Annotated in this window: 50 protein-coding genes, 2 pseudogenes and 1 riboswitch (1 of these 53 only partly in view); of the genes and pseudogenes, 36 read left to right on the top strand and 16 right to left on the bottom strand. The window is 61.1% G+C overall.

Annotated elements, in window-relative coordinates; translation table 11 throughout:
- The first annotated feature begins 227 nt into the window (after positions 1–227).
- Positions 228–863 (top strand): OmpW family protein, encoded by a 636-nt coding sequence (locus YU3_RS0125435; protein WP_245273659.1) that lies wholly within the window; start codon positions 228–230, stop codon positions 861–863.
- Positions 864–1,178: 315 nt separating this feature from the next.
- On the opposite strand, the gene YU3_RS0125430 is transcribed toward YU3_RS0125435, so the two are convergent.
- A complete protein-coding gene (locus tag YU3_RS0125430) occupies positions 1,179–2,153 on the bottom strand; it encodes a hypothetical protein (protein WP_027168851.1) in 975 nt (324 codons plus the stop codon).
- A 985-nt stretch (positions 2,154–3,138) separates the two neighbouring features.
- Here YU3_RS0125430 and YU3_RS0125425 point away from each other — a divergent pair.
- Positions 3,139–5,259: a ParB/Srx family N-terminal domain-containing protein gene (locus YU3_RS0125425; protein WP_027168850.1), complete on the top strand. Its 2,121-nt coding sequence runs from the start codon at positions 3,139–3,141 to the stop codon at positions 5,257–5,259.
- Positions 5,260–5,504: 245 nt separating this feature from the next.
- On the opposite strand, the gene YU3_RS0125420 is transcribed toward YU3_RS0125425, so the two are convergent.
- Complete coding sequence (locus YU3_RS0125420; protein WP_027168849.1) at positions 5,505–5,786, bottom strand: HU family DNA-binding protein; 282 nt, start codon at positions 5,784–5,786, stop codon at positions 5,505–5,507.
- Between the two features lie 163 nt (positions 5,787–5,949).
- Positions 5,950–6,240 carry a CopG family transcriptional regulator gene (locus YU3_RS0125415; protein WP_027168848.1) on the bottom strand — a complete coding sequence of 97 codons (291 nt, stop codon included), beginning with the start codon at positions 6,238–6,240 and terminating at the stop codon, positions 5,950–5,952.
- Between the two features lie 1,091 nt (positions 6,241–7,331).
- On the opposite strand from YU3_RS0125415, the gene YU3_RS0125410 reads away from it, so the two are divergent.
- A complete protein-coding gene (locus tag YU3_RS0125410; protein ID WP_027168847.1) occupies positions 7,332–7,643 on the top strand; it encodes a DUF736 domain-containing protein in 312 nt (103 codons plus the stop codon).
- Between the two features lie 97 nt (positions 7,644–7,740).
- Here YU3_RS0125410 and YU3_RS37545 read toward each other — a convergent pair whose 3' ends face one another.
- Positions 7,741–8,274, bottom strand: a complete 534-nt coding sequence (locus tag YU3_RS37545; protein WP_084508312.1) for a MucR family transcriptional regulator — start codon at positions 8,272–8,274, stop codon at positions 7,741–7,743.
- 1,446 nt (positions 8,275–9,720) lie between these two features.
- Between YU3_RS37545 and YU3_RS0125395 the strand changes: the two genes are divergently transcribed.
- Both YU3_RS0125395 and YU3_RS40805 read left to right on the top strand, forming a co-directional pair.
- Positions 9,721–10,620, top strand: coding sequence for a zincin-like metallopeptidase domain-containing protein (locus YU3_RS0125395; protein ID WP_027168846.1), 900 nt, complete (start codon positions 9,721–9,723; stop codon positions 10,618–10,620).
- A gap of 12 nt (positions 10,621–10,632) precedes the next feature.
- Positions 10,633–10,794 (top strand): hypothetical protein, encoded by a 162-nt coding sequence (locus YU3_RS40805; protein ID WP_156913600.1) that lies wholly within the window; start codon positions 10,633–10,635, stop codon positions 10,792–10,794.
- 173 nt (positions 10,795–10,967) lie between these two features.
- Here the strand turns inward: YU3_RS40805 and YU3_RS37540 are convergent, their stop codons facing one another.
- Positions 10,968–11,228, bottom strand: a complete 261-nt coding sequence (locus tag YU3_RS37540; RefSeq protein ID WP_036259503.1) for a helix-turn-helix transcriptional regulator — start codon at positions 11,226–11,228, stop codon at positions 10,968–10,970.
- A 180-nt stretch (positions 11,229–11,408) separates the two neighbouring features.
- On the opposite strand from YU3_RS37540, the gene YU3_RS0125380 reads away from it, so the two are divergent.
- Complete coding sequence (locus YU3_RS0125380) at positions 11,409–11,687, top strand: DUF2285 domain-containing protein (RefSeq protein ID WP_027168845.1); 279 nt, start codon at positions 11,409–11,411, stop codon at positions 11,685–11,687.
- Between the two features lie 271 nt (positions 11,688–11,958).
- Positions 11,959–12,606, top strand: coding sequence for a DUF2285 domain-containing protein (locus tag YU3_RS37530; protein ID WP_198021716.1), 648 nt, complete (start codon positions 11,959–11,961; stop codon positions 12,604–12,606).
- Between the two features lie 6 nt (positions 12,607–12,612).
- Here YU3_RS37530 and YU3_RS40800 read toward each other — a convergent pair whose 3' ends face one another.
- On the bottom strand, positions 12,613–12,840 hold the full coding sequence (locus YU3_RS40800) for a hypothetical protein (RefSeq protein WP_156913599.1): 228 nt from the start codon (positions 12,838–12,840) through the stop codon (positions 12,613–12,615).
- Positions 12,841–13,096: 256 nt separating this feature from the next.
- Here YU3_RS40800 and YU3_RS0125365 point away from each other — a divergent pair, with 256 nt between their 5' ends.
- The 10 genes from YU3_RS0125365 to YU3_RS41860 all read left to right on the top strand — a co-directional run bounded on the left by YU3_RS0125365 (position 13,097) and on the right by YU3_RS41860 (position 22,888).
- The gene (locus tag YU3_RS0125365) at positions 13,097–13,378 is read left to right on the top strand and encodes a helix-turn-helix domain-containing protein (RefSeq protein ID WP_027168844.1); all 282 of its coding nucleotides are present in this window, start codon (positions 13,097–13,099) and stop codon (positions 13,376–13,378) included.
- Positions 13,379–13,402: 24 nt separating this feature from the next.
- The gene (locus tag YU3_RS37525) at positions 13,403–14,269 is read left to right on the top strand and encodes a replication initiator protein A (RefSeq protein WP_051334082.1); all 867 of its coding nucleotides are present in this window, start codon (positions 13,403–13,405) and stop codon (positions 14,267–14,269) included.
- A 313-nt stretch (positions 14,270–14,582) separates the two neighbouring features.
- On the top strand, positions 14,583–15,047 hold the full coding sequence (locus YU3_RS0125355; protein WP_027168843.1) for a DUF2840 domain-containing protein: 465 nt from the start codon (positions 14,583–14,585) through the stop codon (positions 15,045–15,047).
- Positions 15,044–15,604, top strand: a complete 561-nt coding sequence (locus YU3_RS0125350) for a S26 family signal peptidase (protein ID WP_027168842.1) — start codon at positions 15,044–15,046, stop codon at positions 15,602–15,604. Before YU3_RS0125355 ends, YU3_RS0125350 begins: the two co-directional genes overlap by 4 nt.
- 35 nt (positions 15,605–15,639) lie before the next feature.
- Complete coding sequence (locus tag YU3_RS0125345) at positions 15,640–15,966, top strand: DUF736 domain-containing protein (protein WP_027168841.1); 327 nt, start codon at positions 15,640–15,642, stop codon at positions 15,964–15,966.
- 5 nt (positions 15,967–15,971) lie between these two features.
- Positions 15,972–17,060 carry a lytic transglycosylase domain-containing protein gene (locus YU3_RS39715; RefSeq protein ID WP_348631192.1) on the top strand — a complete coding sequence of 363 codons (1,089 nt, stop codon included), beginning with the start codon at positions 15,972–15,974 and terminating at the stop codon, positions 17,058–17,060.
- 247 nt (positions 17,061–17,307) lie between these two features.
- Positions 17,308–19,041: a VirD2 family relaxase/mobilization nuclease gene (locus YU3_RS0125335; RefSeq protein WP_027168840.1), complete on the top strand. Its 1,734-nt coding sequence runs from the start codon at positions 17,308–17,310 to the stop codon at positions 19,039–19,041.
- 651 nt (positions 19,042–19,692) lie between these two features.
- Positions 19,693–21,075: a pitrilysin family protein gene (locus tag YU3_RS0125330; protein ID WP_036259535.1), complete on the top strand. Its 1,383-nt coding sequence runs from the start codon at positions 19,693–19,695 to the stop codon at positions 21,073–21,075.
- Positions 21,075–22,436: a pitrilysin family protein gene (locus YU3_RS37515; protein WP_084508302.1), complete on the top strand. Its 1,362-nt coding sequence runs from the start codon at positions 21,075–21,077 to the stop codon at positions 22,434–22,436. The genes YU3_RS0125330 and YU3_RS37515 overlap by 1 nt, the downstream gene beginning before the upstream one ends.
- Positions 22,433–22,888: a hypothetical protein gene (locus YU3_RS41860; protein ID WP_156913598.1), complete on the top strand. Its 456-nt coding sequence runs from the start codon at positions 22,433–22,435 to the stop codon at positions 22,886–22,888. Before YU3_RS37515 ends, YU3_RS41860 begins: the two co-directional genes overlap by 4 nt.
- Before the next feature lie 310 nt (positions 22,889–23,198).
- Here YU3_RS41860 and YU3_RS39705 read toward each other — a convergent pair whose 3' ends face one another.
- The 4 genes from YU3_RS39705 to YU3_RS0125305 form a co-directional block, all read right to left on the bottom strand.
- The gene (locus YU3_RS39705; protein WP_084508300.1) at positions 23,199–23,678 is read right to left on the bottom strand and encodes a transposase; all 480 of its coding nucleotides are present in this window, start codon (positions 23,676–23,678) and stop codon (positions 23,199–23,201) included.
- A gap of 174 nt (positions 23,679–23,852) precedes the next feature.
- Complete coding sequence (locus YU3_RS0125315) at positions 23,853–26,000, bottom strand: S46 family peptidase (RefSeq protein WP_027168838.1); 2,148 nt, start codon at positions 25,998–26,000, stop codon at positions 23,853–23,855.
- Between the two features lie 1,109 nt (positions 26,001–27,109).
- Positions 27,110–28,465 carry a sigma-54 dependent transcriptional regulator gene (locus YU3_RS0125310; RefSeq protein ID WP_027168837.1) on the bottom strand — a complete coding sequence of 452 codons (1,356 nt, stop codon included), beginning with the start codon at positions 28,463–28,465 and terminating at the stop codon, positions 27,110–27,112.
- A gap of 7 nt (positions 28,466–28,472) precedes the next feature.
- Complete coding sequence (locus YU3_RS0125305) at positions 28,473–30,329, bottom strand: ATP-binding protein (protein WP_027168836.1); 1,857 nt, start codon at positions 30,327–30,329, stop codon at positions 28,473–28,475.
- 237 nt (positions 30,330–30,566) lie between these two features.
- On the opposite strand from YU3_RS0125305, the pseudogene YU3_RS37510 reads away from it, so the two are divergent.
- The 16 genes and pseudogenes from YU3_RS37510 to YU3_RS0125220 all read left to right on the top strand — a co-directional run.
- Positions 30,567–31,868, top strand: a pseudogene (locus tag YU3_RS37510) (dicarboxylate/amino acid:cation symporter); the annotation flags it as partial.
- A 113-nt stretch (positions 31,869–31,981) separates the two neighbouring features.
- Positions 31,982–32,140 carry a hypothetical protein gene (locus tag YU3_RS40790; RefSeq protein WP_156913597.1) on the top strand — a complete coding sequence of 53 codons (159 nt, stop codon included), beginning with the start codon at positions 31,982–31,984 and terminating at the stop codon, positions 32,138–32,140.
- Between the two features lie 545 nt (positions 32,141–32,685).
- A complete protein-coding gene (locus tag YU3_RS0125290; protein WP_036259500.1) occupies positions 32,686–34,608 on the top strand; it encodes a potassium transporter Kup in 1,923 nt (640 codons plus the stop codon).
- A gap of 1,753 nt (positions 34,609–36,361) precedes the next feature.
- On the top strand, positions 36,362–38,359 hold the full coding sequence (locus tag YU3_RS0125280; RefSeq protein ID WP_027168834.1) for a conjugal transfer protein TraG: 1,998 nt from the start codon (positions 36,362–36,364) through the stop codon (positions 38,357–38,359).
- 5 nt (positions 38,360–38,364) lie between these two features.
- Complete coding sequence (locus tag YU3_RS0125275; protein ID WP_036259498.1) at positions 38,365–38,808, top strand: hypothetical protein; 444 nt, start codon at positions 38,365–38,367, stop codon at positions 38,806–38,808.
- Between the two features lie 214 nt (positions 38,809–39,022).
- Positions 39,023–40,021 (top strand): P-type conjugative transfer ATPase TrbB, encoded by a 999-nt coding sequence (trbB, locus tag YU3_RS37505; protein ID WP_198021719.1) that lies wholly within the window; start codon positions 39,023–39,025, stop codon positions 40,019–40,021.
- Positions 40,022–40,067: 46 nt separating this feature from the next.
- Entirely contained in the window at positions 40,068–40,328 is a 261-nt protein-coding gene (locus YU3_RS0125265) for a TrbC/VirB2 family protein (RefSeq protein WP_245273658.1), read from the top strand.
- Complete coding sequence (locus tag YU3_RS0125260; RefSeq protein WP_027168831.1) at positions 40,328–40,591, top strand: VirB3 family type IV secretion system protein; 264 nt, start codon at positions 40,328–40,330, stop codon at positions 40,589–40,591. The genes YU3_RS0125265 and YU3_RS0125260 overlap by 1 nt, the downstream gene beginning before the upstream one ends.
- A gap of 13 nt (positions 40,592–40,604) precedes the next feature.
- Complete coding sequence (gene trbE, locus YU3_RS0125255) at positions 40,605–43,154, top strand: conjugal transfer protein TrbE (RefSeq protein WP_027168830.1); 2,550 nt, start codon at positions 40,605–40,607, stop codon at positions 43,152–43,154.
- Positions 43,151–43,900: a P-type conjugative transfer protein TrbJ gene (trbJ, locus tag YU3_RS0125250; protein WP_027168829.1), complete on the top strand. Its 750-nt coding sequence runs from the start codon at positions 43,151–43,153 to the stop codon at positions 43,898–43,900. Before trbE ends, trbJ begins: the two co-directional genes overlap by 4 nt.
- Before the next feature lie 11 nt (positions 43,901–43,911).
- Positions 43,912–44,220: a putative entry exclusion protein TrbK-alt gene (gene trbK-alt / locus YU3_RS37500; RefSeq protein ID WP_051334080.1), complete on the top strand. Its 309-nt coding sequence runs from the start codon at positions 43,912–43,914 to the stop codon at positions 44,218–44,220.
- Entirely contained in the window at positions 44,217–45,614 is a 1,398-nt protein-coding gene (trbL, locus tag YU3_RS0125240; protein ID WP_027168828.1) for a P-type conjugative transfer protein TrbL, read from the top strand. Before trbK-alt ends, trbL begins: the two co-directional genes overlap by 4 nt.
- Entirely contained in the window at positions 45,611–46,297 is a 687-nt protein-coding gene (trbF, locus tag YU3_RS0125235; RefSeq protein ID WP_027168827.1) for a conjugal transfer protein TrbF, read from the top strand. The genes trbL and trbF overlap by 4 nt, the downstream gene beginning before the upstream one ends.
- 53 nt (positions 46,298–46,350) lie before the next feature.
- Positions 46,351–47,358, top strand: a complete 1,008-nt coding sequence (gene trbG, locus YU3_RS0125230) for a P-type conjugative transfer protein TrbG (protein ID WP_036259496.1) — start codon at positions 46,351–46,353, stop codon at positions 47,356–47,358.
- Complete coding sequence (locus YU3_RS0125225; RefSeq protein ID WP_027168825.1) at positions 47,355–48,569, top strand: TrbI/VirB10 family protein; 1,215 nt, start codon at positions 47,355–47,357, stop codon at positions 48,567–48,569. The genes trbG and YU3_RS0125225 overlap by 4 nt, the downstream gene beginning before the upstream one ends.
- Positions 48,566–48,793, top strand: a complete 228-nt coding sequence (locus tag YU3_RS0125220) for a DUF2274 domain-containing protein (RefSeq protein ID WP_027168824.1) — start codon at positions 48,566–48,568, stop codon at positions 48,791–48,793. The genes YU3_RS0125225 and YU3_RS0125220 overlap by 4 nt, the downstream gene beginning before the upstream one ends.
- Before the next feature lie 22 nt (positions 48,794–48,815).
- Here the strand turns inward: YU3_RS0125220 and YU3_RS39700 are convergent, their stop codons facing one another.
- The 3 genes from YU3_RS39700 to YU3_RS0125205 all read right to left on the bottom strand — a co-directional run bounded on the left by YU3_RS39700 (position 48,816) and on the right by YU3_RS0125205 (position 50,694).
- Complete coding sequence (locus tag YU3_RS39700) at positions 48,816–49,232, bottom strand: LysR family transcriptional regulator (protein WP_084508298.1); 417 nt, start codon at positions 49,230–49,232, stop codon at positions 48,816–48,818.
- 33 nt (positions 49,233–49,265) lie between these two features.
- Complete coding sequence (locus tag YU3_RS0125210; protein WP_027168823.1) at positions 49,266–49,868, bottom strand: acyl-homoserine-lactone synthase; 603 nt, start codon at positions 49,866–49,868, stop codon at positions 49,266–49,268.
- A 76-nt stretch (positions 49,869–49,944) separates the two neighbouring features.
- On the bottom strand, positions 49,945–50,694 hold the full coding sequence (locus YU3_RS0125205) for a LuxR family transcriptional regulator (protein ID WP_027168822.1): 750 nt from the start codon (positions 50,692–50,694) through the stop codon (positions 49,945–49,947).
- Positions 50,695–50,838: 144 nt separating this feature from the next.
- On the opposite strand from YU3_RS0125205, the gene YU3_RS40785 reads away from it, so the two are divergent.
- Both YU3_RS40785 and metE read left to right on the top strand, forming a co-directional pair.
- Complete coding sequence (locus tag YU3_RS40785; RefSeq protein WP_156913596.1) at positions 50,839–51,081, top strand: hypothetical protein; 243 nt, start codon at positions 50,839–50,841, stop codon at positions 51,079–51,081.
- A gap of 100 nt (positions 51,082–51,181) precedes the next feature.
- Positions 51,182–51,384, top strand: a riboswitch (cobalamin riboswitch).
- Positions 51,385–51,472: 88 nt separating this feature from the next.
- Positions 51,473–53,857, top strand: a complete 2,385-nt coding sequence (metE, locus tag YU3_RS37490) for a 5-methyltetrahydropteroyltriglutamate--homocysteine S-methyltransferase (RefSeq protein WP_051334079.1) — start codon at positions 51,473–51,475, stop codon at positions 53,855–53,857.
- Positions 53,858–54,284: 427 nt separating this feature from the next.
- On the opposite strand, the gene YU3_RS0125195 is transcribed toward metE, so the two are convergent.
- From YU3_RS0125195 to YU3_RS37485, 3 genes and pseudogenes are all read right to left on the bottom strand, one after another.
- Complete coding sequence (locus YU3_RS0125195) at positions 54,285–54,977, bottom strand: response regulator transcription factor (protein WP_027168821.1); 693 nt, start codon at positions 54,975–54,977, stop codon at positions 54,285–54,287.
- Positions 54,978–55,216: 239 nt separating this feature from the next.
- Positions 55,217–55,360: a hypothetical protein gene (locus YU3_RS40780; RefSeq protein ID WP_156913595.1), complete on the bottom strand. Its 144-nt coding sequence runs from the start codon at positions 55,358–55,360 to the stop codon at positions 55,217–55,219.
- 247 nt (positions 55,361–55,607) lie between these two features.
- A pseudogene (locus YU3_RS37485) lies at positions 55,608–56,134 on the bottom strand (adenosine kinase); the annotation flags it as partial.
- Between the two features lie 937 nt (positions 56,135–57,071).
- On the opposite strand from YU3_RS37485, the gene ectB reads away from it, so the two are divergent.
- Positions 57,072–57,671, top strand: partial view of a diaminobutyrate--2-oxoglutarate transaminase gene (gene ectB, locus YU3_RS0125180; RefSeq protein WP_027168820.1) — the 5' end (the start) only. Its footprint extends 660 nt past the window's final position; only the first 600 of its 1,260 coding nucleotides appear in the window; it begins with the start codon at positions 57,072–57,074; its stop codon lies beyond the right edge, outside the window.

Genomic DNA, 57,671 nt, shown 5'->3' with positions numbered 1-57,671 from the left:
GCCTGCGTCTCGCTTTGTTGCTGGATGTCGTCGTTACATGACATTTTTGTTAAGATGTTTGTCACTTCAATGAACTTCATCTCGTTGTTGATCTGGATCAACTGAGCGTCTCTCCACAGCTGCCATTGCTGCCCCGCGCAATACAGTTCGATTTTCAAGGAGAGCATAGCATGGTGGGAAAGTGGATGAGGCCCCGGTGCAGAATCACAGCTACGGTGGCGTTTGTCATGGCTGGACTGCAGCTTGCAGCGGCGTCGGACGCACAGCCGGTGCCACCCTGTAAGGACGAGGCTCCCATAGCAGCATCCAGTCCTTGGCAGATTCGCCTGCGTGCCTTGCGGGTGATCACGAACGACAAGGGAAGCGTCGGGGCAATTCCCGGCTCTGGCCTTTCCTATTCGGATACGGTGACCCCGGAATTGGACATTTCATATTACTTTACCGACAATCTCGCCGCTGAACTCATTCTCGGTACGACCCGTGCCAATATTTACGGGGCGGGAACAATCAGCGGGTTGGGCAAGATCGGCAAGGTCGGGGTGCTGCCGCCCACGCTCACGCTGCAATACCATTTCACCGATTTCGGCGCCTTCAGGCCTTATGTCGGAGCCGGCGTGACCTACACGATGTTCTACAATCAGGATGCCGGCAGCGCCGACGCTCTCGACGTCAAGAACACATTCGGGCGTGCACTGCAGGTCGGATTTGATTACAGGCTGGATCAGCATTGGGGCGTAAATTTCGACGTCAAGAAGCTCTTCCTGGAGCCGAAATTTGACGTAGCGGTGGGCGGTACGAACTTCACGGGCAAAGCCAAGCTCGATCCTTGGCTGATCGGCACAGGCGTCACCTACAGCTTCTGAAAAGTCAAAACCAAGGCGGCACCACATGGTGCCGCCAATCTCGTGGTCTCCTGACGAGCACAGCAGCAGCGCCAGCGTCTGGCTGCTCGAGCATTCTCCCCCATCTTGTTATCGCACAACAGCAGCACGGCAACGGAGCGTTTCGTCTCGATGAAGTCCGATGCTGTCTCATGCTCCGACATGGCGGCTTCCAATCACATCAACGTCCCCTAAGGGAAGCGGTGATTACCGCCGGCGGTTCACGCTACATCTGTGACCAAAGCAGCGTCGCACGCCTCCACGCCGGTCAGTGTTACGGCCCCTTCCAAAACGCGGTCAGAGGATGGCCGTCCCGCCGTGGAATCCCCGGCGCGACGGCCGCGAGACGCCGAAGCCCACCTCCATCATCAGTCTTGGCGTGCGCGTGGGCGCCGTACACATATGGAAGCCGAACGGATCCTCGACGAAGCCGTGGCCGGCCTCGCCTGTCAGTGTGAGCGGGCTTTGCCAGCCGTAGACGCCGAGAACGTCTTTCGCGGGATGGCCGGCCACAAGCGTCAGCTGATGCTTCAGCGCCCGGCGATTGTGGCTGGCGCGGACATAGACATGCGGACCGGTGTCGGCACCCACCGGGAGCACATAGAAAAAGAATTTCAGCATCCGCCAGTCGTCGAGGTCGAAATGGTACTTGCCGAGCGGAGCGAGGCACTTGTCGGGCTCAGAACCCTTGCCGGTCGGGAAGTTCCACCAGACCCGCGTGGTGATCAGTTTCGCCTGACCGCCTAGATAATGCTGGGCGACGTCGAGAAGCAGCGGGTCCTTCTGGACCGCGAGGACTGCCTTGCAGTCCAGGATGCGGTCCAAATACTGCCCGCTGAATAACGGCAGGCCGAAACGCTTCTCGGCCTCGGCGTGCTCGTCCGGCATGAATTCGAGCCGGCCGTCGAAATTGCCGAAACAGGGCGTGCAACGGGCGAAACCGGCAATATCCTGGTGGATACCCGGCGGCAGCATCAGCCTGGAAAACAACCCTTCGCGGCGGAGCGCATCAACGACCGCCATGCGCTCGACGCCGGCGAACAGCGTCTGTCCCGCATACTGGGCCGGACGGGCGCGTTTTGCCCACCACCAATGCATGCGACGTCCAGGCATAGTGCGCGCCAGGACGAACATTGGCAGCCGGGCCGAGTTTTTGCAAAGGTCGGTCAAAATAGTCGGCATGCGCACGGCCAGACGTTTGAGCAAGGGACCGTTGCGTGGAATTGCCTTAAGGCCTTCAGCGCCAGGTTGGTCAGAGCCTATGGGTGTCATCGATCCTCAGCTATTGGAGCAGTACTGACGGGGGTGAGGTGTTCACGCTCCGCCGTTACCAAACCCAATTGTCGCGCAGCAATGTGTTGCTAATCGCTGTCGTACTGTGTGCCATGCACAATGCGGGCCGTTTTCGAAAAAAAGCCGAAATGGAAGATGGCGTCCCCTTGGCTGCGCTCCGGATTTGGGGGCCTTTGCTTTTTGATCCGGCGCAAACCTCCGGCAGTTGGCGCGTCTTAGGCATTCTGGACTGACAGTCGGCAGCGCAATCATGATGCTTCCGACATAACTCCCATTGCGGCACCTGACGCGACACGTTCGCCATAAACTTCCTGAGCTCCCAGGACCCTGTGCTGTCGAATGTCTGACGAATGCCGCCAGGCCGCGAATGGCTGCTCGAACTGATCTCGGCGGTGGAGATCACCCTGTTGAGGGGGTATCGCCTTACGCCGAGCAGACCATGGCGATCCGAACGGCGCGACGACGAACGGCTCGATTTCACAGACCGGCCAATCGTCGAAACACCATGGGAACGCCGGTCTGCCAGCCGTCGGAGACGGTGCTGCCGCTCCTCAACAATCGATTCGCGCGTTCGCCAAGGAAGACTGTAATAAGGTCGCCCGTCTGACGAGCAGAGTTCACGGCACATGCCGATCCGCTCTCAAACCGGCCAACAGGTGATGAGATCCTGGCGCGGCGATGCTGGCTGCCACTTTCCATCTGACCATGCGGGACAAAGGAATGTTCGAAAGGGGAGAGATGGTCTTGGCCATCTCTCCCCCACGAAAGCCGCCTGCGCAGAGCGGGGCCGCCCACTCTCAAGGCGGGGGGACCTCATGCGTGAACCGTCACGATCCGCCCCGCTCGATGCGCAGCCCAGCTCCGCTCGCCGGCATTCGCCCCCCTCTCTGCCGCGCGCTCACGCGCCCCCGGAAGGCATGCCGAGGGGCATGCCTTCGGCATCTAACGGGAAAGGATCAAAACCATGACGACCAATGCAAAGACCATTGAAACCGAGACTGCCGGCAAGAGCGGCACGGAGCTTTTCATTCCGCTGAACAAGTTGAAAAAGTCGCCGCGCAATGCGCGCAAGACCCCGCACAGCGAGGCCATCATCGAAGCCTATGCCGCAAGCATCGCCGCCAAGGGCATCCTGCAAAACCTTGTGGTGGAGCCGGAGCTTGACGGCGAGGGTGCTGAAACCGGATTCTATCTCGTCAGCATCGGCGAGGGCCGCAGGCTGGCGCAGCAGCTGCGTGTGAAACGCAAGCAGATCAAAAAGACCGAACCGATCCGCTGCATCGTCGACACCAAAAACGATCCGCATGAGATCAGCCTGGACGAGAATGTCACGCGCGAAGCGATGCACCCTGCGGACCAGTTCGAGGCGTTCCGGCGCCTCAATGAGGAACGCGGTTGGGGCGCGGAAGAAATCGCCGCCCGCTTCGGCGTGACCGCACATGTGGTGCGGCAGCGTCTGCGGCTTGGTGCCGTCAGCCCCAGGCTGATGCAGGTGTACCGCGATGGTGATCTCACCCTCGATCAGCTGATGGCGTTCGCCATCACCGAGGATCATGCCCGGCAGGAGCAGGTCTTTGACAGCCTCACCTACAACCGCGAGCCCTACATCATCCGTCGCGAATTGACATGCACCCATGTTGCTGCTGCCGACCGCCGCGCCGTCTTCATCGGCGCGGAGGACTATATCAGGGCCGGCGGCATGATCATCCGCGACCTGTTCACCGATGATCGCGGCGGCTTCTACGATGATGCGGCCCTGCTCGACCAATTGGCTATAGAAAAGCTACAGAGCGTCGCGCAAGCCATCAAGGAGGCTGAAGGTTGGAAATGGACGGACGTCCATATCGACTATCCGCATGCGCATGGCCTGCGCCGCACCTACCCGCAGCCCGTAACCTTATCGGAGGAAGATGAAGCCGCCTTTGCGGCGGCGTCCGATGAGTTCAACCAGCTAACGGCGGAATGGGGCAGCACCGAGGAACTGCCCGATGATGTCGACAGGCGATTTGGTGAGCTTGAAGCCGAGATCGAGCGCATCGATGTACGGCGTCACGCCTACGACCCGGATGTCATCGCACGCAGCGGCGTGTTTGTCGTGCTTTCCCATGACGGCACGGCACGCATCGAACGGGGCTTTTTGCGGGCCGAAGACGAGCAGCCGGAAACGGAAGCCCAAGACGCCAGCGACGGCTGCACCATCAACGGTGATGGTGAGATCATCGAGGAAGCTGTTAGTCCGGACCGCGATGGCGACGGCGACGACGAAGCAGCGGATGCCGGCAAGTCGCTTTCCGATCTTCTCGTCCGCGACCTTACCGCCCGCCGGACACTCGGCCTTCGCCTTGCGCTGGGCGAGCAACCGCACATTGCGTTGATCGCCGTGACGCATACGCTTGCCGCGCAGGCCTTCTATCAGGCTGCGGAAGCCCATTGCTTGGAAATCCGCCCGACCAGCACCTACCTCGTCGGGCATGCGGATGGCATCGAGGACACGGCAGCGGCCAGGGCGCTGGCGGATCGCCACGCTGAATGGGCGGCGGATATGCCGCGCGATGTGGCCGACCTGTGGGATTTCATCGCCTCGCTGGACCATGCCAGCGTCATGGCGCTGTTTGCGCATTGCGCCTCGCTCACGGTCAACGCCGTGAAGCAACCTTGGGAGCGCAAGCCACGCGCTCATGAAACGGCCGACAGGCTCGCAAAGGCGCTTAGTCTCGACATGACGGCGCACTGGACGCCGACGGTACGCACCTATCTCGGGCGTGTCACCAAGGCGCATATCCTCGCCGCCGTGTCCGAGGCAGTGAGCGAGGAGGCAGCCGACAGGCTTGTCGCGCTAAAGAAGCAGCCTATGGCGGAAGCTGCCGAGCAGTTGCTCGCCGGCACCGGCTGGTTGCCGACACTCTTGCGTACAACGGAACCCGCCACGCGTGTTGTGGCGAGTAACGCTAGCAGCGAGGGAACGTTAGCGGCAAACGAGCAGCCAGTGACAGACCTTGCCCCTTTAGATGAGACAGACCTGCCCGCAGCCGATAGCGGCAGCGTGGCCGAAGAGGACCAACCCTTCGACGTCGCAGCCGAGTGATACGCAAGACCGGAGCCACGTCCGTGGCTCCGGTCAATCTCTCTGACAGGCAAGAGAAATTTTCCGGCCGCGCCATCGGCGCGGCCGGAAACCTCGACAGCACGACATCAGAAACCGCACGCATCAGGCAATGTCGCATGTGCAAAACAAGCGGTCTGGACGGCGCGCCACCACCATCAATGTCGTCTGGCCGATAGGTTCCCTCACGATGCGCTCTGCCCGCTAGGCGGCGATCGGGGGAATAATCAGCCGTTTACAGTGTCCCTGAGCGCCTTGGCAGGTTGAAACACCACCTTCTTCGATGCGGCGATTTTGATCGCGGCGCCTGTCGAGGGATTGCGGCCCTCGCGCGCCGGCTTGTTCTGCACCTTGAACTTGCCGAAGCCATTCAGCGACACTTCCTCGCCCTTGACGGCCGCCTCGGCGATGCCTTTCAGCACATCATCGACCACGGCCTTCGCCTGCGTCTTCGACAGGCCGTGGGCGTCAGCAAGACGCTCTGCCAGGTCACTCGTGTTTACAGCCATTCTTACTATCCCCTCTGCTCACTTGGAATGTTCGCCTTATTGCACACCTATGATGACATCAGGAATAGAATTTCTTCGAGTTCCGAGCGCGACGTCGGGCCCATTGGCATTGGGCAGTGTGGCTGAGGATCCCATTTTGAACGAGTCATATGCACCTGAGCCCTTACGCGTTGCCATTCGTCTGGCTGTCTTCATCAATGCTGGGCACGGGGAGGTAGGCATTGGTTTCCAGCCATTCGCGCAAGACAAAGCGAATAAGGTCCGCTCGGCTCATTCGCATTTCGCCCGCAAGGGAATCGAGCGCATCGCCAACCGAGGCTTCTAGCGAAACGCCGTCGCTGTTGCGGATGATCAGCGCAGCACGGCGAAGAATGATCTGAAGGTCCGCTCGTGAAATGTCCCCAATGCGGTCGGCGGCACTTTCAAGCTCTTGTGCAAAGGTGCGACGAGTCATCCGGATAGCTCCACCACTGACAGCGTTCGCCGTCGTCGCGACATAAGGCAGAATAATGTGGCATGCCGCCCAAGTTTCGCGCAAATGAGGCCGTAACCTTGCCGCATCCAGGGTGCTCACAGCAATGCTTTTCGATCGGCTGCGCGTCGGATGTGCCTCGGCCTGTCCCGGGCGAATCAGATCGTCGCCCATGCAAGGGCGATTGGCCCCTCCTGCCTGCACCGGCAGCGTCTCGATCACAGGGGCAGACCGGCAACGCGATAGAATTGCTGGCCGCCGACGACCTCGTGTCCAAGATATCCGGCAGGCCATGGTGCGCGTTTCGGCTCGAGCCAGGCAGGATAATACGTACCGGCAAGATGGGTCGAGCCTGCGAAAGATGGTCCGATCAGCGATGCTGGGTTGGCGAGAACGGCTGGCGATCGCCAATGCGGCGGGATGCCAAGCGTGGTGCTCACTCTCAGCACACCGTGATCAGAGGAACCAACGTGTGCGAGTCGACTGGATCCTGCCTGCAATGAACGGCCGCGGAAGCGCCGGTCGGGACGTTGTTTGGCCGTTCTAGACATTCTCTCGGCGCATTGATCGTTCTCCGATCCTGAACGCGACGGGGGACTCAAGCAAAGGCCTGAAGCAGCCGAACCATTTGATTGTCGCCCATACAGGCTCGGGCGCAGTGACCAGATCATCTTGCCGGTGAGCTGCAGGTCATCGTCTGCAAAAGCCGTTGTTCGCGGGTTGGGAAATGCCTCAAAGGTGATGTTGCTGGGGGGCTGTCTTCGTCCGCTGGCAAGCCGCGCCCATGGCGTCCTCGGATGGATTGGGTCTGACCGAAGACCGGCTTCGCCTCGATCGTCTTCCCGCAACGTCCGATGCTAGCTTTTTTCCGCCGCCGGCCCAAGAAGCCGGCTTTGCATCGCGAAACAAAAAAGCCAGCCTCGGCCGCCTTCCACTTCGTTTCAGCCCTGAGGACCACCCCATTGCGCAAGCGCAATGGGACCCCGGTGGGTGCGGAGCCGATCGTCCCCGGTCTCACGACCGCCATCGAGGTCGCGATGGGCGCGGCCCGATCAACAGAAGGAACCACCACAATGGCAACCATCGGCACTTTTTCCCGCACCGCGAAGGGCTTTAAGGGCTCTGTCCAGACCCTCAACCTCAACGTCAAGGCCGTAGACTTCGTCCCCGCCGAGGGCGATAACGAAAAAGGCCCGGACTTCCGCATCTTCGCCGGCGCCACCGAGTTCGGTGCGGCATGGAAGAAGACCTCGCGCGAGGGCCGGGATTATCACTCCGTCAAGCTCGACGATCCGAGCTTCCCCGCTCCGATCTTTGCGAGCCTGGTCGAGACCGAGACCGCGGGCGAATTCTCGCTCATCTGGTCCCGCCGCGCCGCCGAGTGAAATCGGCACCCAGCAAAAAGAAGCCCCGTCCGCCGGACGGGGCTTCGCCGTGCTCAGTCCGCCACCGCACCGACAATGAACAATTCGGTGCGGAAGGCTAGGCCTTGGCGGCAACTTTGCCCGGTTTCTTCACCGGCGACTTTGTTGCCGCTGCAGGGGTCGCCGCCGCAGCGGCGCGAGGCATGCGTTTCGGTTTCTGCACCTTGGCTGCTTCTGGTGGCGCCGGCTTGCGCCCGAGCCCGGCTGCCTTGGCCAGCGCTGAGCGGGCGGCGGCGTAGCTCGGCGCCACCATCGGATAGTCCGCGGGCAGGCTCCACTTATGCCGGTATTCCTCAGGGCTCAGATTGTAACGCGTGGCCAGGTGACGCTTCAGCGATTTGAACTTCTTTCCGTCTTCCAGGCAGATGATGTAGTCCGGCGCCACCGACTTCCTGATCGACACCGCTGGTTCCAGTTTGACTGCAGGTTCGGCCGCAGGAGTGCCGACTCCTAGCAAAGCAAGATGGATGTCACCGATCAGCTTCGGCAATTCAGAGACCGGCACTGGATTGTTCGACACATAGGCGGAGACGATATCGGCAGCAATCGACACGAGATCGGCGCTGGCTTGCTGCTCATCGGACACGGTCATTGAGGTTCCTCTTGGTTGGCATTTGCACGACAATGCTATTTGTGCAGTTTGTACAATAGATCAAGCGAATAATGATTTTATCGGCCAACGATCGCTGATCGGGCCAAATCTCGACGCTGGAATCCGGTTTCCATTTGCTTCGATCACAACGGACTAAATCCGTTAGTTGCCCTTAGGGAAGGCAGAAGACTTTCCTTTCGCTTTCCCGTCATTGCCAAGCGCGGCATCTGCTCGACAAGCTTTATTCAAATAGAGGGCGAAGTCCTGCTCCGCTGCCGCGTGGACAGTGGGAGCGCGCGCGGGTAACGCCTGTGTCCAAGAGAAGAACTTGCGCGAAGTTGCTCTGCTCAGGTCACTGCGCGCAGTTGTGCTTTATTTATCCTGGCGCTTTGTCTCGCCTATTTCCCCTATGATGTTGCACGAACGCGCACTCTGCGGATCGAGGGGCGGCGAAAAAAAGCAGTACGGAGATCCGGCTCCGACTTCCCTCGCGCGACGCTCTGACGATCTTGGCCGCGCGAATGCTGCAGGCCGCCTGCTATCTGGCCTATGCCTACCCACCGGCGGCGGCAAAGATGCCGGTGGGCTGCATCCCCGAATTCGCAGCGCCGACGCCCTGTCACGCGCCACCCGCCTGGGCAACATCGTCTGCAAGCCCACGGCCCCGGATCGCTCAGACCGACGGGCTCAAGCGCGCGTTTATCGCCCGCGCCAACGGGGGCACAGACGGTCTGTCTGTCTGTAATGCAGGAAAAAGGGATGATCATCGCCGTGGGTAAGCGCGCCGCCTGATCGCGCCTGTCGTGGACGGAGCATGATGGACCCCCGGTGAGGAGCGAAGCCCCTTTGAGAGCGGCGGCGCCGCTGCTCGACCTCGCCTGGCGCACACAGATGGCGCACTGACGGTTGCAGTCTGGCGCGCGAGGCCGGTGTCAGCAGGACAATGGCGAACCGGCCAACGACATTCTCAGGCGAAGCCTCCAGCGCGTCATCGCGCGAGTTCTTCAGGAACCCATCCGCGCGTTCGAGGCGGAACTGCGCCCCCCCGCACGGCGCTGAGATGACCAAGCGTGCGGGTGCTCGCCCCCCACGCTCGCGCGGCATGCAACCAGATGACGATCGTGCCAGTCGCAGGCGAGGCCGACGGCTTGAACCAAGAGTTGGCCCGGTCGCATGAGGCGGACATCATCCCGTTGCCGCACCCGCCGCGACGCGGCGCCGGCTGAGAGCGACCCATCGTCCCAGCCGGCTCGCTTTTGAGCTGCCGATCATGGTGGACGCCTCCTGCGCTCGCCCGTCGAGGCAAAGGGCTTGCGTGTGGCAGACGCTGCCAGCCCGTCAACCCTGTTCCGCACCAGCACCGAGAACAGGGTGTGACGGGCCGGCCTCCCGCGTCTGCCCCTGCCGCATCGCCCTCGACGGAGAGGGCGAGCACAGGAGGCAGCCATGACCACGGACCGCATGATCAAGAAGACCCGCAACGATATCTACGAACGCGTCACCAGCCAAATCGTCGCCGCCATCGAGGCTGGGGCTCCCGACTACAGAATGCCGTGGCATCACGACGGATCGGCCGTCACAACGCCCGTCAACGTTGCGTCTCGCAAGGCCTATCGCGGAGTCAATATCATCGCGCTCTGGGCCGCCGCGCAGGCGGCGAGCTATCCGGCGGGTATCTGGGGCACCTATCGTCAGTGGCAGGCGCTCGGCGCACAGGTCCGCCAAGGCGAGCGCGGTCACTTGGTCGTGTTCTGGAAGCTCGCCAATCGCCATGGCAAGACAGACGATCAGGACAGCAACGACGATTCTGACGAGACCGCACCGCGCATGTTCGCCCGTGGCTACACGGTCTTCAACTGCGCCCAGGTCGACGGTTACACGCCGCCGCAAATGCCGGTGCTGCCTGCGGCCGAGCGCATCGAGCGAGCCGAACGGTTCTGTGGCGCACTTGGTATCGACATCCTGCACGGCGGCTCGCAGGCCTACTACAGCCCTTCCGCGGATCACGTGCGGATGCCCGCGTTCAGCTGCTTTTCCGATGCCATTGCCTACTACGCCGTACTGCTCCATGAATGCGGGCACGCATCCGGCGCCAAGCATCGCCTCGACCGGGATCTTTCCGGACGGTTCGGCTCGGCCGCCTATGCCATGGAGGAGTGCACAGTCGAACTTCTCAGCGCCATGATCTGCGCCGACCTCAATCTCAGCGTCGAGCCACGGCCCGACCACGCCAGCTACATTGCGTCTTGGCTAGAAGTGCTCCGCTCTGACCAGCGCGCCATCTTCACCGCAGCGAGCAAGGCGCAGCAAATCGCTGATTGGATGCACGACCGGCAGCCGGCTTAAGCCGGATGCCGAATGGCCAACAAAGCCTCGATCGCACTCGCGATCAGGACGAGCGGCCGCAGCACCGCGCGCGCCACGACGACAAGCCATATGGCTTTGCCATCAGCCAATCTGCGCGGTCGCAGCAAACGCCATGGCACGCCCAAAAGCCACAGTTGCCCAACACCGTTCTGAGACCGTGATGCGAATTCATGCAAGGCAAGAGCACGGATGCCACACCGCCAGCATAGCTATCTTGACCTCAGGGGAAGGGCAAGAAACTGCTGAGAAGGCAGCCCACGGTCTCAGCTCAGCGCGGCGGGTCCTGCGACAGTTGCCTTGGATCTCCATCGCGACGGGGCAATAGCTTAGCGACGCTTTGACTTCGCCTTTGGCACCGCCACGACCTCGCTCAGCACCTCATGCGGGTCGAAGCCGATTGTTTCGGCCAGGTCGAGGAACTCGACAACGTCGATGCGCCGGCCCCCAGATTCAATAGCCGCGACGACCGATTGATATCTATCGATTGCTTTCGCCAATTCAGACTGGCTCAGGCCGGCTTGCTTCCGTTTGTCGACGATCAGCTGAACAAGACGCACATGTCTTGGCGATCGCAGGGTCTTTTCCATGATTGCCGGTCCTTGACGAAGCCGGCGGATCAATTAAATGGAAATTCGGGTAACCAGAAAAACTGATAATCTGATCGGGCGACGGGATCAGGCCAGGAGCATTCGGCGTAATGTTGCCACAGAATGTTCAAGTCCGGATTTGGCAGCACATTGAAGTTTGCGAAGGCACACGAGATTGCGATGCTTAAACCTCTGCTCGATCCCGATGTCGCCGACATCGCGCCAGACGCCTCCATCCTGACCGGCTACGACGAGGAGCGGCTGCTCACCTACATCCGCCTTCTTGATGCTGCGGCCGAAAACGCTGACTGGCGCGAAGTGGCGAGGATTGTTCTGCACATCGATCCCGAGAAGGAGCCGGAACGGGCATTCCGGGCATGGGAGACGCATCTTGCGCGCGCTCGATGGATGACCACCAACGGCTATCGCTATCTCCTGGCCGGCGGGGCACCACATTAGGCATTCGAACTACGGCTGTGCTGATTCAGCAAAGCGGTTTGCCGACTCTGTGACTACCCAAACGAACTGTCGCCTCGGAAGCTGATTGCAAGGCGCGCAGCAGACTGCGGGCATCCGATGAGGACCGTTGCCATGTCGCGAAGCGAGTGGACCGATCCGGCAGCATACGAGCACATGCGCGGCTACGAAGCCGACGAGTTTGCCGCCGAGTATCTGATCCGGAACACTGAGTTCGTCGCCGAATGCAGGCGGTTGGCATCACACCTGGGGGTTGGAGAAGTCGTCGGCCCGCCGGATTTCGCTGTCCGGTGGGGCGCGCGATTTCGCGGTTGCTGGTGACGAGCCGCTATCGCCAGACCAGATCATCTGGACGGAACAGGCCTGGCCACGGGTTCTTCACGCATCGAGGTTGGCGGCCGCGGGCTCCTCGCAACCTGCCTTTCGACACCTCAGAACGGCCCATAGCTGGACCGAAGCCAATCAGGTTCACGTTCTCTGGCCGTCGGCTCAGAAGACATGTCACATCGTCTTTGGTGAGCCGGACGGCCTGCTCGACATCAACGCCGTTGTCTTGCCGCTCGACGAGAATTTCGAAACGAGACTCGACGCCGCGCGCCGCCTGTGGCGGGCGCTGAATGACCGTCCGCTCGGCACTCGCTATGGCGCCCTGCCTCAACAAACCAAGCTACGGCACATTCTCAATCTCCGCGCCTTTGATGGGAGGCGCGCACGGGCTTCCTACCGCCAGCTCGCCGGGGAGCTGCTGTCGCGCCAGTCCATCGCGCCGCGCGACTGGCGCGATCATCACCTTCGCCACAAGGTGCGAGCGATGCTTCGACGCGCCGACCGCCTGATCGCGGGCGGCTATCGCGAGCTTCTCCTCTATCCCCAAAGCCGCAGCCGTAGGACCGACTCATGAGACTAATTAGCTGTGGGCGGAAATGGTCTTCGCCAGGAACGCGACGAAGCAATCGAGCGCCCGCCGATGAGGAGGACTGCGTGGCGCCCAAGCCAAGAAATCTTCCACGGACATCCACTCTCTGGGGCTTGACGCAGATCGACGGTGGCTGAACTCGACATAGACGTGTAGCGCTTCGCGATCAAAAACCAGTTGCCATTTTCCAGCATCATCTTCGGCGAGACGCCAGTTCATCAATCGAATCCGACGTCGATCATCAGATCTTGGTATTGACCTTGAATGCCAGTAGCCACAGCGGCGTATCGCAGCTCGCTTAAACGCGCGCGGCGCGAGGTTAGTTGCTGTCAGCTCTCTTTGGTTCAGGCGACGGGGGGCGCAAAAACACCCCGTCCAATCTTTGCCCTCCCTTGCCTTTTCTCATTTCGGCCATTGTCCGTTTCGCGCGTCCCGGCAGGCCAGGGCGACAGCAAAACCGAATGGAGATCGAGCAATGTCGAAGGGTCCCGCGGACGCGCCCCAAAAATATCTTCGCACCAAGGAGGCCGCAAGGATTGTGGGCCTCTGCGCCCGGACGCTGGAAAAACACCGCACCTTTGGCACCGGGCCAAAATACCGCAAGGTCGGTGGCCGCGTGCTCTACGACATCGATGACCTGCGTGCCTGGACCGAGCTAGGCGCACGGACCTCCACCAGCGACACCAACGCCAGCTACCTTCCGCCCGCCAAGCCGCATGCAGCGCGCGCGCCAGCCTATGCCGGCAAGTCACGCTGAGCTTCCAACTGCGGGGACACGGACATGCGGCTAGCTCCGAGAGATTTGGAGCCGATGGCGCTGTTTCATGCGCGCCCCGGCAAAATGGCGTTGCGCGATGCACAGGACCTGATGGCCTGGCCGTTCTTCTCGCTCGCCAAATCGCGCCGCATCACTCCGATCGACTTCCGCATGGGGGAGGTCGCCATCCGCGTCGAGGCGACGGTCGAGCATGGCATGGCGACCATCTGGGATGCCGACATCCTGATCTGGGCAGCCTCTCAGATCGTCGATGCTCGTGACAACGAATTGCGGACCTCCCGCATGATGGCGGCAACACCGTATGAAATCCTGACCTTCATTGGCCGCGGCACGTCTGCCCGTGAATATCTGCTGCTCAAGGCGGCGCTCGACCGCCTCCAGTCTACCACAGTCGCCACCTCGATCCGGCAGCCCACCGAGCGGCGCATGCACCGCTTTTCCTGGATCAACGAGTGGAAGGAGCGGACCGACCATCGCGCTCGACCGCTTGGCATCGAGCTTGTTCTTGCCGACTGGTTCTATGCCGGCATCATGGTCGATGCCTTCGTGCTCACCATAGACCGGACCTATTTCGACCTGACCGGCGGCATTGAGCGCTGGCTCTATCGTCTCGTGCGCAAGCATGGCGGCCGACAGGCGCATGGCTGGTCGTTTGACCTGCGCCATCTCCACGCAAAATCCGGCAGCCTGTCCGCCTATAAGCGCTTCGCATTCGAGGTTCGCGGGATCGTTCGCCGGCAATCCTTGCCGGGATATCGCCTGGCGCTGGGTGTGACACAGGCGGGCGAACCTCTTCTCACTTTCAAGGCCTGCCATCTCGATCCTTTCGATCGCTTCGGCAACGCCAGGGTGGCGGAGGACAAGCTGTGAATCAACTCGTCATTTCAGGAACCCAAAGGCACGGGATTTCAGGTACCCGATCCTCGTCATTTCAGGAACCCAAACCGCAATCAACCCATGGAATCGAAAGACGAATTCGCGCCTCTAACTTATCTAACTTCGAATCCTTCGGATTCTTTCTAACGGAGCAAGCAGTTCCGGGAGGTTGTGAACGACCGCCGCAACGTGACCACCGGTTCGGGACAGGAGAGATCGAAGTCCGTCCACACCTCGACAAGACGGCAGTTCGTGCAACCACCGCGCATGCCATTGCCACCGCACACCTCCCGCAATGGAGGACGCGATGAGCGATCTCACGCATGTAGAACTGCTGTGGCTGAAGAAGCGGATCGAGAACTACATCCGCTTCGGCAAAACCGTCGAAAACAGGATCATCGACAAAAGCCGTCGCGTCGTCGCTTTTGCGCCCGGCAGCATCTTCGCCTTCGTTCGATGGACGGCGAACGATTTCGGCACCATCGCCTCGCGCATCGACATTCTGCGCGCCGTCGGCACGGGCAAGCGCTGCTCGACGATTGCCTATGTGCGGCCCGGCGCCGACATCTTTCTGACCGCCATTGGCTGGCCGAAAGTCGAGAGGGTGCTCGAGATCATCGATGCCGTCGAAGCGCTCGATATCGACGCTGCACACGTTCCACCGGAATACTGGCGACATGTCCATAGCCGGCTCGCCGCGCGGGAAAGTCCTCGGCCCTACACACGGCAGCGGCATGAAGCGTGGCTGCTCCGCCGCCGGATCGAGCCATGAGCGCGCACGGCAGGATCTTCGCGGCAATGCTCGCCGGCGCGACGCTTACTGTCGCTCCGGCCTTGAGCAGACATACGCCGTGGCTGATCTGGAATGTCTCGGCCAGCGTTCCGATCGGGCTCTATCGCATCGCGCCTGGCCGCAAGATCGATGTCGGCGACATCGCCGTCGTCATGCCGCCCGAACCGCTGTCTGGCTTCCTCGCCGAACGCACATATCTGCCGCGCGGCGTGCCGCTCTTGAAACATGTCCTGGCGATCGGCGGACAAACTGTTTGCCGTCGCGGGGCGACCATCATCGCGCACCGCAAGATCTACGGAACAGCACTCGATCACGACAGCAAGGGTCGACCGCTGCCAGTCTGGTGGGGCTGTCGTGTGCTTGCCGATGGCGAAGCGTTCCTCATGAACTGGGATGCCGCCGACAGCTTCGACAGCCGCTATTTCGGCCCGCTTCCGATCTCCAGCATTGTCGGCCGCGCTGTTCCCATCTGGACCAGCGGCCGCACATCTCCGGCGCGGGACGCTTCCGGCGAACCGGCTCACGGCGAGCCGTGACGGCTCGTTTCCCCTCACCACGAAAGGACAACCGCATGAGTCAGATCGGCACCTTCACCCGCAATGATGACGGTTTCTTTGGCAGCATCTGCACGCTGACCATCGATGCCAAACTCGCCATCCTGCCTGTCGAGAAATCGGACGCGGAACATGCGCCTGAGCATCGCGTCTTCTGCGACGGCGTTGAAATCGGCGCGGCGTGGGACCGCACTGGTGAGAAGGCGGGAGCCTATCTCTCGGTGCTCATCGACGATCCATCGTTCACGCAGCCGATCCGCGCCAACCTGTTCCAGGTCGCCACCGAAAAGGACGTCTGGAATCTGCACTGGAGCCGGCCTTGGAAGCGCGAAGAGCGAGCCTGAGTTCGATGCTTCGATCGCGCGTCCTCGATCCTACCCTGACAGACCCTTTGATCGATCGAGTGCCGGTCAAACCCTTCGACCCGATCGGCTCCCAGATGGTCGCCGCCCGCAGCGGAGGTCAGGGGCGGCCGAACGCTTTTCCATCGACTGACGTGCTGTCCGCGTTGTCATGCGCGGGAAGCAGGCTGGGCCGGCGAAGCCTCGCCCTTGACCGAAGCGAGCACGGCGGCAGTCACTCGGCGGGTCGGAACAGGGCTGTGCGCGTCACCAGTCGCCAATGTGTGGCAATGGTCTCGGCATGTGCGTTGCTGATGTCTGGCTCTGCGGTCGGCGCCGTGGAAGCGCCGCCGCCCTCCGTGTCAAGATCCTGCGCCGGGAGAGCGGTCGGGACCAGCGGCGAGCGGTCCGCTTACGTCTGCGAGGCCGCCAAGCGTTTCGACCTTCCCGAACGCTTGATACGGGCAGTTATCCTTGTTGAGAGCGGCGGGAATGTCCATGCCGTTTCGGCCAAGGGAGCCATGGGTTTGATGCAGATCATGCCGGCCACCTGGCAAGACCTGCGCATTAAACATGGCTTCGGCCGGGATCCATTCAATCCGCGCGACAACATCCTGGCTGGCGCTGCCTATCTTGGCGAGATGCTCGATCGGTTCGGTCCGAATGGCTTTCTCGCCGCCTACAATGCGGGACCACAACGCTATCAGGAGTATCTTTCAAAGGGTCGCCCGCTGCCTCGCGAGACGATCGACTACGTCGCGAAGCTTGTATTGCAGATCAGGGGAAATGTTGACATTCCGCTCCGCTCGCGGGGATCGGGAAGCAGGTCGAGCGCAGATCGATCGCAGCTTTTCGAACGCGGCACAGACGCGATGCGTGACGCCGCGTTGCAGGCCGCGGGAGGCGTCGATGCGGTCGGTCAAAAGGTGTTCGCGGAGATCCGTTCAGCCGGCACGCCGTCGCGGATCGATAGCGCTGCGAACCATCTGACGGCGCTTGATCCACCATCGGACACTGCGCGCAAAGATGCTCGTTCTGCACTGAAGACGGCTGCAGATGGCCTCTTCATTCCCCGATCTCCCGGTGTGTCGCAATGAGCCCTGGATTTCGTTTAAATCGCACTCTGGCCTGCTGTGTCTCGGGATTGCCGGTGGAAGGCCAGTTCAGCGGGGAAGTCGGGGAAGGATGGCAAGATAAAAGGCCGCGATGTGCGGCACGGTCGGTTGGTTGGTTTGGTCGCCTTTTCCTGGGGTTTCTGCACATCGCGGCGGGATTCCGCACATTGCGCGCAGAGAGTTCCGCCAATCATATCAGGGAAAACCGCACCTCGCGGGCCAAAACGCTGTGAGCGGTGACGACGATTTCCGCGTGCGGCCCGGCCGCCTCCGCTCTCGCCAGAACCAGCGGGCAAGGCCTTTCATCGCGCAAGCGCTCGCCGCGGCGCAAAAAGCCGGCGGACGCATATCGCGCGATGGCAGGATCACGTCGGGACGCAATTCGCATTTCGGGCGCGGTCGCCTGGCGAGTGTTCGTGCCAATCGCTTCATTACCAGTCGCTCTCGCGCCTCGACGGTCAAGGCGCTGGTGGTGCGCCATCGGGGACAGAACGCTCCCTTTGTCAGGCACCTCAATTATCTGCGCCGCGAAGGCGTCACGCGCGACGGCGAGAGGGCACGTATGTTTGGTCCGCAAACCAACGAGGCTGATGTCAAGGACTTTGCCGAGCAGTGCAAAGATGACCGCCACCATTTCCGCTTCATCGTCTCGCCGGAAGATGCCCTCGACATGGCAGACTTAAGGGGCTTCACACGCGATCTGATGAGCCAGGCTGCAAAGGATCTGCGCACGAGGCTCGACTGGATAGCAGTCGATCATTGGAACACCGAGAACCCCCATATCCACATCATCTTGCGTGGCCGTGCCGATGATGGCCAGGATCTCGTCATTTCCCGCGACTATATCAAATACGGGATGCGCAGCCGAGCGCAGGATCTGATTACACAGGAGCTTGGCCCTAGGACTGATCTCGACATCGGCCGATCACTAAACAGGCAGATCGGTGCTGACCGCTGGACGCAACTCGACCGCCAGCTTGTTCGTGACGCTGACAAGCATGGCGTCATCGACGTCGCGCCTATCGCGGGACGGAAGCCTGATGAGTATCTCGCGCTGAAGGTCGGCCGCTTGCGTAAGTTGGAAAGCCTCGGTCTTGCGCATCCAGTCGGCGCGGGCCAATGGACAATGGTCGCCGAGGCCGAAGCCACCTTGCGAATGCTTGGCGAGCGGGGCGATATCATCAAGCGCATGCACCGTGCCCTTACCGAGCATGGGCTCGACAGAGACGCTGCCATTTCGGCCGGCGAGGCGAGCGGCATTCCGGTCATCGGCAGGCTCATGGAGCGAGGCCTCGATGACGAGTTGCGCGCTACTGCGTACGCAATTGTCGACGGGATTGATGGCAACGCTCATTACATCCGCTTTCAAGATCTTGATGCCACCGGAGACTGCGCACCAGGTTCCATCGTCGAGCTTCGGCGCTACGAAGATGCCAAAGGCCGGAGCCGCGTCGCGCTTGCTGTCCGTTCTGATCTTCCGATCGAAGACCAGGTCCGGGCGAACGGGGCGACTTGGCTCGACCGGCAACTGGTGGCCCATGAGCCATCCAGCTTAGGCGAGGGCGGATTTGCACGGCAGGTGCAGCAGGCGCTGGAGAACCGCACCCAACATCTTATCGAGCAAGGCCTGGCGCGCCGCGAAGCTGAACGTGTCATAATCGCGCGCAACCTGATTGCAGCGCTTCGCGGCCGCGAGATTGATGCTCTGGGCGCGCAGCTAGCCACCGAAACAGGTCTGCCATTCACGAAGGCCACCGAGGGCGACCAAATGGCCGGCATTTACCGTCGGCGCTTTTCTCTCGCCTCGGGTCGCTTTGCGATGATCGATGACGGGCTCGGCTTCAGGCTTGTGCCTTGGTCACCCACGCTCGACAATCGCCTCGGCAGTCACGTAACCGGCGTTATGCAGGCTGGTGGTGGTATGGATTGGAGTCTCGGCCGGAAGCGAGCGCTCGGGCTCTAGGCGCGACAAAAACGCCGTGAACGCGTTCTTGGCAGCGCTGCGCCAGCAGCATGGCGGCGGCGGTTGATGTGTTCCCGCGGGATGAATGTACGAGCAGACCGACGACCTGATGGATACTGCGCGCGCTGAGACGGGCGCAGATGAAGCAGGATAGCGCCGAGCCGCTGCACCGCGCCAGCGTTCGTCTCATCAGCTTGCGAGCCATGGTGCGCCGATCGGCGGTCCATGCCGGAAAGCAAGGCGATCGAGACGGTCAGCTAAGACACTGCGCAGCACCAACGTCGGGCGCGCTTCTTTAATAATGACACATGCATTCCAATCCTCAACCAAGAATGCTGTCTCTCATTCGTGAAACGTCTCGCAATCGACATCCGTTGTCAGGTTTGTCGGGTCGGCGCCAGGTGGTGTTCGGCTGGGCTGTCATAAAAGCCAGAAAATCCCTGCCTGCGCGTTTGGCACGACTTTTGAAACGACCTCCTCGGACACGGCAGGAGCTGTCGTAGTCGTTTCATTTTCATCGCGGACAGCGACGAAGGAAGGTAACCAAACATGTCAAAGTCTGCATCAGGGCGAGCATGCGCGCGTCAAGGGAACGCCGGCGGTGGCGGCAGCATTCAGCGATCTCAATATCTGGCAACGGCGCCTGCCTTGATCGAACAGCGCACCAAGTTCACGAGGACATCCGAAGTCGGCACGCTGCGCGCCTTGCTCGTCACAGCCGCGCTGACGCTCGCCGGCCCCGCGCTCGCCGCCGACGACCAGGTGAGGGATTTCGTACTCGACAACGGCATGGAGGTCGTCGTCATCCCCGACCATCGCGAGCCGATCGCCACTCATATGGTCTGGTACAAGGTCGGCAGCGCCGACGAGCCGCGGGGCAAATCCGGCATCGCGCATTTCTTCGAGCATCTGATGTTCAAGGCGACCGCCAACCACCCGGCCGGCGAGTTCGACCGCGCCGTCTCGGCTGTCGGCGGCTCCAACAACGCCTTCACCTCCTATGACTTCACCGCCTTTCACGAGACGGTGGCGCCGTCCGCGCTCGAACTGATGATGAGCTTCGAGGCCGACCGCATGCGCAACCTCATCCTCACCGACAAGGACATCAAAACCGAACGCGACGTCATCCTTGAGGAGCGTCGCATGAGCATCGACGACAATCCGGGAGCGGTGCTCGACGAGGAGGTCAACGCCACGGTTTGGCAGAACCAGCCTTACCGCATTCAAGTCCTCGGCTGGATGCAGGAGATGGAGCAGCTGAACCTCGCCGATGCGAGAGCCTTCTACGACAAGTATTACTGGCCCAACAATGCCGTCCTGATCGTGGCCGGCGATGTGGAGCCGGAAAATGTGAGAGCGCTGGCTGAGAAGACCTATGGCAAGGTCGCGCGCGGGCCGGACCTGCCGCCGCGCGTCCGCCCGGTCGAGCCGGAGCAGAACACCAGGCGCACCGTCACGCTTACCGATGCCCGCGTCAGTGTGCCGGGCTTTTCGACGCAGTGGGTGGTGCCGTCCTACCATACAGCCAAGCCGGGCGAGGCCGAAGCCCTCGAACTGCTGGCCGATATCCTCGGCGGTGGTGACCGCAGCCGGCTTTACCAGGAGCTGGTGGTCAAGCAGGGCATCGCTTCCAGCGTCGGCGCGTACTTCCAGGGTGCCATGCTCGACGACACCACTTTCACCGTCTACGGTGCGCCGCGCGGCGATGCCAAGCTCAGCGATGTCGAGGCGGGGGTGAACGCCGAGGTCGCCCGCATCGCCATAGAGGGCGTCAGTGAATACGAGCTGCAGAAAGCCAAGGACCGCTATATCGCCTCAATAATCTTTGCCGGTGACGACCCGAACGACTTGGCCAACATGTATGGTTCCATGCTGGCCCTCGGCGGCAATGTGCAGGACGTGCTTGAATCGCCGGACCGCATCCGCAACGTCACCGCCGACCAGATCAAGGCAGCCGCCGTCCGCTATCTGGGCCTAGATCATTCGACGACCGGCTATCTTCTGCCGCAGCAAAAACGCGAGGGATTGATCTGATGACGAACCAGCACAGCGACCTCTTTGCCTGGCGCGCCCCTGTGGCCCTGTTCCTCTCCATCTTTTTCCTCGTCCTGCCGCCACTTGCCGCGCGTGCCGAGATCAACATCCAGCACGTGATCTCGCCAAAAGGTGTCACCGCCTGGCTTGTGGAGGACCACACGGTGCCGACAATCGCCATCCACTTCGTCTTCGACGGCGGTACGGCGCAGGATCCAGACGGCAAGGAGGGCCTCGCCAATCTGATGACCGGCTTGTTCCACGAGGGCGCCGGCGAACTCGACAGCGACGCCTTCCAAGTCAAATTGGACGATGCCAGTGTTGCAATGAGCTTCGAGGCGCAGCATGACGGCACCCATGGCTCTATTCGCATGCTATCCGAAAAGAAGGACGCCGCCTTCGACCTCTTGACGCTTGCTGTCGGTAGACCGCGCTTCGACAAAACGCCGGTCGACCGCGTGCGCGCCCAGGTGTTGTCGGGGATCATCGCCAATGAGCGGAATCCTGAGGTCATCGCTGATGGCAAATGGCTGCGCGCCATCTATGGCGAGCATCCCTATTCGAGACCGCACGAGGGTACCAGGCAGAGCGTCGCCGCCATCACGACTCAGGATCTGAGCGCCTTCCACAAGGCTAATTTCGCCCGCGAGGGCCTGTATGTCGGCGTTGTCGGCGACATCGATGCCGCGACCTTGAGACAGAAGCTCGACCAGGTGTTCGGCGATCTGCCGGAAAAACAAGCGCTCGCCCCTGTCGCCGATATCGAACCCAAGCTTGGCCAGCAGTTGGAGGTCGACTATAATCTGTCGCAGACGAAGCTGCATTTCACCTATCCCGGCGTGAACCCCAGCGCGCCCGATTATTTTGCCGGAATGCTGATGAACGACATTCTCGGCGGCCAAGCTTTGACCTCGCGCCTCTTTGACGAGGTGCGCGAAAAGCGCGGACTGGCCTATGGCGTCGGTTCCTTTCTGGTCGACGACCGGCATTCTAACGCGCTCGTCATCAGCACCTCGACGCGCTCAGATCGCGCGTCCGAAACGCTGAGCATCATACGCGACGTGGTCGAGAAGATGGCGCAGGAGGGTCCGACCCAAGCCGAACTGGAAGCGGCCAAGAAACACCTGACCGGCGCCTTTGCCATCGATTATCTGGCCTCTTCCAGCGCCATTGCCGAGACGTTGCTCGGATTGCAGTTCGAGGGGCGGGGCACCGATTACATGCAGCGTCGCGCCAGTCTCATCGACGCCGTGACGCTGAATGATGTCAAGGCAGTCGCGAAAAAGCTGCTGTCCGCTTCGCCCGCCGTCATGATCGTCGGTCCGACGCTCCCTCCGAACGGCAAGGACGGCAACGGATGAGCCCACTTCGATGTTGCCTCGCCGGCGGCGGCTTCACCCTCACATCGACGCCATCAAAGGCGCTGGAACAAACCCGGCTAGCAGCCTCCGGCGGCTCCTTGGCGGTGAGGCCACGCCGCCGTCGCGAAACCAAGGGTGTTGGACGTGACGATGCATCGAAGGCGTACTCGGTGTGGACTGTCGGACGGCCAGGTTCCGATGAAAAAATTTCCGTGTCGGCGCTGGCGAAGATAGCTACGCCTTCTCTGTCCGGCCAAAAGGAATACCAAAGGGAATCAGGTGCTCGCCGCTTTTTGGCTCGCATAGCGTCCAGGCTGGAGGCTCATCCCGAAGACGTTCGCCTCGCGCACTGCCTCAAGGCTGAGCGCTGGGCCAAGGCTGAAAAGCACAATTGGCGGATCGAGCGAGACGGAGTCGAACAACGTCCGCAAACTGATACGCCGGTCGCCTAATCCTCAGCGTGATCCGCCGCTTTGGGGAAGTCGCAGCCGTCAGACACCGGCGCAAGCCTATGTCAGGACTCATTGATCCAGAAAATGAAGACAGCTGCGAAGGCGACTCCTGACAGGAAGGTGTGAGCACATTGGTCATATCTGGTGTAGATGCGGCGCCAGTCCTTGAGGCGTGCGAACAGGTTCTCTATTCTGTGGCGCTGGCGATAAAGGACAGAATCGTAGGCGTACTGGGTGCGGTGACACGCATGTGGCGGAATGCACAGTGTGATGCCGCGCTCGACGAGCGCCTGAGGGAAGCCGGCGGAACTTAGGCCCGGTCGGCTAGCAAGTAGTTGCCGCAGGCAAGATTTCGATAACGGCAGCAGCGGACCTGTGATCGTTGGCCTGTCCTTCCCTCAGATGCAGCAGCAGAGGGCGTGCTTTGCCATCGCAGACCATTTGCAGCTTGGCGGTCAAGCCGCCTTGGCTGCGTCCGATACATCGGGGTAGAGCCCTTTTTGAGCAGGCTGGCGGCGATGCGATGCACCTTGAGATGAGTGGCATCGACCATCAGCTTGTCCGTTTTGCCACCTCTCGCGGACAGTTCGACCAGGATGCGGTTGAGCACGTCCAGCCGGCTCCAGCAAATGAACCGGTTGTAGATGGTCTTTTGCGGACCATAGCCGACAGGGGCGTCCCGCCAACGAACTCCGTTGCGGATCGTCCACCCGCGGCACGCCGTGCAACAGGGAAAGAACGGCTCGATCCATCGCGTCTGCGCCGGCGATAACAGTAGCAAATCATCCATTCCTCCGGCCCACAATGGATCAGGGATCCCTCAACCCTCAAGCTATTAGATGGGTCCTGACCTAGCCATTGTGTAGCTATTGCCGAACTTAGCTGGCGAGCCCTGGCGCAGCGATCTGCGCCAGGTTGCCCCTGTCGCAGATCGCCCAGCAGGTTCTCGATCCACTCAGGAGCCCTATCCCGGCCGCACGCCCATTTCCTTGAGCAGCCGGCCTGCGCCGTCGATCTTGTCCATGGTCCAGAGCATGAAGCGGCTATCGACGTGGATACTGCGATTTCGGTCTGCGGAATACGCCCAGTCCGAGATCACGCCGTCGAGCGTACCATCGAAGGCAAGACCGACGAATTCGCCGCGCCCGTTCAGAGTGGCCGAACCGCTATTGCCACCGGTAATGTCGACCGTAGACATGAAATCGACCGGCAACGTGCCCAATTCCGGCGCGACATAGGAGCCATAATTCTTGGCTCGAATCGCGGCGACGGCCGCGTCCGGCGCATCGAATTCACCCTTGCCAGTGTGCTTGGCCAGAAGTCCCTCGGCCGTGGTGAAGGGCGCCCAGATCTGCCCGTCGCGCGTTTGCCCTGTCACCTTGCCCCAGGTGAGGCGCAATGATCCGTTCGCGTCGGGATAAATGGGTCGGCCGATCGCATTCCCATAGGCGAGCAGGCCCTGGACATAGTTTGCGCGCGCCGCCTGCGTGCGGCCGGCGCGGTCTTTCGCAGCGCGCTCCGCTGCTATGTCGCCGGGATAGAGCGCGACTGCCAGCTTGATGAATGGATCATCCGACGCCTCAAAGGCGGCAGCCGGCTTGTCGAGCCAGGCCAGCCGCGTGGACCAGTTGGGGAGTTTCGTGTCTACATAAAGGCGGTCAAGGCCGATTTGGCCCAGAGCGGTCTCGAACGCAGTGTCGCGGTCCTTTGCATCCAGCCGGCGATATTCCTCGAGCGCGGCCTCAAACAGCTTGCGATCGACGACGGCGAGATATTCATAGTCGAACTGCGTCAGTCGGTCGACGATCTCGTTGCGGTCACGATCTTGAAAGCCGCTTTCGCGGGCGGCATCGGGCTTCTCCTGCTCCTTCACCCAGCGATAGAGCATGCGCGCCGATGAGAGCATCTGCGCGCGGCCAAGCAACGCCTGCCGCAGCATCTTGAGTGATGCTCGGTTGTTCTCGACGACCATGGCGTCCAGCTCGCGGCTTGCCACACCATAGCGCGCCTGCCGCGCAGGGTCGTCAGCGACCCATTCGCGAAAAGCTTTCTCCTCTGCGGCCTTGCGAACGTTAAGCCCAATCGCATCGGCACCGGCTAGATCGCCCGTCAGCTTCTTCTCATAATTTTTCACGCCTTGGAGGATGGAGGTGTAGCGGATCTGCGCGTCGCGGCTCCCTGCTGTCGCATGGTTAATCTGATCGGCATAGTCGGAGAGCAAACGCTGCAATAGCGGTTCGTAGTACGCAAAGTTGAACTCGACTTCTGCGGCTGTGCGCAACCGATCGGTATTGCCGGGAAAGCCGGCAACCATCACGAAATCGTCTTCCTTGACGCCCTGGCGCGCGATCCGCAGCCAGCTCTTCGGTCGATATGGCACATTGATCGGCTCATAAGGCTGGGAGGAACCATCAGGAGCGACATAGGCGCGATAGAAGCCGAAATCCCCCGTATGGCGCGGCCACATCCAATTGTCCGTCTGGCCGCCGAAGTTGCCGATGCCGCCCGCGGGTGCATAAACGAGGCGCACGTCCTTGATTTCGAGCTGCTGCTGGAGATAGTAGGACGCTCCGCCATAATAGGCTCCCACGTCGCAGTGGCGATCACGCTGTTTCTCACACACAGCGATCAGCGCCTTACGGTTCGCGTCGAGCCGCTCATAGCGGGCAAGGCCGTTCGGCTTGGCCCAGACGCCGTCGAGCATGTCGGCGGTCACATCGCGCACATCCTCAGTGACATAGACGCGGCTGCTAGGCGTCGCAGGCAATTCTTCACCCAGGCTCTTCGCCAGAAATCCGTTAATGAGGTAGTCTTGGTCCTCCTCGCTGTTGTCCTGCACGGATTCTAGCACGCAGTGGTGGTTGGTCGCGACCAGCCCTTCGGGACTGACGAAGGAGGCAGAGCATCCGCCCAGGGATACGATTGCGTTGAGCGGGGCGGCACCCAGGGTCATCTGGGCGGTGTCGAGCTGGAGCCCATCCGCGCGCATGGCTGCACCGACTTCCGCAGTCTGACCCGGCATCCACATCCCTTCATGTGCCGATGCGGCGGTGGCTGTCCAGAACAAGCCGATGGCGCTGGCCTCGATCAAATATTTCATCTTCAAATTCATGCTGATCAACACTCCTATTTTGGGATCGCTTGCCGTTGGCTGCACCCCAGACCAATGACCAGCAGGAGATTGTGCTTACATGTCGAGGCGATTGCAGGAGACGGACGCAACATGCTCAACTTCTCCCGCCAAGGTGCCCCCTTCTACATCGGCACCGAACCTCGGCGACCTGTTCGATCGGCGGTCGGCCGGGCGATCCTTCCTTTTCGGCTGAGGCCGCCTGGATTCTTCGCGTTCGCTGGACCAGATAGGTGCCTATGATCTTGACCCTCACACGATCTGCATGGCCTTTCGGCAGCCGTCAGATTGCACCCTTCCAGCCCGGTGTTGACGTCGGACATCCCAGCGATCGCCGCCAGCTCTCGCGCACGCAGCGATTGAGCGCGCGATAGCGGGATGGCCGGCGTCCGCCAGCGGCTGCGGATGCCGATCATGCGAAGCATCAGTCGTGCCAAAGGACAATGCTTGCAATGCAACGAGCGAGACGACGCAGCTATGTCCGAAGTGCGAGAATTGTCGTGAGCCCGACATAGGTCGCGCAGAGGGCGCGACCGCCGCCTAATCAGCTTTGTTAAGCCTCTCGTCCGCTGCTGCCGTCCTCGAGATCGCCAGCCACCGCCAGCCACGGCGACACGCTCGAGTTTGCGAAACCGCCGTGACTGAACGAAAAAGCCCGCACCTCCGGGGAGGCGCGGGCGTGTTGCCTGGGCGCTTGCGCGCCGCGGTACTCAAAACATCACCGCAGCGTGTGCAACCTGACGAACGATGGTAAACATTAGCTTAACGTTTCAGACCGGCCCGGCTGGAGGCTGTTCGCGCATGGAACCGAACTGGATGCAGCCGCCGGGCCAGTCCGACACGAGGCAACAGCAGCTTGCGCCATCAATAGACGGCTCGCTGCGCCACATATATGACGCAGCACAGCAGAGATCGCATCGGTCCTTTCCGTGAGAAGCGTCAGCAGGACGGCGCTCCGAAGGCCTTAGAAGGCAGGCAGACCAGACACAACAGCCCTGTCGCCTGCCTTTCTTAGCTGCGCCGGAATTTTCTCGCGTTCGGCCACGACATTCCCGGCCTGGCCAGCGGCTGTGACCCTTTGCAAATCCCGGCTATCTAGAAAACGCGCTCCGCACGATGCCGTGGCGCTGCAGCTTGTCGTAGAAAGTCTTGCGCGGAATTCCAAGCGCCTTGATCGTGCGCCTGACGTCCCCGTCATTGCTGCCGAGGGTCTCACGGATGATTTCGGCTTCGTAGCGCTCGAGCCGCTCGGGCAGGGGCAAGGCGCGTTCCGATTCGGCCGGGGCGGAGCGTTGTGGGTCGCCGCCGTTTTCCAGCCCCAGCACGAAGCGCTCGGCGAAATGGGCCAACTCCCGCACGTTACCGGGCCAGTCATGCTCTCTCAGGTGGCGGTGGATGGCGGCCGGCGCCACAGGCAGGAGACGCTGGAAACGGGCGGCGGCGCGTTCGGCGAAATAGCCGAACAGCAGCACGACGTCTTCACGTCGTTCGCGCAGCGGCGGGATCGAGATCGTCACCACATTCAGCCGGTAGTAGAGATCCTCGCGAAACGCGCCGCGTTGGCCGGGATCGGCGAGATCGACCTTGGCTGCGGCGACCACGCGCAGATCCACCGGCCGCGCTTCGTTGGTGCCGAGCGGCGTGACCTCGCGCATTTCAAGCACCCTCAAAATCTTGACCTGCGTTGAGGGCGGCATGCTCTCAATTTCGTCGAGAAAAAGCGTGCCGCCACTGGCGTGCTCGATGCGGCCGATCCTTTTCTTCTGCGCTCCTGTGAAGGCACCCGGCTCATGGCCGAACAATTCGCTTTCAATGAGCATTTCCGGCAGCGTGCCGCAGTTCAGCGCCACGAAATTGCCTTTGGCGCGGCGGCTCCAGCGGTGCAGAAGGCTGGCCACTATCTCTTTGCCGGAACCGGTCTCGCCAGTCACCAACACGTCGACATCGGTATCGGCGATTTGTCTTAAGGTGCGACGCAGCCGCTCCATCGCCGGCGTCTGGCCAATCAGAGGCAAGCCGTCCTGCGCTTGCTCGGCCGCCTCACGCAGCGCCCGGTTCTCCATCACCAGGCGGCGCTTTTCCGCCGCCCGTCGCACACTTTGCGCCAACTGGTCGGCAGGGAACGGTTTGGTGATGAAATCGTAGACGCCGTCCTTGATCGCCTTCACCGCCATGGCGATGTCGCCGTGGCCGGTGACGAGAATGACGGGAATGTCGGAATCCAGCTGCACGATGCGCTCGAAGAGCTGCAGCCCGTCCATCTCAGGCATGCGGATGTCCGACACCACGACGCCGGCAAAACCGGCATCGAGTTCCGCGAGCGCCTCCCTCGCCACGGAAAAGGCCGACACCGCGAAGCCCGCCAGCTCCAGTGTCTGCCGGGTCGCCTTCAGGAGATCGGTGTCGTCATCGATCAGGATAACGGAGGCGGGGTGGTTGTTGGCCATGCTGCTGCTATGCTCTCGCGAGATGGATTGTGAAACGGGTGCCCTTCTCGCCACTCGCCACCTCGATGCGTCCGCCGTAGTCGGTGACGATGTCCTTCGAGATGACGAGGCCAAGGCCGAGGCCCTTTTCCTTTGACGTGATGAAGGGCGTGAACAGTGAGTTGAGGATCGCTGGCGGGATGCCAGGTCCGTTGTCGGCGACACAGAGCGTCACCCCGGCACAAGTCTCCTCGACCGAAACCTCCACCTTGGCACCGTCGCGCCCATCCAGCGCCTCCAGAGCGTTCTGGAACAGGTTGATCAGCACCTGCTCCAGCCGCACCCGATTGCCCATGACCTTCAGCTCCTGTGGCGGCAGCGTGATCGCCAGCGCATCGAGCCGGCCGGCAAAGCGGCTTCTAAGCAGAACCACCGCGCCTTCGATGATGCCATTGAGCGGGACCGGCTCGGCCGCGGTCCGGCCCTTGCGGGCAAAGGCCTTCAATTCCTCGGTGATGGTGCCGATGCGCTCGGTCAGGGTAGCAATCGCGCCAAGGTTTTCCTTGACGGGCGCGGTCTGCTCGCGGTCGAGGAAGGTGAGGGCATTGTCGGCGTAGGCGCGGATGGTGGCGACGGGCTGGTTGATCTCATGCGCGACGCCGGCGGCGACTTGGCCGAGGATGGCAAGGCGATTGGCCTGCACCAGCTCCTGGTGCACCACCTGGAGCTTGGCTTCCGTGCTGCGATGGCCGGCGATCTCGGCCTGCAGCCGGTCGCGGGCGCGGCTCAGATCCTCGGTCCGCTCGACGACCCGGCGTTCGAGCTCGGCGCGCGCCAACTGTTCGGCAGCGATCCGCATCTGTGCCGATTGCCGCCGCCACAACAGATAAGCGGCAAGTCCGATGAGCGGACCAATGACCCCGAGTGCCAGAAGCCGAGTTTCGCGCTGAGCGGAGGCTATCGCGGCCTCGGCCGGAACGAGATAGTCGAGCCGCCACGGTGTCGAGGCGACGGGCGTGGAAAGCCGGAGATATTCGCCATCGCTGCCGCCCGGCGTGACTGCGTGGACGATGGACACATCGGCACTCACGGTCTCCGCCTGGATGATCGGCAACGGCAGCAGCGGTGCGTCACCGAACTGCTGGCTGTCGTGGATCGCGGCGAGCGCGGGGCCGGTCAGCGGGGCGGTGGTCATGAAGCGCCATGACGGCAGGCTGGTGATAAGCACCACGCCCTGCTCGTCGCTGACATAGGCTGGTCGGCTGGCCTCGCGCCAGTCCGCTTCGAGCTGGTCGAACTCCATCTTGACGACGACAACACCGAGCGGCGCCGCGGCACTGCCGACACGGCGCGAGATGTAAAGGCCCGGGCGTTTGCTGGCATTGCCGAGCGCGAAATATTCGGCGGTTCCGATCCGCATCGCCCCGGAGAAATAGGCGCGGAAGCCGTAGTCCTTGCCGACGAAGCTCGTCGGCTCACGCCAGTTGCTGGACGCAACCGCCACACCATTGGTGCCGGTGACGTAGAGCACCGAAGCCTTGGTTCCGGAGACCAGCCCCTCGAGCTTGTGGTTCAGCACGTCAATCGCGGCGCTGCCGCGCTGCGCAAGCGCATCATGCACCTGCTGGTCCTCCGAGAGCAGCAGCGGCAACGCTCGAGGGTTCTCCAGCACGGCGCGCAGCAACGCAACCTTCAGGTTGGCGTCGGTGCGCCCTTGCGCAGCCAGCACCGTGATCGCGGTATCGCGGCCGTAGAGGCCAGCGCCGTAGAGGCCGATTGCGACAACCGCAAGCCCTACCACTCCAAACAGCAGCCAGGTCCGGCGAGCCTGCGTGCCGAGTTGTTCGGGTGTCGAAGACAGGTTTGCGGCGGGGCGTTGCAGCATCGCTTATTTGTGCATGATTTCGCACAAAACACAATTCCGTCTATGCGAACAGTCGCACACCCTGACCGGTCGTAAACGGCATCTTCCATAGAAAACACAATAAAAATCAGGTTCATAGCAAGAGGCATGACGCGCTGGCACGCCAGTTGCACGAACCCACTCCAGCAGCCGCGAGGCTGTTGGAGATCAATGCTCCGGGAGGTCGGGCTTCCCGATCGGGGCGCAATGGAGGATATCATGCAGACAACAGTCTCTGCCGCCGGGCGCGGCAAAGTTCCCTTCTATCGGCAACTCTACGTGCAGGTGCTGGCGGCGATCGTCGCAGGTGTTCTTCTCGGCCATTTCTATCCCGAAACCGGTGCTGCGATGAAGCCGCTCGGCGATGCCTTCATTAAGCTGGTGAAGATGATCATCGCGCCGGTGATCTTCCTTACGGTGGCGACCGGCATTGCCGGCGTCTCGGACTTGCAAAAGGTCGGCCGCGTCGCCGGCAAGGCGATGATCTATTTTCTGGTGTTCTCAACGTTGGCGCTCGTCGTCGGCCTCATCGTCTCCAACGTTGTCCAGCCCGGCGCCGGCATGCACATCAACCCGGCAACGCTCGACGCGTCGAAGGTGACGACCTTCACTGAAAAGGCGCACGACGCCAGCATCCTCGGCTTCCTGATGAACATCATCCCCGACACCATCACCGGCGCCTTCGCACAGGGCGATATACTGCAGGTGCTGTTCTTCTCGGTGCTGTTCGGGGTTGCGCTGGCGCTTGTCGGCGACCGCTGCAGCCCAGTGGTCGATTTTCTGCAAGCGCTGACTGCGCCGATCTTCCGCCTTGTCGCCATATTGATGAAGGTCGCGCCGATCGGCGCCTTCGGCGCCATGGCCTTCACCATCGGCAAATACGGTATCGGTTCGATCGCCAATCTCGCCATGCTGATTGGCACGTTCTACGCAACCTCGCTCCTGTTTGTGCTGGTGGTGCTCGGTGCCGTCTGCCGCTACAACGGCTTCTCGATCTTTTCGCTGCTCCGCTACATCAAGGAAGAGCTGCTGCTGGTTCTCGGCACCTCGTCGTCAGAGGCCGCACTTCCCGGACTCATGGCCAAGATGGAGCGCGCCGGCTGCAAGCGCTCGGTGGTCGGCTTGGTCATCCCGACCGGCTATTCGTTCAACCTGGACGGCACCAACATCTACATGACGCTGGCGGCACTGTTCATCGCGCAGGCGACCGACACGCCGCTCAGCTTGGGTGACCAAATCCTGCTGCTTCTCGTCGCCATGCTGAGCTCCAAGGGTGCCGCCGGTATCACCGGCGCCGGCTTTATCACTCTGGCGGCGACGCTTTCGGTCGTGCCTTCGGTGCCGGTCGCCGGTATGGCGCTGATCCTCGGCGTCGACCGCTTCATGTCGGAGTGCCGGGCGCTGACCAACTTGGTCGGCAATGCGGTGGCGACCGTTGTCGTGGCGCGTTGGGAAAAGGAGCTCGACCAGACGAAGTTCGATGCCGCCATGGCCGGTGAATTGCCGCCAGAGGCAGACCTGACGCTCAAGCAGACCGGACATTCAACTCCATCCGTCTCGGCCAATGATGCACCGCGATTCTGGGGTAACGATATGTATGAAGACAAAATACACAAAATACGTTGAGATCATTGATGCTGGCGCTGTTTGCGGCCGGGCGTGAAATGAAAAGCATCGCGGCGGAACTGCTGCCGCTCCCGGGCGTGATCTTCGCTACGGTTGAGAGGGGAGCTCACGCAAGCCAGGACGAGCTTACTTGCGAACATCGTCAGGCTGTCATGATCAGCGGTTGAATGCCCGCGTCCTTGGGTATGGAGAAAAAGCGCGCCAAGGTCTCGCCCGGCTACGGCAAAAACCGGTTCGGTCCGCCATCGCGAACCGATGAAGATTCATGCACACATGCCCTGACAAGCCTTCCGAAATGCTACATTCGAAACCATGAAAGAATTGACTTTCAAAAAGCGCTCGTCGAAAGCTGACACACCAAAAATGGATAGGGAATTGCGATTTTATGCTGAAAGCAGCCTGGTATAGCAGCTCGAACGACTTAGAATCTTTGCAGATTATTTACCAATATGCGTGTTGATTTGTCCTTAGCGTCAGCGTGAGAACTTGCCAATATTGCTCGTCAAGGCGAGCGAGCGGGTGACGTGCCAATCAGTTAAACATGGCGATCCCTGTGGCAATTACCAGACGCCTCGGCCGATAGCGGCAGGGCAGCGAGGCCAATTCCCCCCTCCTCGTTGCGCCTTATCGGCCGAGGCACCCATCGCAAGGCGGCGCGCCTCGCAAATGCAGGATTGCCTTGGCTGTAGAGCGCAGCACCTGGAGCATACGAATGGCCGTCTCGGATTCTGCCAACAATTGTGAGGGTGGGGAGCTAGCGGAACACCCCGGCGCGGCTCAGATTCAAAGTACTAAGGTGTTGATGCTGGGTGCGCTCGGCGTGGTCTATGGCGATATCGGCACCAGCCCGATCTATGCGTTCCGCGAGGCGCTGGTCGCGTCGTCGGGCGGGCAAGTCGCCGACCGTGGCGACATTCTTGGTGTTCTGTCGCTGATCATATGGTCGCTGACCATCACCGTCACGGTAAAGTACATCATGTTCGTGCTGCGCGCCGACAATCGCGGCGAGGGCGGCGTGTTGTCGCTGATGGCGCTGGCGCGCGGCAGTTTCCCGAAGCGCTCGGCGCTGATGCTCGGCATCGGCATCGTCGGCGCCTCGCTGTTTTTCGGCGACGCCGTCATCACGCCGGCGATTTCGGTGCTGTCGGCGGTCGAGGGTATGAATGTCGTCACCCCCACCTTCCAGCCCTATGTCGTGCCATTGACGCTGGTCATCCTCGCCGTGGTGTTTGCCGTCCAGCGCTTCGGTACCGGCGGCGTTGGGCTGGTGTTCGGCCCGGTGACCGCGATCTGGTTCCTGGCCATCGGTCTATCCGGCATCAATCACATCATCGTCGATCCGGAAATCCTGTGGGCCGTCAGCCCGCACTATATCGTCGCTTTCCTGATCAATTCGCCCGACGTCGCCTTCGTGACGATCGGTGCCGTCTTCCTTGCCGTCACCGGCGCGGAAGCGCTCTATGCCGATCTCGGCCATTTCGGCCGCAAGCCGATCGTGCTTGCCTGGCTGGCGATCGTGTTCCCTTGCCTGCTGCTCAATTATGCCGGGCAAGGCGCCTTCATACTGGCGAAGGGCGGCCTGGTGGGCCATCCGTTCTTCGAGATGAACGAGGGTTGGACGCTGATCCCGATGGTGGTGCTGGCGACGGCGGCTACCGTCATCGCCAGCCAGGCGGTCATTTCAGGGGCTTTTTCGCTGACCCGCCAGGCGGTGCAGCTCAACATGCTGCCACGGCTGGAAATCCTGCACACATCGGAAAAGCAGTCCGGCCAGATCTACATGCCGCGCGTCAACCTGCTGCTGGCCTTGGTGGTGATGATGCTCGTGGTCGGCTTCGGCGAGTCCAGCAAGCTGGCCTCCGCCTACGGCATCTCGGTGACCGGCAACATGCTGGTGACGACGGTGCTGCTCTATGTCGTCATGACCCGTATCTGGAAGTGGAAGCTGTCGGTGGCGATCCCGCTGACCGTGCTGTTCGCCTTCATCGATATCGGCTTCTTCGCCTCCAACATCGTCAAGGTGTTCGAAGGCGGCTGGGCGTCGCTGGTCGTGGCCTTCACCATCGTGCTGGGCATGTGGACCTGGGTGCGCGGCAGCCGCTATCTCTTCAACAAGACGCGCCGCAACGAGATCCCGCTCGATTTCCTCGCCGGCAATCTGCTGAAGAAGAAACCGCAACTGGTCTCGGGCACGGCCGTGTTCCTGACCAGCGATCCGCTCAGCGCGCCGACCGCGCTGATGCACAGCCTCAAGCACTACAAGGTGCTGCACGAGCAGAACGTCATCCTTTCGGTGGTGACGGCACCGCAGCCCGTCGTACCCGACAGCGAGCGGGTCAAGATGGAGACCGTCAACGAGCTGTTCATGCGGGTGACGCTGACTTTCGGCTATATGGAACAGCCCAACATTCCACGCGCGCTGGCGATCTGCCGCAAGCAGGGCTGGAAGTTCGACATCATGACGACATCCTTCTTCCTGTCGCGGCGCTCGCTCAAGGCCTCGCCCAATTCCGGCATGCCGGTGTGGCAGGACCGGCTGTTCATCGGTCTGGCCCGCACGGCGGCCGACGCGACGGAATATTTCCAGATCCCGACCGGACGTGTGGTAGAAATCGGCACCCAGGTGCTTGTCTAACTCTCGTTCGCATTCGCCCGACTTGGGTCCTTGCCGGGGCGGTTGTGTAGGTCGCAACTAGCAAAATTGACTTTCGTCCTTTCACGAGTTTGGATCAAGGCGCAACGCAAAGGGTCACATCAAGGCAACCAGCCTAAACAGGGCAAATCCCGCCGCTGCGAGTGGTCGCCGCATCAATGTTTGCGCCATTAGGGCTGCTTTTTGCTCTGAATGAACGAATTGCCGTCCGCCACGGGCTTTCCGCTGTTCGTCCTTGGACAGGACCGTCATGGGAACTTCAGCGTCGGTCTGAAGGCAGCGACATATCAGTTGCGGTGGCGGTTAACTGTCGGAAACGGTTGGCTGACAATTTTGGCAACCTTCCTACTAAAGCGAGTCCGGGCTGCGTCTTGAAAATTGGAAGAGTTGTCGCTTCCATTTTCGAGAGTTCCCCAAAAAATCTTTGCTCCAAGCCGGATTATTCTCGTCCGCCCTGTCATATTTTTTACGGTTAGCGCACGTTAGAATGACAGGCCTGGCGCGGCCGGCAGAGTGTTGAGAAAAGCCGAATTGAGCTTGCGCCCGAACACGTCGGTGTCAAGTCGAAACCAGGAATACAGCGGACCAGCTCATGTCCAAATTTCTATGGCTTTGACAACAAAACGAGGCGCCAAGGTGGAAGATCATAAGACGAGCACAGACCGTCAGGCTCAACAGAAACTATTCTCGGGGATCATCATCATCGAACCGGCCATCGGGAGGCATGGCCGGCTGAGAGAGGACGATGGCAATGATGCGGTCAGCAGATGTGTGGCATAACCTACACCAGCCAATTGCACGGGTCGCCTGCCAGAAATGGCGGACCGGTCCCGCAATCAAACCGCCGTCGCGAGCTGTTCGCGCGGGTGGAGGATTCGCTGCCTGCTTGCTGCAGGATGAAGCGCGTAGCAAGTGAAAGGCCTGCGCTGTAGAGCCCATTTCAGCGTTCGGACGTCACCCAGTGGCCAAAAGCAGAACCTGCAACGCCAATTCGGGCGCGCATCTCGGGTCAGAGTACCGGATCGAGGATGACACGCTTTAGATGCCCTTGACGCTTCTTGTCGATTCCGCAGGCGGCGGCGGACGCCTACCGCAGAGGAATGACGTGAAAAGCGTCGGTCGCCAGCCTAGGCGGCGCGCACTGGTGATTGAGGCGCCGGGTGCGAGGGCGACGCTATGCTTGTCGCGGGGCTTCAATAAGGATGGCCGCTTGCGGTAATTAATCTGTTGCCATCACATGGCAGCTACCGCTTTGCTCAGCCCGATGAGGTGTCGTTGGGAGCGACTTCGCGGACCATCAGTGCGCCCATGTTCTCGAACGCGTCGTCGGGCTCGATCTCCTTGGCGCCCGCTCTGTCGCGGTCTGGCAAATCGTAAAGGGGTTCGATTTAGCCGGATTGTCGGGTTTTGCTGTGCCCCAGTCCGTGAGACCGGATGGGATCACCGATATCCAATCTGAACCCCCCGAGAACAAGGCTTGCCATTGCCGATGGCTATCACGCGCGACTGCCCGATTGCGCCACGAGGATCGAAATCGATTTTCCTGCAATTGAAAGTCGATAACCGCATTCGCGAGCTGCTTCAAAGTTGTTCTTCGTGCCGAACGTATCCGCCTCGCAGATCGCAAGCCTTTTTAGGTCTGACTGCGGTGAGCTGCCGCGACGAAGCCTTTCCTGTTGCGCCGGCTTTTTCGCACGCTGTCTATTTGCTCCCGATTCTTGAATCGGGAGCAATGATGCCGGCAACCAAGATATTGTGGGGTCAGATTCTTGCCGTTCTGGCCACCATGCATGCGGCCATTTGGGGAGCGACCCAATGGACGGCGTGGCGGCTGGGCTTCCAAGAGCAACTTGGTTCGCCCTGGTTCGAATTCATCGGCCAACGAATCTATCCGCCACCTGCTTTTTTCTGGTGGTGGTTTTTCTACGACGCCTATGCTCCGACGATCTTTGTTGAAGGTGCCGTGATCGTGGCAAGCGGCAGTTTCATGGCGATTCTTGTCGCCATCGGCATGTCGGTCTGGCGAGCACGGGAGGCCAAATACGTGGCAACCTACGGCTCGGCGCGCTGGGCTGCGCGAACAGAGATCAAGGCCGAAGGCCTCCTCGACCCGGATGGCGTGGTGCTCGGCCAGTTGGATCGCGACTATCTTCGCCATGACGGTCCGGAGCATGTCTTGTGCTTCGCGCCGACCCGCAGCGGGAAGGGCGTCGGGCTCGTGGTGCCGTCGCTGCTGACCTGGCCGGGAAGCGCCATCGTTCACGACATCAAGGGTGAAAACTGGGAACTAACCGCCGGCTGGCGAGCACGTTTCGGCCGTGTACTGCTATTCGATCCAACCAATGCTGCGTCAGCCGCCTACAACCCGCTGGTGGAAGTCCGGCGTGGCGCCTGGGAAGTCCGAGATGTCCAGAACGTCGCTGACGTGCTGGTCGACCCGGAGGGTTCGCTTGAACGCCGCAACCATTGGGAAAAGACCAGTCATGCGCTGCTGGTCGGCGCCATCCTGCATGTCCTCTACGCCGAGAAGGACAAGACGCTCGCCGGTGTTGCCAACTTCCTCTCCGATCCGCAAAGGACGATCGAGGCGACCTTGCGCACCATGATGCTGACCAGGCACCTTGGCGATGCCGGTCCGCATCCGGTCGTGGCATCGGCAGCACGTGAGCTGCTCAACAAATCAGAAAATGAGCGCTCCGGCGTGCTATCGACCGCCATGAGCTTCCTGGGGCTTTACCGCGATCCGGTCGTAGCCCTGGTGACATCTCGTTGCGACTGGCGCATTGCCGATCTGGTGGAAAACACAAATCCCACGACGCTCTATCTGGTCGTGCCACCATCGGACATCAGCCGAACCAAGCCGCTTGTCCGGCTGGTGCTCAATCAAATCGGCCGCAGGCTGACGGAGGATATTCATGCGAAGGATCGTCGGCATCGCTTGCTGATGATGCTCGATGAATTTCCAGCACTTGGTAGGCTGGATTTCTTCGAGTCGGCACTCGCCTTCATGGCTGGCTACGGCATCAAGTCCTTCCTGATTGCCCAGTCACTCAATCAGATCGAAAGGGCCTACGGGCCAAACAATTCCATTCTCGATAACTGCCATGTGCGTGTGAGTTTCGCGACGAACGACGAGCGAACCGCCAAGCGCGTCTCAGACTCTCTGGGAACGGCAACCGAAATGCGGGCGATGAAGAACTATGCCGGGCATCGGCTGTCGCCTTGGCTCGGGCATCTCATGGTCTCGCGACAGGAGACGGCTCGCGCTTTGATGACACCAGGCGAGATCATGCAACTGCCGCCGACCGAAGCTATCGTAATGGTGGCCGGCCTGTTCCCAATCCGGGCAAAGAAGGCGCGTTATTTTGCCGATCCGCGCCTCGCAGACCGTGTCCTTCCTCCACCTATGCCGGTAAGCGCTGAGGCAACATCGCGCCGCGACGATTGGAGCGATCTGCCGGCATTTGCCACGCCGGAAAAGTCAAACCAGGCCACCGGTGGTGCAACCTTGCCGCAAGATAGCGATCCCGACAATGGGGGCATCCGTCGGCAGCCTGAACTGCCTGAGCATGAGGATATCGCCCCAGAGCGAATTGTGGCGCTTCCGGACGAATTCGACCTTGATCGCGACGACTCCGATGATGAGGTTGCCCGACGACGTTCGGTCGATCAGGCCATGCGGCGCACCGCGCGCCAGGCCGCACTCGATCCGAAAGATGGTATCGAACTTTGACCACCATGAAGAAGCGCCGTCTCTCAGCCTATCTGGAACCGGAGGTCATGAATGCACTCGCCGACTACGCCGCAAAAAGGGACGTGTCGCGGTCGCTGATCGCCGAGGCAGCTATCGCTTCTTTTCTGTCTCCGGATGCCGAGGAGCGTAAAGAGGCGGCAATCACAAGGCGGCTCGACCAGATCGACCGGCGCGTTCAGCGCGTGGAACGCGATGTCGGTATTTCGATCGAGACGCTGGCGTTATTCGTGCGCTTCTGGCTCACCTCAACTCCGGCCTTACCAGACTCCGCTCAGCCTGAAGCGCGCGCGAAAGGCAGGCAGCGCTATGACGCTTTCGTTGATGCGCTGGGGCGCAGGTTGAGCAAGGGACCAAAGCTCAGGCAGGAAATTGCCGAGGACATTGCGCCCCCATCATCAAGGGACCCGGATGAGTCGCACAAGGGATAGGGAGCCGAGGCGGCCGGCCAGCTCGTCTGCACCGCATTTTGCAAGTCGCTGCACGTCGCGCTGCTGCGGGCCGTTTTCCCTGTTGCAAGGCACACAGTCCTGCTTCTTCTAATCACCCCCGTCAGCGGTGCGAAACAAATCGCCCGAGAAAATGGGGATCATCGTGGCAAGCAATCCTTCTCCTGGCAGACAGGCCGTCTCGCGTGGTGCGCGCATGCTGCGTACGGCACTCGGGCCCGCAATAGCAGGGTTTCTTGACGACCCCTCAATCGTCGAGGTGATGCTCAACCCGGACGGTCGGCTCTGGGTCGACCGGCTGAAAGAAGGCCTCTCGCCCGTCGACGAGATGCTGAACCCGGCAGATGGCGAGCGGATCATCCGGCTTGTTGCGCATCACGTCAGCGCCGAGGTGCACTCCGGTTCGCCGCGTGTCTCGGCCGAACTGCCGGATACGGGAGAGCGGTTTGAGGGATTGCTTCCGCCGGTCGTGGCGGCGCCGACCTTTGCCATCCGCAAGCCTGCCGTTGCCGTCTTCACGCTCCAGAATTACGTCGCGTCTGGGGTCATGACCGAGAGCCAGGCCGACATACTGCAACTGGCTCTAGAAAGGCGCAAGAACATCCTGGTAGCAGGAGGCACGTCTACCGGCAAGACCACCCTGGTCAACGCGCTGCTGGCCGAAATCGCCAAATCGTCGGACCGTATTGTCCTGATCGAAGATACCCGCGAGCTGCAATGTGCAGCCCCCAATCTGGTGGCGCTTCGCACGAAGGACGGCGTCGCATCGCTCGCCGACCTGGTCAAGTCGTCACTGCGGCTTCGCCCCGATCGCATTCCGATCGGCGAAGTGCGCGGCGTGGAAGCGCTCGATCTCTTGAAGGCTTGGGGCACCGGACATCCGGGCGGCATTGGCACTATCCACGCCAGCTCAGGGCTTGGGGCGCTGCGTCGGCTTGAACAGCTGGTTCAGGAAGCCGTCGTCGCCGTTCCGCGCGCGCTGATCGCCGAGACGATCGACATCGTTGCCGTGCTTGCCGGCCGCGGTTCGGCCCGCCGCCTCGTCGAGATCGCGCTCGTCGACGGGCTTGATCCAACCTCCGGCGACTACCGCATCCTCGAAGCCAAAACCGAGGCCAGCCCAGAAGCTAATTCGCAATCCTCCATGGAGCCACAGGATGAATCCGATCCCCTTCATTTCATCGTCTACCCGTAGAATTGGTGCGGCACTTGCGCCGGCCGCCGCTACCGCCGCGGCCATCATGACCGTACCTGCCTATGCCGCCGGCTCCTCCATGCCGTGGGAGCAGCCGCTTCAGCAGATCCTGGAATCGATCGAGGGACCGGTCGCCAAGATCGTTGCGGTGATCATCATCATCGTCACCGGCCTGTCGCTCGCCTTCGGTGACACGTCGGGCGGATTCCGGCGGCTGATCCAGATCGTGTTCGGACTGTCGATCGCCTTCGCCGCGAGCTCGTTCTTCCTGTCGTTCTTCTCGTTCGGCGGCGGAGCGCTCATCTGATGGAGGAGGATGTCCGCGGCTTCTTCGCGCCGGTCCACCGCGCACTCACCGAACCAATCCTGCTCGGCGGCGCGCCGCGAGCTGTCGCTATTCTCAACGGCACGCTGGCCGGCGCGGTCGGGCTCGGTCTTAGGCTCTGGCTCGTCGGCATCCTCATCTGGGCAATCGGACATTTTGCGGCCGTCCTGGCGGCGAAGCGCGACGCCCGGTTCATCGACGTGGTTCGCCGGCACCTTCGCTATCCCGCGCATTTCGGCTGCTGAGAGGCTTTTCCCAATGATGAACCTCGCCGAATACCGCAAGCGCTGGAAAAACCTCGCCGATTATCTGCCCTGGGCTGCGTTGGTGGCCCCTGGGATCGTGCTCAACAAGGACGCCTCTTTCCAGCGAACCGCGAGTTTTCGCGGCCCCGATCTCGACAGCGCAACGGCGGCCGAATTGGTCGGCACGACAGCTCGGCTCAACAATGCGCTGCGCCGCCTTGGCTCCGGCTGGGCGATCTTCGTCGAAGCCGCTCGAATTTCGGCACAGCACTATCCGGAAGGTCTTTTCCCCGACAGTGCTTCGGCGTTGGTCGACCTTGAACGCCGTGAACAGTTCGAGGGCGAGGCTGACCAGGGATCCCTCCAATGGGGCGATCGACAGACGCACGGTGAACTGTTCGAGAGCAGCTATTTCCTAACCTTCGTCTGGCTGCCGCCACCCGAGGAAGCATCCCGCATGGAAAGCTGGCTCTACGAAGGCCGCGAAAAGAGCGGCGTAGACCCTTGGGAGCTATTGAAAGGTTTTGTCGACCGCACTGACCGCGTGTTCAACCTGATTGAGGGTTTTGTTCCCGAGGTCGAATGGCTGGATGACAGCCAGACGCTGACCTATCTGCACTCGACGATCTCGACCAAGCGCCATCGCGTGCGCGTTCCCGAGACGCCCATGCATCTGGACGCCTTGCTGGTCGACCAGCCGCTGGCCGGCGGGCTCGAACCGCGGCTCGGCGAGTTCCATCTGCGCACACTAAGCGTCATTGGATTCCCGACCATGACCTTTCCCGGCATCCTCGATGAGCTCAATCGACTTGCCTTTCCCTACCGCTGGTCGACCCGGGCAATCATGCTCGACAAAACCGATGCAACCCGCCTGCTGACCAAAATCCGCCGCCAGTGGTTCGCCAAAAGAAAATCCGTCGCAGCGATCCTCAAGGAGGTGATGACCAATGAGGCCTCGGTCCTGGTCGACACAGACGCCGCCAACAAGGCCGCCGACGCCGATGCGGCGCTGCAGGAACTCGGCTCGGACCAGATCGGCGAAGCATACGTCACCGCCACGATAACGGTGTGGGATGTCGACGCAGGAATAGCCGACGAAAAACTCCGCTTGGTGGAAAAAATTCTCCAGTCCCGCGATTTCACTGCCATCGTCGAGCGCGTCAACGCCGTCGAAGCATGGCTCGGCAGTGTTCCCGGCCATGTCTATGCCAATGTTCGCCAGCCGCCGCTATCGACCCTGAATCTCGCCCACATGATCCCGCTGTCGGCGGCCTGGGCAGGGCCGGCAAGCGACGAGCATTTTCGGGCGCCCCCGCTGTTCTTCGCCAGGACCGAAGGCACGACGCCGTTCCGGTTCAGCCTGCATGTCGGCGACGTCGGTCATACGCTTGTTGTCGGCCCGACCGGCGCCGGCAAGTCGGTTCTGCTGGCACTTATGGCGCTGCAATTTCGGCGCTATCGAGACAATCAGATCTTTGCCTTCGATTTTGGCGGATCGATCCGCGCGGCCGTGCTCGCCATGGGCGGCGATTGGCAGAATCTCGGCGGCAGTGCGTCGAGCGGTCAGGGCCCGGGCGATCCGCTTGCGGTACTCTCATTGACTGATCTGCCTGACGGCGCCGAGGACGTCTCGCTGCAACCTCTGGCCGGCATCCATCACACGCCCGAACGGGCCTGGGCGGCCGACTGGCTCGTCGACATTCTCCAGCGCGAAGGTGTTCTCGTCACGCCGCAGGTGAGGGAATATCTGTGGTCGGCGCTGACGTCATTGGCCTCCGCCCCGGTTCAAGAGCGGACACTGACCGGCCTGTCGGTGCTGCTGCAGTCATCGCCATTGAAGCAGGCGTTGCGACCCTACTGTATCGGCGGCCCCTACGGCCGGTTGCTCGATGCAGAACATGAGCGTCTCGGCGAAGCGTCCGTTCAGGCCTTCGAAACCGAGGGTCTGATCGGCACGGGTGCTGCTCCGGCCGTGCTCGCCTATCTCTTTCATCGCATCGAACAGCGGATGGATGGACGGCCAACGCTGCTGATCATCGACGAGGGCTGGCTGGCGCTGGACGATGGCGGCTTCGCCGAACAGCTGCGCGAATGGCTGAAGACTCTTCGCAAGAAGAATGCCTCCGTCATCTTCGCCACGCAATCGCTCTCCGACATCAATGGCAGCAAAATTGCGCCGGCCATTGTCGAGAGTTGCCCGACGCGGCTCTTCCTGCCGAACGAGCGCGCCATCGAGCCCCAGATGACCGATATTTATCGCCGCTTTGGATTGAACGACCGCCAGATCGAGATCGTCGCCCGAGCGACGCCGAAGCGCGATTATTACTGCCAGTCACGGCGCGGCAACCGGCTGTTCGAACTCGGCCTCGGTCCGATCGCGCTCGCCCTTTGCGCCGCCTCCTCGAAGACCGACCAGGCGGCAATCGAGCGGATCGTCGCCGAGAGCGGCCGCGAATATTTCCTCGAGGCCTGGCTTGCCGATCGCGACCTGTCCTGGGCCGCTGACCTCGTTCCCCACCTCACCAACATCATCGAGCAATCCGCAAAGGAGGTTTCGTCATGAATTCCGTCCGTAACCGTCTTCGTGTCCGGCATTTGGCTGCGGCCAGTGTTGTCGCTGTCGGCGTCGTCCTGTCGTGCGCGCCCGCATCGGCATTCATCGTCTTCGATCCCAGAAATTATGCGGAGAACGTGCTCTCGGCTGCCCGCGCGCTGGAGCAGATCCAGAACCAGATCACCTCGCTTCAGAACGAGGCGCAGATGCTGATCAACCAAGCGAAGAACCTAACCTCGTTACCGACATCGCTGCTTGGCCAGATCGAAGGCGATTTCTCTCAGATGAAGGCCCTGCTCGGCGAGGCCGACAAGCTCGCCTACAGCGTCCAGGACATCGAGAGCCAATTCAAGTCGACCTATCAGAATTTCGGCTCGGATCTGTCCAGCCAGCAACTCGTCGATGGCGCGCGCGAACGCTGGCAAACCTCGGTGTCGTCCTTCGAGCATTCATTGAAGGCCGGAGCTGTCGCGGTCGACAACATCGAAGGAACGCGAGAGCAGACGAGCACGGCGGTCGACGCCAGCCAGTCGGCGGTCGGTATCCTGCAGGCGACCCAGGCCGGCAACCAGCTTCTCGCTGTTCAGGCAAGGCAGGTCGCCGATCTTACCGCGATGATGGCCGCGCAAGGGCGGGCCGCGGCACTTGAGCAGGCGCGCAAAGCGGCGGCCCAGCAACAGGCGCAGGAGCAGTTCAGCCGCTTCATGAGAGGCAACAGCTACAGCCCGTCCTCGGTTCGCATGTTCCACGACTGAGAATGTCTCCAATGAATCTCAAGATCGCCGCCCGGATGATGGTCGTTCTTGGCCTTTGCGCTGCCATGGTCGCCACCTTCATGGCGTTGCGCGGCAACGGCTCGCAGGACGCGTCCTCCCCGCGCTCCGCACGTCCGGGCGGCGAGCCAGCCACGCTCGAGTTGGCACGGTGCCGTGCCATCGGTGTTGCAGCGGCCACCGATCCCGCGTGTCGCAGGGCGTGGGCGGAGAACCGCCGCCACTTCTTCGGCACCGACAAGCCGCCCATGCCGATGCCGGAGCGGTTTGATCCGTCGACAAATCGTCCGGTGTCGCCATGAACGACACGGGCGTCATCGACCGCTTTCTCGAGACCTTCACCCGCTACATCGACAGCGGCTTCGGCCTTCTTGGTGGCGAGGTAGCGTTTCTCACAACGACGTTGATCGTGATCGACATCACGCTGGCCGGCCTGTTCTGGGCCTGGGGCGCTGACGAGGACGTGCTGCACCGGTTGGTGAAGAAGACGCTCTATATCGGCTTCTTCGCCTTCATCATCGGCAACTTCAATCGTCTGGCCGGCATCGTCTTCGAGAGCTTTTCCGGGCTCGGCCTGAAAGCGGGAGGGTCGACACTTTCCGGTTCTGCGCTACTACAACCTGGCCGCGTCGCACAGGTTGGCATCGACGCCGGCAATCCCATCCTCGAAGCCGCCAGCCAGTTGATGGGCTACGTCTCCTTCTTCGAGAATTTTGTCCAGATCGTCGTCCTCATGGTGGCCTGGGCCATCGTGCTGATCGCCTTCTTTATCCTGGCCGTGCAGATCTTCGTAACTCTGATCGAATTCAAGCTGACGACACTTGCCGGTTTTGTGCTGATCCCATTTGCGCTGTTCAACAGGACGGCTTTCCTCGCCGAAAAGGTACTAGGCAACATCATCGCCTCGGGCGTGAAGATTCTCGTGCTCGCCGTCATCGTCGGGATTGGTTCTGGCCTCTTTGGCGAGTTCACCCAAGGCTTCGCCGAACAACCAACGATCACCGATGCACTGTCGCTTGTGCTCGGCGCGCTTTCACTGATGGGGCTCTCGATCTTCGGCCCGGGCATTGCGACGGGTCTTGTCTCCGGCGCCCCGCAGCTTGGCGCGGGTGCAGCCGTCGGTACCAGCCTCGCTGCCGCCGGCCTTGGCGCTGCGGGTTACATGGGCACGCGTGCGGGACTGAGTGGCGCCGCAAGTGCTGTTGGCGCTGGAGGCCGCATGTCGGCCGCCGCGGCGCGAGGCGGTGCGCATCTGGCGGGAAGCACGTCGACCGCGTATGGGCTCGCCAGCGCTGCCTCGGGACAAAGCGGTGCGGGCGCCGTCGCCGCTGGGCTCGCCGGTGTCGCACGAGCCGGGGTCGGGGCCGCAGCCCAGCCTGCAAGGCAAGCCATGTCGCGTGCTGCGTCGGCGCTCAGCACCAGCAATCAATCCGGCCGCTCTGCCGGGTGGAGCGCGACCGGGGGACAATCACCGGTCGGCAGCAGCGGCGAAGCCGCAATCGGTTCCTCCTTTGCCGGACCGTCCTCCGCGTCCCCTTCCAATTCCACAACTGGCTCGCCACCGAAGTGGGCCGCTCGCATGAAGCGCGGCCAGGCCATGACTCACGGCACCAGCACGGCCGCTCATTCCATCCGCTCCGGCGATCATGGCGGCGGCTCGATGAATGTTTCTCTCCATCAGGATGATCACCGATGAATCCCTTCAAACGACCTTCCGTGCGTTATGGCACCACGCCCCAACCAGAGACTCCGTACCAGCGTGCAGCCCAGGCCTGGGATGTGCGCATCGGTTCGGCTCGCGTGCAGGCGAAAAACTGGCGGCTGATGGCCTTCGGTTCGCTCGTGCTCGCCGGCGGCCTCGCCGCGGCTTTGGTGTGGCAGTCGGCGCGCGGCTCCGTCGTTCCCTGGGTCGTTCAAGTCGACAAGTTTGGTGAGGCGCAGGTGGTCGCCTCGGCTATGGCCGACTTCAAGCCGACCGATCCGCAAATCGCATGGCATCTCGCCCGCTTCATTGAGCAGGTCAGGAGCATTGCGGATGATCCTGTCATCGTGCGCCAGAACTGGTTGCGCGCTTACGACTACACGACCGATCGCGGCGCCATCTCTCTCAACGACTACGCCCGGTTGAATGACCCCTTTGCCAAGGTTGGCAAACTTCAGGTCGCGATCGACGTCTCGAGCGTCATCCGTGCCTCACCAGACTCGTTTCGGGTCGCCTGGACCGAGCGCCGCTACGAGAACGGCAGCCTGGCCAGCACTGAACGTTGGACCGCCATCCTCACCATCGTGATTCAACAACCCCGCGATGCCGAGCGGCTGAAAGCAAATCCGCTCGGTGTCTACGTCAACGCCATAAACTGGTCGAAGGAGCTTTCATGATGCGTGCAGCACGGACACCGAAATCGGCGAGACCGACCGCCCGCAGCATCACGATGACGCGCGTGCTGGCCGTAGGCCTGTTATCCGCGACAGCGCTCGCCGGTTGCGCCTCGAAAAAGTACGTTCCGCCCGAGATTGACTACGACGATGCCGCGCTTGCCGTGCGGAAGGTCGATCCCGCGGGTCCTGTGAAGGTAGTGGAACTGCCAACACCCCTTCCGCTACCTAGCCAGTTGAAACCGGTCGAGACCGGCAAAGCAAAGGCGGAGGCGGCCGACCCCAAACAGCGTATCAGCCAGGCGAACGACGCCGCGCGAATGCAGCCTGTCCGCGACGGCTTCATCAACGCAATCCAACTCTATCCCTGGAGCGAGGGCGCGCTCTATCAGATCTATGCGGCTCCCGGCCAGGTCACCGACATCGCGCTGCAGCCGGGTGAACAGCTTGTCGGCTCCGGTCCTGTTGCCGCAGGCGACACGGTGCGCTGGATTATCGGCGACACGCAAAGCGGGACAGGGGAGCAGCTTCAGGTCCACATTCTCGTCAAGCCGACGCGCCCCGATCTCCAGACCAACCTGGTGATTAACAGCGATCGCCGTACCTATCATCTCGAGCTGCGCTCGACCGAGAAAACCTACATGGCCTCGGTTTCGTGGCGTTATCCGCAGGACCAGTTGATTGCGCTCCGGCGCCAGAACGCGCAGGCAACTGCCGCGCGGCCGGTAGCCGCCGGCGTGGACATCCAGAAACTCAATTTTCGATATCGCATCGAGGGTGACGCGGCACCCTGGAAGCCGCTGCGCGCTTTCGACGATGGCGTAAAAGTCTATATCGAATTCCCGTCGGGCATCGGCCAGGGCGAAATGCCGCCGCTCTTCGTCGTTGGTCCGTCAGGTGGCTCCGAACTGGTCAACTACCGTGCTCGCCAGAACTACTACGTGGTCGACCGCCTGTTTGCCGCAGCCGAACTAAGGCTGGGCGACAAGACGAGCGAGAAGCGCGTCCGCATCGTGCGCACCGACGGAAGAAAGTCCCAGCGCAGCGCAGGGCTGTTTCGATGAGCGACACCGCCAATTCACCGAACTCGGATATCAGAAGGGAATTGCGGCTGCGCCCCGAACCCGCCAGGGTGACACGGCTGTCGCGCAAGGTTCTCATTGGCCTTGGCGGCGTTGCCGGCGTTGCTATCCTTGGAACGCTCATCTGGGCGCTCGATACCAGACGGCGCGGCACGGAGCAGCCATCCGAACTGTTCACTACGGAAAACCGTACTACTGCTGACGGACTGCAGGGCCTGCCGAAGGATTATTCCGGCGTCCCAAAACTTGGTCCTGCTTTGCCTGGCGATCTCGGACGCCCGATTCTCCGCGCACAGGAGCGCGGACAGCCGGTGGCGGTGCCGGCTATCAACACGCCCCGCGCCGACCCGGAGGAACAGCGCCGCCAGGCCGAGATCGAGGCCGCGCGTGTCGCGAAGCTGTTTACGGACACCAATGCGCAGGCTAATCACGGGCGAAAGGGTGTCGGGGCAGGAAACCCCGCCGGGGATGCTCAGTCCGGATTGGCGCCGCGGGCCGAACCGCCGGCGCTCGATCCAGGCGCCAACCAAAACATGCAGGACCGCAAACTTGCCTTCGTCAATGCGGCGCCGGATCGCCGCACCGTCAGTCCCGATCGTCTTGCCGACGAAGCCTCGCCCTATATCGTCCAGGCAGGAACGGTTATTCCAGCTGCCCTCATCACTGGCATCCGCTCCGATCTGCCTGGTCAGATCACCGCTCAGGTCACGCAGAATGTCTATGACAGCCCTACAGGTTCGTCCCTCCTGATCCCCCAAGGCGCGAGGCTGATTGGGCAATATGACAGCCAGGTCGCCTTCGGCCAATCGCGCGTGCTGCTGGTGTGGAACCGGCTCATTATGCCCGACGGCACCTCGATTGTGCTGGCACGCCAGCAGGGCTCGGATAGCCAGGGGTTCTCCGGGCTTGAGGATGAAGTTGATCACCATTGGAACCAACTCTTCCGGGCTGCAGCACTTTCGACCATGCTCGGAATCGGCACGTCTCTTGGTTCCAGCAAAGACGAAAGCGATATTGCCAAAGCCATTCGCGAAAGCGCCCAGGATTCGGCGTCCAATATCGGACAGCAGATCGTGCGCAATCAGCTTGACGTTCAGCCGACGCTCACTGTTCGCCCGGGTTTTCCGGTTCGCGTCATCGTTAGTCGCGACCTCGTACTGGCACCATATGGAACAGGGAGAGATCCGTCGTGAGCAAGCTGAAACTTTCCGCCATTCCCGATGATCGGCCAGTCAAGATCACGGTCGAATTGCCAGCGGCCGTTCACCGCGATCTGGTCGCCTATACGGAAGTGCTGTGCCGCGAGACCGATCAGCCGGTTGCCGATCCAGCGAAATTGATCGCGCCGATGCTTACACGGTTCATGGCCACTGATCGGGCGTTCGCCCGGGCCCGGCGCGGCCTGAAGGGCAGCTAGTTTCGCGAACGATGAAGGAGCATCAGGGAGCGGGATGACGCTTGCGGAGAAACTCGATGAAGTCGGTCACGTCGGGATCTTTGTCCAAGAAGCCAACCACGGCATTGAGGAACGCGCAATTGCAAAGGAGCGTGTCCGATCGCACCGAACGCTCCTCGCTTTTTGCCGGGTCGGCTGGTTCAATCTCCTGCAGGGTGTCATCCAGATCTTTCAGAATGCGACGGATTTTGGCCAGGAAGGTTACGCCTGCGGCCGTTGCTCTGACCCCGCCCGGGTGGCGTTCGAACAAAGTCACCCCCAACCTCAACTCGAGATCCTTAATGCGCCTGCTGAGCGCGGAATGATGGATCCGCAGTCGCCGGGATGCACGGAGGAAGCTGCCTTCCTCGGTGACGACGATCGCACAATGAAGCGTGAGAAGTTGGATAGAGCGGCGCATGGCACCCCTTCCGCGCGCTGACCGGGTCTTGCGTTACGATGTGGACTTGCTGCTGCCTGGGTTGCGCGTCTCGCGAAGCCTTTGCAGCGTGCGCTCATCGAAGCTTGCCGCGACCGCAACGGTCTCTTCGCCGCCAATGAGCCTCGGCAATCCCAATGGGGTTACCTTGAAATGCAACTGAACCAGGCGCAGCAGCCAGAGCGGGTTCATTTCGACAATGATTGTGTCGACGCCGCCGTCGAGGCCCCACTCGACAATGCCGGACAACAGCGCATTGGCAACGGGGCTTAGCATCCGTCCCCGTTCGCGATATTGCGGCTCGACGCAGTAACGCGACCATTCCCAGATGTTTTCGCCCACGGGACGCGTGCCTTCGCACAGCTCCGGTAAGACGTCCGACAAGAGATGAGGTCGCGTCGACGGCAGCAGGCGTTGATAGCCGACCACGCGGTTGTCGGCGGTAAAGAGCATGTGGACGGCACGCCTGCCGTCGAAGCGGTCGACCTCTCGACCGTCCTCGCGCCGCAGGTCGGTCCACCCCTTTTCCTCGACAAACACTTTGTGGCGAAGCCGGAACGCCTGATCCAATTCCGCCTGATATTCCTCTGCATTGTGCGACGTGACGACATGAAGCATCTCGGTTGTCCTCCAGTTTCGAGGCCAACCCAATGGTTCATCGCGGACCGATGCGACATCACGCGATTGCGTGAGGCTAGCTGATCAGCCCCAGGCGAAAAGCTTTCGTTACAGCATGCACGTTGTTTGTCACGCCGAGCCTCTCGCGTACCGATCGCAGATGCGAATCTGCCGTGTTACGGCTGATGTTCAGGCGATCGGCAATCATGTCCACGGTAAGGCCCTCGGCAACCCAGCGCAGGACGTCCTGCTGCCGAGGCGACAGACGTACGGGTTTCAAGGCCCGGTTTCCCTCTGCCAGAATAACCGCGCAACCGAAGGCGCACGCCGCGACGAACTGAAAGGCGAGACGGTCGTGAGGATCCGGCTCGAGCTTCTCCCCTGCAACGGAAAATCCTACCGCCTGTCCGTCCAATGTCGCGAACGGAATCGTGAAGCCGTCGCGCAGCTTGAACTCCGATGCTTCCGCCATGACCCGTCGGCCGAAGGAACAAACGTTAGAAACTTGATCGATCTCGCTCCACCGGAAGGGAGTGGCCCCACGCTTCACAAGTTGAATGGTAGGATCGCGATAAAGGTAGCCTTTTGAGAAATACCGTTCGGACCACTGCTGTGGCCAGGCGTCAAGCAGCACATGTGAAATCTGCTCGCGTCTCAAGGCACGAGGCGGCGGGATCGGTCCTGCCAGCACGTTTCTGGCGCCAAACCGCTCGGCATAGGAAATCAGGTGCTGGCAGATGTCTTGCGGGGTTGAGCTCTTGCGAATCTGATTAAGAAACTCAAACGTGTCATCGAGGTGCCGACGCCAAAGCGCAGGTGCTTCCATAACGCATTTCCATAATGATGGTCGTTTTCATCTGGAGTGGGATGATGGCTTCAGGCTTCTCGCATCGCTAGTCGGCCGCGTGCTGGCCGAAACTGTCCTCGTTCCATCCAGATGGACGATGTTGCTGCAGTTTTGAGGTCGCCATTGGCGGTGCCCTGTGAGGAGGCGGGCCGACCGGCTGGACTTTCCTATTCTCGATTGCGCATCACCGCATACCGGCGAATCGCGTATGATGGCTCCGATTATGTTCAGGTTGAATATATCGAAAATGTTGCTTCCAAATTCATCGGAGTCAATCCCTGGCAACCGGCAGTTTGGAACCTGCGACAGTTCGCCGTCAGCACGGTAGTGGAAGAAGTTGCTCGCGGCGCCAAGGAAGGTCGTTAGCCAGTGATCTAGTCAGGTATCTCACACTGCACGAGAAACGCAAAAACGGATAACCACATAAAGATTTGTTTATATCACCTTGACAAGTCTCTCCTCTTCGGCGAGTGTGGGTTGTCGTGGTTCTCTGATGCGGTTCGGCCGCAGCGGAGCTAAGAGGGAAGCCGGTGAACACGCCGGCGCTGCCCCCGCAACTGTAAGCGGCGAGCCAAGCCCACTCATGTCACTGAGGTGAATAGCCTTGGGAAGACGGGCCGAGGTGTCGACCCGCGAGCCAGGAGACCTGCCACGGCAAACAAGGTCCACAGGCGGGGTGTCTCGGTGGGCGTGGTAACCGGTTCGTCTGTTTGCCAACGTCTTCCTTGCGTCCACGCCCCAATCGTCGGGGTATGGTATGTGTCTCTCTCAGAAAATTCCTGTTGCCACACTTGGCGTGCCGCGCATTGGCCGTCGTCGCGAGCTAAAGCGTGCCCTTGAATCCTACTGGTCGCGAAAATCTTCCGCTGCCGACCTTCTCGAAACCGCACGAGCGCTACGTGTCGCGAACTGGATTGAACAACGCGACCGTGGCGTGACAAAGATTCCGTCCAACGACTTCTCCCTCTACGATCATGTGCTCGACACAGCAACAATGGTAGGCGCTGTCCCGCCACGCTACGGCTGGAGCGAGGGGGAAATCTCGCTCGACACGTATTTTGCCATGGCGCGCGGCAGCCAGGGAGGGCGTGCTGGAGGCGAACATGCCAATCACAGTACCGCCGTCACAGCGCTGAAAATGACCAAATGGTTCGACACCAACTACCACTACATGGTCCCGGAGCTCGCCGATGATCAGGCCTTTGCCCTCTCGTCGTCAAAGCCGTTGGATGACTTTCTTGACGCCAGGGCACTGGGCATTCACACTCGCCCGGTCATCCTCGGGCCTGTTACGTTCCTCAAGCTCGCCAAGTCGCCCGCTCGGAATTTCAATCCTTTTGCCCTGCTATCGCGGCTGCTGCCGGTTTACGAACTGCTGCTGCGCCGACTGAAACTTGCGGGCGCTGACTGGGTGCAGATTGATGAACCGGCGCTCGTGCTCGATCTGATTCCAAACGAGCAGGACGCGTTCAGTTTTGCCTACGACCGACTGTCGCAAGCGGCGCCGGAGCTAAAGATCATGCTCGCCACCTATTTCGGCGGATTGGACGGCAATCTCGAGATCGCTCTTTCGCTTCCTGTGGCGGGCCTGCATCTCGATCTGGTCCGCGCTCCCGAACAACTGGAGGCGGTGGGCCGGCTTGCGCCAAAAGACCTGGTGCTTTCGCTTGGCCTGATCGACGGCCGCAACGTCTGGCGCGCGAACCTGTGCCCCATGCTTGACCGGATTAACCCGGTGGTCGCGGGTTGGCCGCTGGAACGAGTGGAGATCGCGCCCTCCTGCTCTCTTTTGCATGTGCCGATGGACCTGGAACTTGAAACTGCACTCGACAGGGACGTAAAGTCGTGGCTCGCATTCGCGGCGCAGAAGATGGACGAACTGACCACGATTGCGCGGGCTTTGTCCGAAGGCCGGGAGGCGGTTGCAGCAGAGCTGGAGTCCTCCACCCAAGCAGCCGCCGCGCGTTTGACGTCCCCGAAGGTGCATGATCCGCTGGTCGAAGGACGCCTCGCCTTTTTCGACGAAGACATGACGCATAGGAAAAGCGGGTTTTCTGAGCGCTCCAGGCTTCAAGACGAAAGGCTCTGCTTGCCGCGTTTCCCGACCACGACGATCGGCTCTTTCCCGCAAACGCCTGAGATTCGCAGTGCGCGCGCCGCCCATGCAAAGGGAGAACTGAACTATGTCGACTACGAGGCATTCCTCAGGAAGGAGATCGAAGCAGCTATCCGTTGGCAGGAGGAGATCGGACTGGACGTGCTGGTGCACGGCGAGTTTGAACGCAACGACATGGTGCAATATTTCGCCGAGAAGCTTTCCGGCTTCGTTTTCACGCGCCACGCCTGGGTGCAGAGCTACGGGTCGCGTTGTGTGCGCCCCCCAATCATCTTTGGCGATGTATCTCGGCCCAATCCCATGACAGTGCGCTGGTGGCAATACGCTCAATCGCTGACTGACAAACCGGTTAAAGGGATACTCACCGGTCCGGTGACGATACTCAACTGGTCCTTTGCGCGCGACGATCTTGCGCGCTCGGTCGTCTGTCGTCAGATCGCGCTCGCGCTCCGTGCCGAGGCGGGTGATCTTGAAATGGCCGGCGCCAGGGTGATTCAGATTGACGAAGCTGCACTGCGCGAGGGCTTGCCCCTGCGCAAATCCGACTGGAAGCCTTATCTCGAATGGGCAATCGAGTGCTTTCGGCTCGCTTCGACGGGCGTGTACGATGCGACCCAGATTCACACACACATGTGCTACTCCGAATTCAACGACATCATAGACGCGATCGCGGCGATGGATGCCGATGTGATCTCCATCGAAACGTCGCGCTCGCAGATGGATTTGCTCGAGGCTTTCCAGAGTTTCGATTATCCGAACGAGATCGGACCGGGCATCTATGATATTCACTCGCCGCGGGTGCCGGACGTCGATGAGATCACGAACCTGCTCTCTCAGGCGCGCCAGCGCTTTTGCGACAGGCAGATCTGGGTCAACCCGGATTGCGGTTTGAAGACACGTCAATGGGAGGAAGTCCGTCCGGCGCTCATCAACATGGTCAGAGCCGCGCGTTCTTTAAGAGATACACCCAAATCGGCTTGGGAAAATTCTATGCCGTCGCCCGTTGGACGGCACACACTGGACTGAAGTGGGTTCGAATTCGGTGACGGAACGGGGCCGAGTGGGCGTGTGCCGTTTGTCGGGTCGATGTGGAAGCCGTCCGGCTTGCCAGGCACTGGTTCCACCGCTCGGGGCGATTTCCGAGCTGACGGTCTGTACAAGCATCATGCCAATTACAATGTCGTTGGCCCTTCAGCGCTGTGCACAGGAAGTGATGATCAAACTCCACCCGGGTGCTGGCTTCAGCCAGATCATCTCGCGCGAGAGCTCGGCGTCGGGTTTGTTCTCCCCAGCGCGCAGGGTAATCGGCGGCCATCAAAGGGTTTCGCAAGACTCAACGGAACACGCCTATGAACCACCGAAAAGCCGCTCGCTCGCTACAGCGCTATTGAGGGAGCTCGCGAGCAGCTTCTGCTGGCCGAGCTTCATCGCGCACTGGCACACGACTATCGAATCAGATTTCCTGCTCTTCGAGCGCATATCCGACCGAGCGTATGGTGCGGATAACGTTGTAAGGCGAGAGTGTCTTTCTCAGTCGGCTGATATGAACGTCAACGGTGCGTGCGCCGACATGAATGTTGGCGGGCCAAGCTGCGCTAACCAGCTCGTCGCGGCTGCATACCTTACCAGGGTTTTCAATCAGGTAACGTAGCAGGCTGAACTCGAGCGGGCCAAGATGGAGCTGCTGACCATTGCAGTGTACCCGCCGCCGGCCGAGCTGCATCTTGAGCTCGCCGCAAATCAGCAACCCTGCGTCATCGTCGCCGTTAGAATTCAGCGGTTTCGTCCGAAGCCTTGCGCTTAGATAGGAGAGCAATTTAGCCGGCGCGAACGGTCGCAGGAAAGTTTCGTCAATGCCAGCCTCTAGCAGTTCGAGTTGCTGGTGCTCGGCGCCGGCCGCAATAAGGGCGATGACGGGCAGAGCGTCAGTTTGCAGGGCGCCCTTCAGCCGGGCGCAAATCCCAAGGCCGGTAGCGCTCCCGGGTTGACAGTCCAAGACGACTGCCTCCGGCTCCCGCTCAGTCGCGTGGCGGATCACGTTGTCAGTGCTAGCCAGCTCGGTCGCGAAGCCGTCCACCTCCAGGACGTGACTGAAGAACAGGTAGAACTCGGCATCCTGCGAACAAATCAGGACTACTGGCTTCATCTGCGTGTCCTACATCACTCAGTATTCGGCGGCTTGAGCGCAATGCTTCGCAACCAGGTTGCCTCTGCCGCTGCGACCGGCCGCCTCATGACCTGCGGCCGATTGGAATTTGATGTTGCGGTGGAAACGAAGAACCCAAACACACCGGGTTTTTCCTCAGCCTCCAGCGGTGGAGACAGCGGATCAGCTGTTGAATCAGGTCTGGCAAGCAGATCCGGCTGGTACAATCCGGGCTCCCTTCACAAGGCGTTCTCTTCAATCGCATCTATCAGCTGGCGCGGCACCCCGCCGGTAAACTCGACGCCTTTTTTGTACACGCCCCGTTTGATGCCGACCCGACTAGCTAATTTCATTCCGCGGATCGCAATGTCGCTCCGCGTCAATCAATGCCTCCGGCAGTTCCCTCTCGAGACCAGAAACTCAAAATTCGTGCCAACGCGAAGGGACCGCCGAAAAGTTTTGTTGCGACTTCTATTTCAGCGGTTTAACGGGAATGCAGCAAAAGATGAGGCTGGACACCTTAGTGTCGCGGACTCCACAAAACGCAACATTGCTGTCGCTCGCCTAGCGTGCTTCGGTCCCTCGCGTCGATGATGCAGCCGAGAGGGGCGGAGTTTTCCAGATGGTTTCCTACAACAACCCCGCCTGCTCGGCCTCTTTGCGCAGGTTCTGCCGTGGCCTTGGGCCGATCTGCTGGATCACAATCCGGCCGCCAGTGAGCCAAGATCGCCGCAGGTCTGGAGGTCGCGTCCCTGTGTATAGCCATGCAGGAAACCGGCGGCGTAGAGATCGCCGGCGCCCGTCGTGTCGACCAGTTCCTTGATGGCGGTCGCCTTTATGATCACGGTCTCGTCGCCGCGCACGATGACCGAGCCCTTTTCGGAACGGGTCACCGCCGCGATCTTGCAATCCTTGCGGATCTGCGCCAGCGCCTCGTCGCACGACGAAGTTTGGTAAAGCGACTTGATCTCGTGGCTGTTGGCAAAAACAATGTCGACCGAGCCTGAACGCATCAGATCGAGGAACTCGTCACGGTAGCGGTCGACGCAGAATGGATCCGACAAGCTCATCGACACTTCGCGGCCGGCCGCGTGCGCAAGTTTCGCCGTCTGTCGGATGGCTTCCTTGGCGCGCGGCGGGTCCCACAGATAACCTTCGCGTGCCAGAGAAGAAAAAGTGGATTAAAATAACGGATTAGCGGATTGGGCGCCCAGTCTGACATCCACCAATTGTCGGATGTCGGACAGAGTGAAACCTGGCGCACAAGGCGGCATCGGACAAATCGCCGGTGTCGTCGCCTGAGCCAGCGTTTTCGATCATATAAATGTGCACCGGGTGGGAACTCTCAGTCGTGCTGCGGCTCCAAAGCCGCGCCGTCGTCACCACACGGTGCGATGGCGAACACCGGGGTTGTCGATAACCGCTTCGAACGCGCCTTCTCGAAGCAGGCGCCGTCTGCGTCAGCTCGTGGGTGCCGAATACCACTCGCCTGCTCGCGCGGTGGCCTGCAGTGCGGCCGTCGCCTCGCGAGGACCGATTGAGGCATTGTAAATGCCGGGAAGCCAGGGGTTGGGCCGACGCGCCGCCCAGCGAACAGCGCAATCGCCGCCACGGCGGCCACGGCGACGATTAGAAGCCGCGGTCAGTTCCAGTTCTGTCGCGAATCGCAGTCTGGCTCGTCCGCGTTCCAGGACAAAACTCGAGCGAGCACCGGTCTCGCCGTCACATCGCTGGAGCAATCGCTATCTGTCACAGCCACTCGTCGGCAAGGATCCCGTCACGGCGACGTAGAGAAATACCAAAGCATCGTGGTTGCAGTCATGCTGGAAAAACCGGTGCGATTGTGCCGGTTGCCCCGCCAACAACGCCGCCGATAGCGTTGCCGTAAAGGCGGGTACTGACTGTCACGCTATCGATACCAAAGCGCTGAAACAGACTCGTCAAACAAATTTACAGAGTCTTTGCGAATGCAAGTCGCTGACAATGATACGTTCGCTTTAAGGCGAGATTTGCCGTGGCTGGTTGTCTGGTGTTGGATGCGTAGATATAGAACCAGCAGCTTTGACCGCAAGACGCATACAGAGAGGCTCTTCGATGGACATTGACATTTTCGAAGCTTACGAGTCTAACGTTCGTCGATATGGACGATCGTTTCCAACAGTATTTACTAAGTCTCTGGGGGCGATAATATGGGATGAAGATGGAAACTCTTTTATTGATTTCATTGTCGGGTCCGGTGCGCTCAACTACGGCCACAATAATCCAGATATTGTAGAGACGGCAATTAAATACCTAGTCGATAAAAATATAGTTTTGTCGCTTGATATGTATACGGCCGCAAAGCGTGATTTCATCGAAGTGTTTGTCGAATCGATCCTGAAGCCCCGGGGCCTTTCTTACAAGATACAGTTTCCCGGGCCGACCGGGACAAATGCTAACGAAGCGGCGTTGGCGCTGGCGCGAAAATATACCGGCCGCTCGAGCGTCATGGCCTTCACAAATTCGTACCATGGCATGTCACTCGGCTCCTTAGCGGTGTCGGGTTCAGCGTCAACCAGACAGCTCGGCGGCGTTGCTCGCCACGATGTGATCCGTGTCCCTTACGAGAGCTATCCGAATCAAACTTTCGATTCCGCGAGTTACATCGATCACGTGTTGGGCGACCCAGGCAGCGGGATAGAAAAGCCGGCCGCA

Source organism: Mesorhizobium sp. WSM3224 (assembly GCF_000427725.1).
Lineage (GTDB): Bacteria > Pseudomonadota > Alphaproteobacteria > Rhizobiales > Rhizobiaceae > Mesorhizobium.
This window is presented reverse-complemented; position numbering and strand designations above follow the sequence as displayed.

Coding starts and splice junctions, on each gene's coding strand:
- YU3_RS0125310 (WP_027168837.1), bottom strand. CDS start 28,465: ATGGCCAACAACCACCCCGCCTCCGTTATCCTGATCGATGACGACACC.
- metE (WP_051334079.1), top strand. CDS start 51,473: ATGTGTCTCTCTCAGAAAATTCCTGTTGCCACACTTGGCGTGCCGCGC.
- YU3_RS0125225 (WP_027168825.1), top strand. CDS start 47,355: ATGAGCGACACCGCCAATTCACCGAACTCGGATATCAGAAGGGAATTG.
- YU3_RS0125275 (WP_036259498.1), top strand. CDS start 38,365: ATGAAGAAGCGCCGTCTCTCAGCCTATCTGGAACCGGAGGTCATGAAT.
- YU3_RS0125415 (WP_027168848.1), bottom strand. CDS start 6,240: ATGACTCGTCGCACCTTTGCACAAGAGCTTGAAAGTGCCGCCGACCGC.
- YU3_RS0125410 (WP_027168847.1), top strand. CDS start 7,332: ATGGCAACCATCGGCACTTTTTCCCGCACCGCGAAGGGCTTTAAGGGC.
- YU3_RS39715 (WP_348631192.1), top strand. CDS start 15,972: ATGCTTCGATCGCGCGTCCTCGATCCTACCCTGACAGACCCTTTGATC.
- YU3_RS0125430 (WP_027168851.1), bottom strand. CDS start 2,153: ATGACACCCATAGGCTCTGACCAACCTGGCGCTGAAGGCCTTAAGGCA.
- YU3_RS0125265 (WP_245273658.1), top strand. CDS start 40,068: ATGACCGTACCTGCCTATGCCGCCGGCTCCTCCATGCCGTGGGAGCAG.
- trbK-alt (WP_051334080.1), top strand. CDS start 43,912: ATGAATCTCAAGATCGCCGCCCGGATGATGGTCGTTCTTGGCCTTTGC.
- YU3_RS41860 (WP_156913598.1), top strand. CDS start 22,433: ATGAGCCCACTTCGATGTTGCCTCGCCGGCGGCGGCTTCACCCTCACA.
- YU3_RS40790 (WP_156913597.1), top strand. CDS start 31,982: ATGCTGGCGCTGTTTGCGGCCGGGCGTGAAATGAAAAGCATCGCGGCG.
- YU3_RS0125425 (WP_027168850.1), top strand. CDS start 3,139: ATGACGACCAATGCAAAGACCATTGAAACCGAGACTGCCGGCAAGAGC.
- YU3_RS0125435 (WP_245273659.1), top strand. CDS start 228: ATGGCTGGACTGCAGCTTGCAGCGGCGTCGGACGCACAGCCGGTGCCA.
- YU3_RS0125195 (WP_027168821.1), bottom strand. CDS start 54,977: ATGAAGCCAGTAGTCCTGATTTGTTCGCAGGATGCCGAGTTCTACCTG.
- YU3_RS0125345 (WP_027168841.1), top strand. CDS start 15,640: ATGAGTCAGATCGGCACCTTCACCCGCAATGATGACGGTTTCTTTGGC.
- YU3_RS0125395 (WP_027168846.1), top strand. CDS start 9,721: ATGACCACGGACCGCATGATCAAGAAGACCCGCAACGATATCTACGAA.
- YU3_RS0125355 (WP_027168843.1), top strand. CDS start 14,583: ATGAGCGATCTCACGCATGTAGAACTGCTGTGGCTGAAGAAGCGGATC.
- YU3_RS0125305 (WP_027168836.1), bottom strand. CDS start 30,329: ATGCTGCAACGCCCCGCCGCAAACCTGTCTTCGACACCCGAACAACTC.
- YU3_RS39705 (WP_084508300.1), bottom strand. CDS start 23,678: ATGGATGATTTGCTACTGTTATCGCCGGCGCAGACGCGATGGATCGAG.
- YU3_RS37540 (WP_036259503.1), bottom strand. CDS start 11,228: ATGGAAAAGACCCTGCGATCGCCAAGACATGTGCGTCTTGTTCAGCTG.
- YU3_RS0125350 (WP_027168842.1), top strand. CDS start 15,044: ATGAGCGCGCACGGCAGGATCTTCGCGGCAATGCTCGCCGGCGCGACG.
- trbB (WP_198021719.1), top strand. CDS start 39,023: ATGCTGCGTACGGCACTCGGGCCCGCAATAGCAGGGTTTCTTGACGAC.
- YU3_RS0125290 (WP_036259500.1), top strand. CDS start 32,686: ATGGCCGTCTCGGATTCTGCCAACAATTGTGAGGGTGGGGAGCTAGCG.
- YU3_RS37545 (WP_084508312.1), bottom strand. CDS start 8,274: ATGACCGTGTCCGATGAGCAGCAAGCCAGCGCCGATCTCGTGTCGATT.
- trbL (WP_027168828.1), top strand. CDS start 44,217: ATGAACGACACGGGCGTCATCGACCGCTTTCTCGAGACCTTCACCCGC.
- YU3_RS40805 (WP_156913600.1), top strand. CDS start 10,633: ATGGCCAACAAAGCCTCGATCGCACTCGCGATCAGGACGAGCGGCCGC.
- trbG (WP_036259496.1), top strand. CDS start 46,351: ATGACGCGCGTGCTGGCCGTAGGCCTGTTATCCGCGACAGCGCTCGCC.
- trbE (WP_027168830.1), top strand. CDS start 40,605: ATGATGAACCTCGCCGAATACCGCAAGCGCTGGAAAAACCTCGCCGAT.
- YU3_RS0125205 (WP_027168822.1), bottom strand. CDS start 50,694: ATGGAAGCACCTGCGCTTTGGCGTCGGCACCTCGATGACACGTTTGAG.
- YU3_RS37515 (WP_084508302.1), top strand. CDS start 21,075: ATGACGAACCAGCACAGCGACCTCTTTGCCTGGCGCGCCCCTGTGGCC.
- YU3_RS0125365 (WP_027168844.1), top strand. CDS start 13,097: ATGTCGAAGGGTCCCGCGGACGCGCCCCAAAAATATCTTCGCACCAAG.
- YU3_RS40800 (WP_156913599.1), bottom strand. CDS start 12,840: ATGAACTGGCGTCTCGCCGAAGATGATGCTGGAAAATGGCAACTGGTT.
- trbJ (WP_027168829.1), top strand. CDS start 43,151: ATGAATTCCGTCCGTAACCGTCTTCGTGTCCGGCATTTGGCTGCGGCC.
- YU3_RS39700 (WP_084508298.1), bottom strand. CDS start 49,232: ATGCGCCGCTCTATCCAACTTCTCACGCTTCATTGTGCGATCGTCGTC.
- YU3_RS0125420 (WP_027168849.1), bottom strand. CDS start 5,786: ATGGCTGTAAACACGAGTGACCTGGCAGAGCGTCTTGCTGACGCCCAC.
- YU3_RS0125280 (WP_027168834.1), top strand. CDS start 36,362: ATGCCGGCAACCAAGATATTGTGGGGTCAGATTCTTGCCGTTCTGGCC.
- YU3_RS0125380 (WP_027168845.1), top strand. CDS start 11,409: ATGCTTAAACCTCTGCTCGATCCCGATGTCGCCGACATCGCGCCAGAC.
- trbF (WP_027168827.1), top strand. CDS start 45,611: ATGAATCCCTTCAAACGACCTTCCGTGCGTTATGGCACCACGCCCCAA.
- YU3_RS37525 (WP_051334082.1), top strand. CDS start 13,403: ATGCGGCTAGCTCCGAGAGATTTGGAGCCGATGGCGCTGTTTCATGCG.
- YU3_RS0125315 (WP_027168838.1), bottom strand. CDS start 26,000: ATGAATTTGAAGATGAAATATTTGATCGAGGCCAGCGCCATCGGCTTG.
- YU3_RS0125210 (WP_027168823.1), bottom strand. CDS start 49,868: ATGCTTCATGTCGTCACGTCGCACAATGCAGAGGAATATCAGGCGGAA.
- YU3_RS0125260 (WP_027168831.1), top strand. CDS start 40,328: ATGGAGGAGGATGTCCGCGGCTTCTTCGCGCCGGTCCACCGCGCACTC.